This window comes from Mesorhizobium sp. M0854, from assembly GCF_040319815.1.
In the GTDB taxonomy this organism is placed as follows: domain Bacteria; phylum Pseudomonadota; class Alphaproteobacteria; order Rhizobiales; family Rhizobiaceae; genus Mesorhizobium.
Map to the genome: position 1 here is coordinate 1 of NZ_JAMYOL010000015.1, position 56900 is coordinate 56900.

52 protein-coding genes, 1 tRNA gene and 1 riboswitch (1 of these 54 running past the window's edge) are annotated in these 56900 nt (G+C 63.1%); of the genes, 27 read left to right on the plus strand and 26 right to left on the minus strand.

The window, feature by feature from the left end; all coding sequences use genetic code 11:
• From NKH99_RS21460 to NKH99_RS21470, 3 genes are all read right to left on the minus strand, one after another.
• The coding region (locus NKH99_RS21460) for a hypothetical protein (protein WP_353015414.1) at nt 1-262 on the minus strand (262 nt) is incomplete at its 3' end.
• A 744-nt stretch (nt 263-1006) separates the two neighbouring features.
• Nucleotides 1007-1207, minus strand: coding sequence for a CsbD family protein (locus NKH99_RS21465; RefSeq protein WP_023719429.1), 201 nt, complete (start codon nt 1205-1207; stop codon nt 1007-1009).
• Between the two features lie 192 nt (nt 1208-1399).
• A complete protein-coding gene (locus NKH99_RS21470; protein WP_023677417.1) occupies nt 1400-2683 on the minus strand; it encodes an ROK family transcriptional regulator in 1284 nt (427 codons plus the stop codon).
• 196 nt (nt 2684-2879) lie between these two features.
• Between NKH99_RS21470 and NKH99_RS21475 the strand changes: the two genes are divergently transcribed.
• From NKH99_RS21475 to NKH99_RS21490, 4 genes are all read left to right on the plus strand, one after another.
• Nucleotides 2880-5438, plus strand: coding sequence for an ATP-binding cassette domain-containing protein (locus NKH99_RS21475; RefSeq protein ID WP_353015416.1), 2559 nt, complete (start codon nt 2880-2882; stop codon nt 5436-5438).
• Nucleotides 5435-6424, plus strand: a complete 990-nt coding sequence (locus NKH99_RS21480) for an ABC transporter permease (protein WP_352822960.1) — start codon at nt 5435-5437, stop codon at nt 6422-6424. Before NKH99_RS21475 ends, NKH99_RS21480 begins: the two co-directional genes overlap by 4 nt.
• 46 nt (nt 6425-6470) lie before the next feature.
• Nucleotides 6471-7472 carry a rhamnose ABC transporter substrate-binding protein gene (locus NKH99_RS21485; RefSeq protein ID WP_352822957.1) on the plus strand — a complete coding sequence of 334 codons (1002 nt, stop codon included), beginning with the start codon at nt 6471-6473 and terminating at the stop codon, nt 7470-7472.
• A gap of 85 nt (nt 7473-7557) precedes the next feature.
• Nucleotides 7558-8319 carry a glutamine amidotransferase gene (locus tag NKH99_RS21490; RefSeq protein ID WP_352541745.1) on the plus strand — a complete coding sequence of 254 codons (762 nt, stop codon included), beginning with the start codon at nt 7558-7560 and terminating at the stop codon, nt 8317-8319.
• 112 nt (nt 8320-8431) lie between these two features.
• Here NKH99_RS21490 and NKH99_RS21495 read toward each other — a convergent pair whose 3' ends face one another.
• From NKH99_RS21495 to NKH99_RS21510, 4 genes are all read right to left on the minus strand, one after another.
• Nucleotides 8432-9313: a YihY/virulence factor BrkB family protein gene (locus NKH99_RS21495; RefSeq protein ID WP_353015419.1), complete on the minus strand. Its 882-nt coding sequence runs from the start codon at nt 9311-9313 to the stop codon at nt 8432-8434.
• Between the two features lie 175 nt (nt 9314-9488).
• Nucleotides 9489-9893, minus strand: coding sequence for a TadE/TadG family type IV pilus assembly protein (locus NKH99_RS21500; RefSeq protein ID WP_023677423.1), 405 nt, complete (start codon nt 9891-9893; stop codon nt 9489-9491).
• Nucleotides 9883-10302 carry a TadE/TadG family type IV pilus assembly protein gene (locus NKH99_RS21505; protein ID WP_353015421.1) on the minus strand — a complete coding sequence of 140 codons (420 nt, stop codon included), beginning with the start codon at nt 10300-10302 and terminating at the stop codon, nt 9883-9885. Before NKH99_RS21505 ends, NKH99_RS21500 begins: the two co-directional genes overlap by 11 nt.
• A gap of 26 nt (nt 10303-10328) precedes the next feature.
• Nucleotides 10329-11564: a pilus assembly protein TadG-related protein gene (locus tag NKH99_RS21510; protein ID WP_156937362.1), complete on the minus strand. Its 1236-nt coding sequence runs from the start codon at nt 11562-11564 to the stop codon at nt 10329-10331.
• Nucleotides 11565-11847: 283 nt separating this feature from the next.
• On the opposite strand from NKH99_RS21510, the gene NKH99_RS21515 reads away from it, so the two are divergent.
• The 3 genes from NKH99_RS21515 (at nt 11848) to NKH99_RS21525 (ending at nt 13898) form a co-directional block, all read left to right on the plus strand.
• Nucleotides 11848-13176, plus strand: coding sequence for an NAD(P)H-dependent oxidoreductase (locus tag NKH99_RS21515; RefSeq protein ID WP_352750682.1), 1329 nt, complete (start codon nt 11848-11850; stop codon nt 13174-13176).
• A gap of 87 nt (nt 13177-13263) precedes the next feature.
• Nucleotides 13264-13506 carry a type II toxin-antitoxin system VapB family antitoxin gene (locus tag NKH99_RS21520; RefSeq protein WP_023677427.1) on the plus strand — a complete coding sequence of 81 codons (243 nt, stop codon included), beginning with the start codon at nt 13264-13266 and terminating at the stop codon, nt 13504-13506.
• Nucleotides 13506-13898: a type II toxin-antitoxin system VapC family toxin gene (locus NKH99_RS21525; RefSeq protein ID WP_352450913.1), complete on the plus strand. Its 393-nt coding sequence runs from the start codon at nt 13506-13508 to the stop codon at nt 13896-13898. The genes NKH99_RS21520 and NKH99_RS21525 overlap by 1 nt, the downstream gene beginning before the upstream one ends.
• A 14-nt stretch (nt 13899-13912) precedes the next feature.
• On the opposite strand, the gene proC is transcribed toward NKH99_RS21525, so the two are convergent.
• Complete coding sequence (gene proC / locus NKH99_RS21530) at nt 13913-14728, minus strand: pyrroline-5-carboxylate reductase (RefSeq protein ID WP_352450914.1); 816 nt, start codon at nt 14726-14728, stop codon at nt 13913-13915.
• A gap of 226 nt (nt 14729-14954) precedes the next feature.
• On the opposite strand from proC, the gene NKH99_RS21535 reads away from it, so the two are divergent.
• The 5 genes from NKH99_RS21535 to NKH99_RS21555 all read left to right on the plus strand — a co-directional run bounded on the left by NKH99_RS21535 (nt 14955) and on the right by NKH99_RS21555 (nt 19594).
• Nucleotides 14955-15701 carry a hypothetical protein gene (locus NKH99_RS21535; protein WP_353015423.1) on the plus strand — a complete coding sequence of 249 codons (747 nt, stop codon included), beginning with the start codon at nt 14955-14957 and terminating at the stop codon, nt 15699-15701.
• Nucleotides 15702-15726: 25 nt separating this feature from the next.
• Nucleotides 15727-15861, plus strand: coding sequence for a hypothetical protein (locus NKH99_RS21540; protein ID WP_353015425.1), 135 nt, complete (start codon nt 15727-15729; stop codon nt 15859-15861).
• A gap of 37 nt (nt 15862-15898) precedes the next feature.
• The gene (gene folD, locus NKH99_RS21545; RefSeq protein ID WP_023677432.1) at nt 15899-16798 is read left to right on the plus strand and encodes a bifunctional methylenetetrahydrofolate dehydrogenase/methenyltetrahydrofolate cyclohydrolase FolD; all 900 of its coding nucleotides are present in this window, start codon (nt 15899-15901) and stop codon (nt 16796-16798) included.
• Between the two features lie 16 nt (nt 16799-16814).
• On the plus strand, nt 16815-17813 hold the full coding sequence (locus NKH99_RS21550; RefSeq protein WP_254820541.1) for a GlxA family transcriptional regulator: 999 nt from the start codon (nt 16815-16817) through the stop codon (nt 17811-17813).
• A gap of 113 nt (nt 17814-17926) precedes the next feature.
• Nucleotides 17927-19594, plus strand: a complete 1668-nt coding sequence (locus tag NKH99_RS21555) for a vWA domain-containing protein (protein ID WP_353015427.1) — start codon at nt 17927-17929, stop codon at nt 19592-19594.
• Between the two features lie 48 nt (nt 19595-19642).
• Here NKH99_RS21555 and edd read toward each other — a convergent pair whose 3' ends face one another.
• The 3 genes from edd to zwf all read right to left on the minus strand — a co-directional run bounded on the left by edd (nt 19643) and on the right by zwf (nt 23704).
• Nucleotides 19643-21466: a phosphogluconate dehydratase gene (gene edd / locus NKH99_RS21560; RefSeq protein ID WP_353015429.1), complete on the minus strand. Its 1824-nt coding sequence runs from the start codon at nt 21464-21466 to the stop codon at nt 19643-19645.
• Between the two features lie 73 nt (nt 21467-21539).
• Complete coding sequence (pgl, locus tag NKH99_RS21565; RefSeq protein ID WP_353015431.1) at nt 21540-22253, minus strand: 6-phosphogluconolactonase; 714 nt, start codon at nt 22251-22253, stop codon at nt 21540-21542.
• The gene (gene zwf / locus NKH99_RS21570; RefSeq protein ID WP_352472717.1) at nt 22235-23704 is read right to left on the minus strand and encodes a glucose-6-phosphate dehydrogenase; all 1470 of its coding nucleotides are present in this window, start codon (nt 23702-23704) and stop codon (nt 22235-22237) included. Before zwf ends, pgl begins: the two co-directional genes overlap by 19 nt.
• A gap of 272 nt (nt 23705-23976) precedes the next feature.
• On the opposite strand from zwf, the gene NKH99_RS21575 reads away from it, so the two are divergent.
• Nucleotides 23977-24723: an SDR family oxidoreductase gene (locus NKH99_RS21575; protein ID WP_352503604.1), complete on the plus strand. Its 747-nt coding sequence runs from the start codon at nt 23977-23979 to the stop codon at nt 24721-24723.
• Nucleotides 24724-24786: 63 nt separating this feature from the next.
• On the opposite strand, the gene NKH99_RS21580 is transcribed toward NKH99_RS21575, so the two are convergent.
• The 3 genes from NKH99_RS21580 to NKH99_RS21590 form a co-directional block, all read right to left on the minus strand.
• Nucleotides 24787-25587 (minus strand): SH3 domain-containing protein, encoded by an 801-nt coding sequence (locus NKH99_RS21580; protein WP_353015433.1) that lies wholly within the window; start codon nt 25585-25587, stop codon nt 24787-24789.
• 259 nt (nt 25588-25846) lie between these two features.
• Entirely contained in the window at nt 25847-27133 is a 1287-nt protein-coding gene (locus NKH99_RS21585) for an NAD(P)/FAD-dependent oxidoreductase (RefSeq protein WP_353015435.1), read from the minus strand.
• 149 nt (nt 27134-27282) lie between these two features.
• Nucleotides 27283-27807 carry a GcrA family cell cycle regulator gene (locus tag NKH99_RS21590; protein ID WP_023677348.1) on the minus strand — a complete coding sequence of 175 codons (525 nt, stop codon included), beginning with the start codon at nt 27805-27807 and terminating at the stop codon, nt 27283-27285.
• Between the two features lie 355 nt (nt 27808-28162).
• On the opposite strand from NKH99_RS21590, the gene NKH99_RS21595 reads away from it, so the two are divergent.
• The 3 genes from NKH99_RS21595 to NKH99_RS21605 all read left to right on the plus strand — a co-directional run bounded on the left by NKH99_RS21595 (nt 28163) and on the right by NKH99_RS21605 (nt 31461).
• Nucleotides 28163-29362, plus strand: a complete 1200-nt coding sequence (locus NKH99_RS21595; RefSeq protein ID WP_352470110.1) for an aspartate aminotransferase family protein — start codon at nt 28163-28165, stop codon at nt 29360-29362.
• 14 nt (nt 29363-29376) lie between these two features.
• Nucleotides 29377-30288: an ornithine carbamoyltransferase gene (gene argF, locus NKH99_RS21600; RefSeq protein WP_352541304.1), complete on the plus strand. Its 912-nt coding sequence runs from the start codon at nt 29377-29379 to the stop codon at nt 30286-30288.
• 162 nt (nt 30289-30450) lie between these two features.
• Complete coding sequence (locus NKH99_RS21605; protein WP_353015437.1) at nt 30451-31461, plus strand: Hsp33 family molecular chaperone; 1011 nt, start codon at nt 30451-30453, stop codon at nt 31459-31461.
• A 6-nt stretch (nt 31462-31467) separates the two neighbouring features.
• Here the strand turns inward: NKH99_RS21605 and apaG are convergent, their stop codons facing one another.
• Nucleotides 31468-31860, minus strand: a complete 393-nt coding sequence (gene apaG, locus NKH99_RS21610; protein WP_352470114.1) for a Co2+/Mg2+ efflux facilitator ApaG/CorD — start codon at nt 31858-31860, stop codon at nt 31468-31470.
• A 227-nt stretch (nt 31861-32087) separates the two neighbouring features.
• On the opposite strand from apaG, the gene NKH99_RS21615 reads away from it, so the two are divergent.
• Nucleotides 32088-33242 (plus strand): glycosyltransferase, encoded by a 1155-nt coding sequence (locus tag NKH99_RS21615; protein ID WP_352774692.1) that lies wholly within the window; start codon nt 32088-32090, stop codon nt 33240-33242.
• Between the two features lie 36 nt (nt 33243-33278).
• Here the strand turns inward: NKH99_RS21615 and NKH99_RS21620 are convergent, their stop codons facing one another.
• The gene (locus NKH99_RS21620) at nt 33279-34469 is read right to left on the minus strand and encodes an O-succinylhomoserine sulfhydrylase (protein WP_031211967.1); all 1191 of its coding nucleotides are present in this window, start codon (nt 34467-34469) and stop codon (nt 33279-33281) included.
• A 70-nt stretch (nt 34470-34539) separates the two neighbouring features.
• A riboswitch (SAM riboswitch) is annotated at nt 34540-34617 on the minus strand.
• Nucleotides 34618-34752: 135 nt separating this feature from the next.
• Between NKH99_RS21620 and NKH99_RS21625 the strand changes: the two genes are divergently transcribed.
• Nucleotides 34753-35847, plus strand: coding sequence for a 2'-deoxycytidine 5'-triphosphate deaminase (locus NKH99_RS21625; RefSeq protein ID WP_352470117.1), 1095 nt, complete (start codon nt 34753-34755; stop codon nt 35845-35847).
• 30 nt (nt 35848-35877) lie between these two features.
• Here NKH99_RS21625 and araD1 read toward each other — a convergent pair whose 3' ends face one another.
• The 4 genes from araD1 to chvE form a co-directional block, all read right to left on the minus strand.
• Entirely contained in the window at nt 35878-36870 is a 993-nt protein-coding gene (araD1, locus tag NKH99_RS21630) for an AraD1 family protein (RefSeq protein WP_352613920.1), read from the minus strand.
• A 192-nt stretch (nt 36871-37062) separates the two neighbouring features.
• Nucleotides 37063-38355, minus strand: coding sequence for a multiple monosaccharide ABC transporter permease (gene mmsB / locus NKH99_RS21635; RefSeq protein WP_352774687.1), 1293 nt, complete (start codon nt 38353-38355; stop codon nt 37063-37065).
• Nucleotides 38352-39884, minus strand: a complete 1533-nt coding sequence (gene mmsA / locus NKH99_RS21640; protein ID WP_023677359.1) for a multiple monosaccharide ABC transporter ATP-binding protein — start codon at nt 39882-39884, stop codon at nt 38352-38354. The genes mmsB and mmsA overlap by 4 nt, the downstream gene beginning before the upstream one ends.
• Before the next feature lie 99 nt (nt 39885-39983).
• Complete coding sequence (gene chvE, locus NKH99_RS21645) at nt 39984-41048, minus strand: multiple monosaccharide ABC transporter substrate-binding protein (RefSeq protein ID WP_254816339.1); 1065 nt, start codon at nt 41046-41048, stop codon at nt 39984-39986.
• Nucleotides 41049-41364: 316 nt separating this feature from the next.
• Here chvE and NKH99_RS21650 point away from each other — a divergent pair, with 316 nt between their 5' ends.
• Nucleotides 41365-42354: a LysR family transcriptional regulator gene (locus tag NKH99_RS21650; RefSeq protein ID WP_353015441.1), complete on the plus strand. Its 990-nt coding sequence runs from the start codon at nt 41365-41367 to the stop codon at nt 42352-42354.
• A gap of 315 nt (nt 42355-42669) precedes the next feature.
• Here the strand turns inward: NKH99_RS21650 and NKH99_RS21655 are convergent.
• Nucleotides 42670-42743: transfer RNA gene (locus NKH99_RS21655), tRNA-Gly, on the minus strand.
• 131 nt (nt 42744-42874) lie between these two features.
• Between NKH99_RS21655 and NKH99_RS21660 the strand changes: the two genes are divergently transcribed.
• Entirely contained in the window at nt 42875-43138 is a 264-nt protein-coding gene (locus NKH99_RS21660; RefSeq protein ID WP_353015443.1) for a DUF6460 domain-containing protein, read from the plus strand.
• Between the two features lie 4 nt (nt 43139-43142).
• Here the strand turns inward: NKH99_RS21660 and NKH99_RS21665 are convergent, their stop codons facing one another.
• Entirely contained in the window at nt 43143-44045 is a 903-nt protein-coding gene (locus NKH99_RS21665; protein ID WP_353015446.1) for a histone deacetylase family protein, read from the minus strand.
• Nucleotides 44046-44095: 50 nt separating this feature from the next.
• Here NKH99_RS21665 and NKH99_RS21670 point away from each other — a divergent pair, with 50 nt between their 5' ends.
• On the plus strand, nt 44096-45520 hold the full coding sequence (locus tag NKH99_RS21670; RefSeq protein ID WP_353015491.1) for an MATE family efflux transporter: 1425 nt from the start codon (nt 44096-44098) through the stop codon (nt 45518-45520).
• Nucleotides 45521-45523: 3 nt separating this feature from the next.
• Here NKH99_RS21670 and NKH99_RS21675 read toward each other — a convergent pair whose 3' ends face one another.
• Both NKH99_RS21675 and NKH99_RS21680 read right to left on the minus strand, forming a co-directional pair.
• Nucleotides 45524-46600: a quinone-dependent dihydroorotate dehydrogenase gene (locus NKH99_RS21675; RefSeq protein WP_352685291.1), complete on the minus strand. Its 1077-nt coding sequence runs from the start codon at nt 46598-46600 to the stop codon at nt 45524-45526.
• Nucleotides 46597-46947: a DUF952 domain-containing protein gene (locus tag NKH99_RS21680; RefSeq protein WP_352501712.1), complete on the minus strand. Its 351-nt coding sequence runs from the start codon at nt 46945-46947 to the stop codon at nt 46597-46599. Before NKH99_RS21680 ends, NKH99_RS21675 begins: the two co-directional genes overlap by 4 nt.
• Nucleotides 46948-47073: 126 nt before the next feature.
• Between NKH99_RS21680 and NKH99_RS21685 the strand changes: the two genes are divergently transcribed.
• Together NKH99_RS21685 and NKH99_RS21690 are read left to right on the plus strand one after the other, a co-directional pair.
• Nucleotides 47074-47505, plus strand: a complete 432-nt coding sequence (locus tag NKH99_RS21685) for a hypothetical protein (RefSeq protein WP_352501713.1) — start codon at nt 47074-47076, stop codon at nt 47503-47505.
• 118 nt (nt 47506-47623) lie between these two features.
• On the plus strand, nt 47624-48286 hold the full coding sequence (locus NKH99_RS21690) for a response regulator (RefSeq protein WP_502893818.1): 663 nt from the start codon (nt 47624-47626) through the stop codon (nt 48284-48286).
• Nucleotides 48287-48289: 3 nt separating this feature from the next.
• Here NKH99_RS21690 and NKH99_RS21695 read toward each other — a convergent pair whose 3' ends face one another.
• Nucleotides 48290-51778: a PAS domain-containing hybrid sensor histidine kinase/response regulator gene (locus tag NKH99_RS21695; protein ID WP_353015448.1), complete on the minus strand. Its 3489-nt coding sequence runs from the start codon at nt 51776-51778 to the stop codon at nt 48290-48292.
• Between the two features lie 231 nt (nt 51779-52009).
• Here NKH99_RS21695 and mscL point away from each other — a divergent pair, with 231 nt between their 5' ends.
• On the plus strand, nt 52010-52432 hold the full coding sequence (mscL, locus tag NKH99_RS21700) for a large conductance mechanosensitive channel protein MscL (RefSeq protein WP_352577002.1): 423 nt from the start codon (nt 52010-52012) through the stop codon (nt 52430-52432).
• 111 nt (nt 52433-52543) lie between these two features.
• Complete coding sequence (locus NKH99_RS21705) at nt 52544-53710, plus strand: pyridoxal phosphate-dependent aminotransferase (protein WP_353015450.1); 1167 nt, start codon at nt 52544-52546, stop codon at nt 53708-53710.
• 300 nt (nt 53711-54010) lie between these two features.
• Here NKH99_RS21705 and hemA read toward each other — a convergent pair whose 3' ends face one another.
• Nucleotides 54011-55288 carry a 5-aminolevulinate synthase gene (gene hemA, locus NKH99_RS21710; RefSeq protein ID WP_352448656.1) on the minus strand — a complete coding sequence of 426 codons (1278 nt, stop codon included), beginning with the start codon at nt 55286-55288 and terminating at the stop codon, nt 54011-54013.
• A 265-nt stretch (nt 55289-55553) separates the two neighbouring features.
• Here hemA and galE point away from each other — a divergent pair, with 265 nt between their 5' ends.
• Both galE and NKH99_RS21720 read left to right on the plus strand, forming a co-directional pair.
• Nucleotides 55554-56549: a UDP-glucose 4-epimerase GalE gene (galE, locus tag NKH99_RS21715; protein ID WP_352613928.1), complete on the plus strand. Its 996-nt coding sequence runs from the start codon at nt 55554-55556 to the stop codon at nt 56547-56549.
• 43 nt (nt 56550-56592) lie between these two features.
• Nucleotides 56593-56900: the 5' end (the start) of a D-amino acid dehydrogenase gene (locus NKH99_RS21720; RefSeq protein WP_353015453.1), read on the plus strand. The gene runs 943 nt beyond the window's last position; only the first 308 of its 1251 coding nucleotides appear in the window; its start codon is at nt 56593-56595; its stop codon lies off the right edge, out of view.

Sequence of the window (56900 nt, forward strand, 5' to 3'; positions counted from 1 at the left end):
CGCTCCTCTTCATCGGCCCGGAAGGCATCTCCGCGAAACTCCGGAGCACCGTATGCGCGGCGCCGGCCTGCCTTTCATCGACGCGAGCAATCACCAATACGACACCCTCAGCGATCTTCGGCTTGCGAGGCTTCTGGGCAAAATTGGCAAAAGTTCCGAGAAGCACGCCGGCAAAGCCGCCCCAAGCCGCACCGACCAGGGCCATGCCGGTCATCCCCGCAGGATCAACGTCTTGAGCTCCAAAAGCGCTGAAGCCGGCCAACAGACCAGCCGTCGCGCCAAGTGCGGCACCAGCGACGGCACCTCGCCAGAGAGCGCTCATCTCATCTTCGTAATATCCAGCAACGCTGATCGGTTCATCATTGTCATTGTAAGATCCGACGACGCTGATTTGCCGGCGACGAATCCCGGCAGCCTGAAGCCTGGCAACGGCACGTGCTGCCTGGGCATGGGAATTGAACAGCCTGCTGATCGTTTGCATTTACGTCCAGGCCCGCCGCCCGTTCGGAGCGTCGGGGCCTCTCCTCCCTGGCTTGAACTCATCCGCCCGGACGCATCTTCGTCGCGCCAAAGCTCACCACAACGTGAGCCAGCCGGCTACGTTCCTCAGCCGGGGCTTCGGTCCAATCCTTGAGTATCTTGCTTGGGACCTAAGTCTGACCTGCTTGAATGCAACGGGCAGTGAGGCCACGCCGAGAGGGAGCCGTTGCCGAATCGAAGAGGTCGAGGAGAGGGCTAAGGCCTATCGCAGACCCAAAAAGCTCAAAATGGCGATTACGATCACGATGGCGCCGACCAGCCAGATAATGTTGTTCACGATTGCACTCCTTGCATCTGGGCTGGGCGCACGCCGGGGCGAAGCCCGCCACGCAAGTGGAACATTAGATGCGGCTAAAGGTTCCTCGCGGGCCTCGCTGTCGAAAGAGCCCACGGCACCAGTCGGCACGGCGGGCGACGCAGAGTTTCACCCCGGTGGTGGGCAGCAAACGGCATTGCATCCAAAGGCTCAGCTGATGCTTCTGGACCAGTTATCAACCTGGCGCTCCGCCTCTTCCTTGGCGATGCCATATCGCTCCTGGATGCGTCCCAAGAGCTGGTCCCTATTGCCCTCGATACGATCAAGATCGTCGTCGGTGAGGTCACCCCACTGCTCCTTCGCCTTGCCTTTGAACTGCGTCCATTTTCCCTTGATTTGATCCCAGTTCATATGTTCCTCCTTGCTTCCTGGGCCCGCACTGAAGCGGAGCGCGGACCGATCGGCATTTCAATGTTGGTGACGAATGAAGATTAGCAGCCGCTAAAAGTTCCAGTGCCGGCGCAAAAAGCCCGTCGTGCCCGTGCCGGACTGCGAGCTGATGTTGATGATGCCTGGAGCTTGATGCTCTTTCGCGGCACTGTCTTATGCCGTTGAAGGCGCTGAGCTTCTTGCTGGTTGGCCTTGGCTGGCTAGCCTCGACAGGCTGCCCGGCAGCATTGTTCTGTCCTTGCCGATCATCAGCACGCCGCTGTCGGGCGCCAACAGTGCCGAGAACGGCAGCATCGCCGCGCCGATCGGCGAAGCCTCGGGGCCGAATTGTCCCGAGACGATTTCCGGCGCCACGATGCCGATGGCGCTGATCCTGTTGAACTGGGTCTGCACCTTTGCCAGCAGCTCGAGATGAATCGGCCGCGGCAGGATGCTGTCGAGGACGATCGCCTCGATGTCGATGACGGAGGTGATGGCGATGATCGCCTCGACCAGCGCATTGGCACAATCGTCGATCCATTCGGACAGCGGCTCGCGCGCCCCTGGCGGCAAGGGGTCGAGTTCGCGCACGCGGTTGATCTCGATGCCGCGCGATTTGAGATGATTGACCAGCACATAGATCGAAGCGCGATGCAGCAGGCTCTGGTAGCGCGCCGGCTTGGCCGCCACCGAATCGAGGCTTGAAGGCGAGACCGGCAAAGGACCGAGCGCGGCGCTGTTGCCGTGCGGCCCGGTATGGACCTTGCCGCCTTGCACCAGTCCGCCGCCGACAAAGGTGTCGATCGAGATATGCATGAAGTCGCGGAACCGCGCGCCGGTCCCCTGGATGAGTTCGGCGAGTGCGGCCGATGACGCGTCGTTTTCCACGAAGACCGGGGTCTTCGGCTTTGTGGCGAAAAATGTCGTCAGATCGATTGCTTCCCAGCGGCTGCCGAGGTCGTCGGGAAAGCCGAGTTCCTCGCTCCAGCCGCCGAGGAAATATGGCGAGGCGATGCCGACGCCGACGATGCTGGCATCGCCAAGCCCCTCGACCAGCTTGTCGAAATTGGCCAGCGACATGTTGCCTGCCTTGAGCACCATGTCGGGATCCGGAAAGCGATATTCGTGCGACTCGCGCGAGCGGACCTCGCCGGCAAAGTCGACGAGCACGGCTTCCAGCGCGCGCCGGCCGATCTTGATGCCGACGCTGTAGATACGCTCAGGTGCAAGTCGGTAGAGAGTGGATGGCGATCCGCGTTGCCCGAACCTTTTTCCCACTTGCTTTACGAATCCGGACGATTCCAGCCCGTCGACAATGGTGGCGACCGCAGCCGGCGTCAGATTTGCGGCGCGCGCCAGATCGGACTTGGATGCCTCCTTCAGGCGGCGAATGGCATCAAGCACGAAGCGCTCGTTATAATGCCGAACCTTGACCGAATTGCTGCCTTTTCCGGACAAAACCGGCGCCTCCCCATTCATTCCCGCAGAGCCACTCCAGCCGCTTGCAGCTTTGAGGCTGCCGCGGGGTCGAGCACTCCAATCGCACCCGTGCGCGACGCGACAGTGCCCTTCGCGGCCATGGAAGTCAATTTTCCAGTTGCGGCATTCGGCCATTTAATATAGCAAATTGAAAAAACAGGACCAGGGAGGAAAGGTGCTGCACTTGGGCGCATTAGGCGAAGCCGACGCCATGGTGAAGAGCGACGCGGCTGTCCCCGTTGCCCTGGTTCAGGCGACAAAAGCCTTCGGCGGCACGATTGCCCTCAAGGACGCGTCCTTCGAATTGCGCTCAGGCGAGGTGCTGGCTCTGCTTGGCGAAAACGGCGCCGGCAAGAGCACCTGCGTGAAGCTGCTGGCCGGCGTGTATCTCCCGACCGGCGGCCATGTCGAAGTCGATGGCAAGCCTGTGGTCTTCCATTCGCCGCACGACGCCCAGGCTGCCGGCATCTCGGTCATGCACCAGCACCCCGGTCTTTTCCCTGATCTTTCGGTGGCGGAGAACATCTATCTCGGCCATATGCCGCGCGACCGCTTCGGCGGCATCGACAACGCCGCCATGCTTGCCGGCGCGCGCAGGGTGCTGGCGACAGTCGGCCTCGACGTGCCGGCCGAAACCCGGCTCGGAACGTTGCGCACCTCCGAACAGCAACTGGTCGAGATCGCCCGCGCCCTGTCGCTCGACGCGCGGGTGCTGATCATGGACGAGCCGACGGCCGCCCTGTCGCAGCGCGAGGTCGAGCGGCTGTTCACCGTCGTCGCCGACCTGCGGCTGCATGGCGTGGCGATGATGTTCGTCGGCCACCGCATGGACGAGATCTTCCGCATCGCCGACCGCATCGCGGTGCTGCGCGACGGGCGCCTCATTGGCGTCAAGCCGAAGGCCGAGCTTGGCCGCGCCGCTGCCATCGGCATGATGGTCGGCCGCGAGGTCACCGACCTCTATCCGCAACGAAGCCACGCCACTGGCGCACTGGTGCTGGAGGCGAGGGGGCTTTCGCACGCCGGCGGCTTTTCCAATATCGACCTCAAGCTCCATGCCGGCGAGGTGCTCGGGCTCGGCGGCCTGGTCGGCAGCGGGCGGACCGAGATCGCGCGCGTGCTGTTCGGAATCGACCAGCCCGATGCCGGCGAAATCCTGATCGACGGCGAGGCAGTGCGCTTCGCCTCGGCACGCGACGCCATGGATGCGCGCATCGCCTATGTCTCGGAAGACCGCATGGGCCAGAGCCTGGTGATGGATTTTTCCATCCTCGACAACGCTGTGCTGCCCGTCCTCGACAAGGCAGCCCGCTCCGGCTTCTACGGCACGAACCGCGCGATCAATCTGGTTTCGGACTGGCTGAAGCGCATGAAGCTTCGCTTTTTCGGCTACGCGCAGCCGGTAAAGGAACTGTCCGGCGGCAACCAGCAGAAGGTAGTGTTGGCCAAATGGCTGCGCACCGAACCGCGCGTCCTCATCCTCGATGAGCCGACGCAAGGCATCGATGTCGGCACCAAGGCGGAAGTGCATGCGATGATCGCCGACCTTGCCGCCCAGGGCATGGCAATCATCCTGATCTCCTCCGAAATGCCCGAGCTCATCGGCATGTGCGACCGCATCATCGTCCTGCGCGAAGGCCATCGGACGGCCGAATTTGCCAGGGGCGAAGCCACTCAGGAAAAGGTGCTGGAAGCAGCGACCAAGGCCGGCGAAAGCGCCGATGCGGCGGCACAGGCCGCCGGCGAGGAGAAGAGAAAAGGACCGCTCGACATACTGAAGCGGCGGGAGTTCGGTCTGCTCGCCGCGATGCTGGCGGTCGCCGTCCCGGTCACCATCATCAACCCGCGCATGGTGAGCGCTGCAAACCTGACCGCCGTGTCGATGGATGCCGCCCTGCTCGTCGTTGCAGCACTCGCGCAGATGCTGGTGCTGATCACCCGCAACATCGACCTTTCGATCGCTGCGGTGATCGGCCTGTCGGCTTACATGGCGGCCAGCATGGTCCAGGCCTATCCAGGGCTCGACATCGGCATTGGCCTGATAACCGCATGCGCCGTCGGTGGCGTCGCCGGCCTGATCAACGGCCTCGTCGTCACCAGGGGAAAGATCCCGGCGATCGTCGTCACGCTGGCCTCGATGTCGATCTTCCGCGGCTTCAACTCGATCTGGGCAGCCGGTGACCAGATCAGCGCCGACGAAGTCACGCAAGCCTGGCTCGACATGACCGGCCTGAAGATCGCCGGCGTGCCGCTGATCGTCGTCATCGCGATCGTTATCCTGTGCCTGGGCTACGTGCTGCTCTATCGCACAGCGATCGGGCGCGAACTGTTCGCCGCCGGCTCCAATCCCGACGGCGCGCGTCTTATCGGCATCCCCGTCGACCGCCGCATTCTGCTGGCCTTTGGCATGGCCGGCCTGCTCGGCGGCCTGTGCGGCGCGCTGTGGGCATCGCGCTATGCGACCATCGATGCACGCGTCGCGCTCGGCTTCGAACTCACCGTGATCGCGTCGGCGGTGGTCGGCGGCGTCGCCATCCGCGGTGGTTCGGGCACGCTGCTCGGTATCATCCTCGGCGCGCTCACGCTGCTCGTCATCAAGAACGGGCTGACGCTGGTGCGCGTCGACCCGCTGTGGCTGCAGGGCGTCTACGGCCTCGTGATCCTGGTCGCCATCGGCATCGACACCTTCATCGTGCGGCGGGCCGAGCAGGCAAGACAGGCGAGGGCGCGGTGAAAAAGTTCCTCCGTTCGATCGACTTCTGGGATCTGCTGCTGGCGACCTCTTGCGTGGCCATCTTCCTCTATGCCGCGATCTTCGTGCCGAATTTCGTTTCCGGCTTCAATCTCTCGCAACTGGCCGCCAGCGCCTCGGAAAAGGCATTGCTGATCCTGCCGATGGCGCTGCTCATCATCACCCGCGAGATCGACCTGTCGATCGCCTCGGTGCTGGCGCTGACGTCCGTCGTCTTTGGCTTGCTGGTCCAGGCCGGTGTGCCGACACTTGCCGCAATCCCGCTGACGCTCGTCATCGGCGGCCTGCTCGGCGCCTTCAACGGCTATCTGGTCTCGGGCCTTGGACTGCAGTCGTTGGTTGTGACGCTCGGCACCATGGCGCTATATCGAGGCATTGGCTACATCCTGCTCGGCACCGGCTCGGTCAACATCCTGCCGCCTGCGGTCGTCGATTTCGGCATCAACAACCTGCCTGGCACCGAGATACCGTGGACCATCGTGCCCTTCCTGGTGCTGGCGCCGGTGTTTGCGGTCGTGCTGCAGAAGACGCCGACCGGCAAGCGCATCTACGCGCTCGGCGGCAGCCCCGAAGTGGCGCGCTATTCCGGCATAAACACGCGCCGGATGGTGCTGAACCTGTTCGTCGTCTCGGGCGTCGTCGCGGCGATAGCCGGCATCGTCTACACCGCGCGCCTTTCCAACGCCCGCGCCAACAATGCGCTCGGCATGGAGCTCGACGTCATCACCATCGTGCTGCTCGGCGGCATCAGCGTCTTTGGCGGCAAGGGCCGCCTGACCGGCGTCATGCTGGCACTGGTCCTGATCGCCATCATCCGCAACGTGCTGGCGCTGAACCAGATCGGTGGCGACGCGCAGGGCATGATCATCGGCCTGCTTTTGATCGGCTCGCTGCTGGTCGGCAATTACTGGCGCTCCACACAGGAGATGCTCAGCAGATCCCGCGCAATGCGCGAGACAAAGGGGTGATCTCGGGCCCCTTCCTTCAAGCCCGAATTTTGACGGAGGAGTCACAATGAAAGCGTTTAGATTAGCCCTGCTCGCATCCGCGGTTCTGCTTGCGCAAAGCTCGCTGGCCTTCAGCCAGGAGTGCGCCAAGGAACCCGTAACGGTCGGTTTCCTGCCCAAGCTCGACACGGATCCCTACTTCAAAGTGGCCTTTGGAGGCGCACAAGAGGCAGCCAAGGAAATTGGCGGCACCGCTACCCAGGTCGCCCCATCGCAGGCGACCGCCGAGGCGCAGATCGAATTCATCAACAGCCTTGTCTCGCAGAAGGTCGGAGTCATCGCAATTGCCGGCAACGACGCCAACGCCGTCGCGCCTGCGCTGAAGCGCGCCGTTCAGCAGGGCGTCAGAGTGATTTCGTATGACTCCGATGTGGCCGCCGATGCGCGTGCGGTGTTCGTCAATCAGGTGAAGGGCGACAGCCTCGCCGAGATGATGCTCCAAAGTGCATTCGCCCTCAGCGGCGGTGAAGGCGAATTCGCGATCCTGTCGTCGACGCCGACGGCGACCAACCAGAATGCCTGGATCGACTTCATGAAGGCGAAAATGGCGGCCGAGCCGAAGTTCTCCAAAATGAAGCTGGTGCAGGTGGCCTATGGCGAAGAAAGCGAACAGATCAACCAGCAGCAGGCATTGGCGCTGGTGCAGGCGTTTCCCGATCTCAAGGTGATCATCGTCCCGGCAGGCATCGGCCTTCCGGCGGCCGCGCGTGCACTCGAGGAAGCGGGCATGATCGGCAAGGTCAAGCTGACCGGCCTCGCGCCGGCCACTCTGATCTCGAAATACATCAAGGACGAAGCGGCTCAGGATATCTGGTGGAACGTCACCGATCTTGGCTATCTTACCTATCAGACGGCCCAGGCGTTTGCGCAATGCAAGATCACCGGCAAGGAGGGTGAGAAGTTCACGGCAGGCAGGCTCGGCGAATACACGATTGGCGCCGGCGGCGAACTGATCCTTGGTCCGGCCAAGATCGTAACTCCCGAAAATCTGGCCGAATTCAAATTCTGATCCTGTAGGGCTTGAGTTCTAGGGGGCGCCGGTCCATCCGGCGCCCTTCCTAAAAACCTCTCGAATGAAACAGTGCGGGGCGGCAATGAAGATATTGCTTGCAGGCGAAACCTTTGCAGCGACGACCTCGGTTGCCATCGGCAGCGACGTGCTTACAAGTGCGACCTCGACAAATGGCGCGACGGCCTTCAATGCCGCGCTGACCACTGAAGGCATCGCGGTCACGCAGATCGGCGGCGAGCGTTGCAGCGCGGAGTTTCCCTATGACCTCGATGGGCTCGCCCAATATCAGGCGGTGGTGATCTCCGATGTCGGCGCCCTGACATTGCTGGTGACGCCGGATGCCCGCACCGGGCGTGTCGGCGTCAACCGCCTCGATGTGCTCAAGGCCTATGTCGAAGGTGGCGGCGGGCTGATGCTGGCCGGCGGTTATATGGGCTTTCAGGGCATGTTCGGGACGGCGCGTTTCCACGACACCCCGGTCGAGGACGTTCTGCCGGTCCGTTGCCTACCCTACTGCGACGGCATGGAGGTGCCGCAAGGCCTGCAGGCCTCCATCCTGCAGTCGTCACATCCGATTTTTTCCGGGGTGGAGGGGCCTTTGCCGCCGATTCTCGGCATGAACAAGCTGGAATTCAGGCGCGACGGTTCGTCCCGGCTTCTGGCGACCTGCCACCATCGCGGCACCGACTGGCCGCTCCTTGCCGTCGATAGCCATGGCCGCGGCCGCACGATTGCCTGGGCAACCGATATCGGCCCGCATTGGCTCTCGCAGGATTTCCTCGCGTGGCCGTTCTACGGAAGACTGATGGCGAATATGGTCCGTTGGCTTGCCGGCAATGAATGAGGAAGCCGGACACTAGGTTTGACCCAGTGCGGTTGTCCTGGCGCGGCCGATGCCGCGCGAGGCGCCGGTGACCACCACCACCTCGTCGGCTAGGTCGAATTTCGGCGTGAACTCATTTGCCATGCAATTCCACCTTGTTCTTCAAATCGGACCGGCTGCCATGTCGAACCGAATAGGCTCGCGTGAATTCGGCGCCCAGCAGAAATATCTCCGCTGAATAATAGACCCATAACAGCACGACGAGCAGGGCGCCGGCCGCGCCGTATGATGATGAGATGGCGCTGGTTCCGATATACCAGCCAATCAGCGACTTGCCGATGGTGAACAGAAACCCGGTGACCGCGGCGCCGATGCCGACATCGCGCCATTGCAGGCTGCGGTCCGGCAGCACCTTGTAGATTGCGGCAAACAGCAGTGTGATCAGGGCAAACGAGACGATCCCGTTGATGGCGCTCAGGATGATGGTGCCGAACGGCAGGTCGGCGTTGATGACCTCTCCGAGCGCCGAAATTGCAGCGCTTACGACCAGCGACACCAGCAGCAGGAAACCAAGCGCGGCGACCAGGCCCAGGCTTGCAATGCGTGCCCGCACCATTCGTGAAATCGTTGCCCCGGTCGGTTTGACTTTCCAGATTTCGTTCAGCGCCAGCTGCATTTCGCCGAACACGCCGGATGCGGCGACGAACAGCGTGACCAGCCCCAGAATGCTGGCAAGGGTTCCCGCTTCCTTCTGCGAGGCGCTCTCGATCGTCGCCTGCAGCAGCTCGGCACTTTGCGGCCCCATCAGGCCAGCGATCTGTGCCGAAAGGGCGAGTTGCGCCGCCTCGTGCCCGAAGGCCATGCCGGCAATAGCGACAACGATGAGCAGGATCGGCGCAAGCGAGGTCGTGGCATAAAACGCTATCGCCGCCCCATGGCTCAGCGCATTGTCGTCGATGAAGCCGATGACGCTCTGCTTGAGGAGCCTCCAGCCCTCTGCTGCCAAATTCCACATGTAGGCCTCGCATGCCTGTCAACAAACAAGTAGCGGCCGCGCAGCGCTGGGCGAGGGGTGGGGGCTCGGCCGGAACAAAGCCGGCAACGGCACGCTGTACAAGGCGATCGCCTATAAAGGCGGCGTGCAGCGAACATCCTGCGAAAGGTGGCCGCTCGACTGGCCGGGGACGTGCTCACGATGCAATCAGGGGAACTGTGACAGTTGTCTGATAATTTATCGGATATCGGTTGAAATACGGGAACTCGATCACGAACGCATATTGGGCGGTCAGATGTGCCATGCGAAAGCCGCCGCTGGGGGCGTCGATTGCTATTGTTACATCGACGTCTTTCAATCCCAAATCCAGTAATTTTTCCGTGGCAATGGCTTGGATCTGGGCCTGCGTCAGCGAGTTCTTCATTTGCAGCGCACGTGACGACGTTTCCAGCGTGTACCGAACACTCGACATAGCATTCAGAGCCCAGCCGAATGCAAAGATGCCGATCAAAAGCATTATCAGAAAAGGCGCGATCAGCGCGAACTCTAATGCAGCTCCGCCTGATGCATCCCCCGTGAAAGCTCTCGACTTAGCGGACACGAATCACCTGTTGATGACTGAGTTCGCGCGAGAGGGAAAACGCGCCAAAACTGAAGGGCGGTGACCAGGTGGCTGTCGCCTGTATTACGAGGAAGACCGAGGGGGCTTTCAAAGTGTCGCACAGGACCGATGGATCGGCCACGATGTTCCCGCACGTGTATTTCCGACTCACTGCCACCTGCGCGCCATCAGGATGGTTTTCCCAGCTCGAAAGAGCGACAGCTTGGATGGTCGTATCCTCGACTGCTCCTTGCATCACGAGGTTCGCCGCGGTTTTGACGCCTGCACGCATCGACAATGCGCTCGAGACAAAAGACCAGCCGTCGATGATGCCAAGAAGTACCAGGCAAAGGGCGGGCAGAACCAGCGCAAACTCTACCGCGGCAACACCCGAATCACTCCGGAGCATCCGGACTTGTAGCCGATCCACGAAAACTACTCGACAAGCTGAACGGTTTGCGTGGCCGGAATGTCTCGCATTCCAAGGCTCGTGCAATCCTGAATGATGTTTGCGTTGCCGGACCATTGCACGGTACTTGCGACGACCTGCGTGCAACCACCCTTGCCCGAGAAATTGCCGAGATAATTGACGCCCTGTGTTGGAAAATACAGAGCGCCTGTCAATAGCGAATCCGCCGTGCCATTAAACGTGTTGGATCCCGCCAGGTTGGCTCTGTCGCCATAGAACAGCACACCTGAATAGGTGCCCGACGTCGGTGCGCTGAGCTTGACGGTCGCCGTGCCGTTCATGCTAACGCCGGAGGTATCGGCCAGATAAATGACGACACCCTCGCCGGAAATATTTGCATTCGAGCTCGCTTTGAAATCGCCTCCCTCAATGACGTATATCCCGGGCGAGAGGGTTACATTGCCGCTCAAGCTGAGCCCCTTGCAGTATGTTCCAGGTTGCAAGGTTGACTGATTGCCGTTTTGACAAGGGTTCGTGGCCGGCGGCGCCGGCAGGTCGGCAAAAGGATCAGCAGCGGGCAGCGCCTGAGTTATCAGGCTGGCGCAAACGGTCTTCACGACGTTGCTCAACGAAACACCGCCTGCCGATATCAGGCAATCGACATCAAGGCTTGCCGATCCCTGAAGTTTGATGGCGTCCGGAGCTATCGAATTCGACATGACGGAGCAGCCTGTCAGTTTTGTGGTCGAACTGCCGGAAAAGAGCGCCGCTTTCGAAGCGGAAGGATCGACCGTCAAAATGCAGGCTTTTGAAGCATCCGTAATAAGAGCCACCGCCCTTGCTTGTGCGCCAACTGCGTTTTGCGTGAATATCGACGTAAAGAACCGATCGAGGTTCTGATGAACGACTACCTCAACCGCCTTTTTTCCGACATTTGGACCGGCTGACGGAGGCGAGAAGACCTCTATTGTACCTGCTGACGGTCCCCAGCCGTTCGTGGTCGCTGACGCTGTCGCTGCGGAGACAATCTTTGGCGTGTCGGATCCCGAAACCTTTTCCAAAGCGCCAGCATAGGCCGCCGCATCCGCCACCGCTTGTAGCTTCAGGCTGCTGTAATACCAATAGGAAGTCTCGATACCGAGGCCCGCACCGCCGACGACAATCGGCAAAGATAGAGCAAAAATAGTAGCAACGTTGCCGCTCTCGCCGATCGGTCGCATAGCGCGGAAAAAACACCTAAAAATGCGGGCACGCCAGTCCATTTCCCTATTAAAGCAGGATTGCATAAAAGAATGACTAAGAATTTCCGTACATTTCTTGGCTGCGATCCATCCGGGCTTAACGGCCCGTTCCGCCGCTTCAACGCGGGCCCTTGGCGCCACAGGACCCTCGTTAGTCCTTCGGCCGGGTGCATGTCTTCATAGGAACAATTCTGGTTTCCGGGGTCATGCGCAAGAAAAGACCGCCGCGGCCGGTTTCGATTGGCAATGGGTTGCCGTTCCCTGCTATTCCCGCTTCAAATCAAAAAGCAGTGGACGTTCCAGTATGACCAATGTCGCCTTGACCGGGCTTGCCCGCGATCTTGCCAAGCGCGCCGCGGAAGGCCGCCCGGTGCGCATCGGCGTTATCGGTTCGGGCGAGATGGGCACCGACCTGGTGACCCAAGGGATGCTGATGCCGGGCATTTCGGTTTGCGCGATCTCGACGCGCCGCCCGCATACGGCGCGTGACGCCATCCGCATTGCTTATGGCGACCAGGCGATGGCAGCCGAAGCGGACAGCACTTCGAAGGTCAGCCAGGCGATCGAAAGCGGCAAGATCGCCGTCACCTCGAACGAAATGCTGGTCACCAATCCGCTTATCGATGTCGTCATCGATGCCACCGGCAAGCCCGGGGTCGCCGCCGATTTCGACCTGATGGCGATGCAGCACGGCAAGCACCTGGTGATGATGAATGTCGAGGCCGACGTCACCATCGGCTGCTATCTAAAGCAGCAGGCCGACCGGCTCGGCGTCGTCTATTCGGTCGGCGCCGGCGACGAGCCGTCGAGCTGCATGGAGCTGATCGAGTTCGCCTCGGCGCTCGGCTACACCATCGTCTCCGCCGGCAAGGGCAAGAACAACCCTCTCAACCACGACGCCGTTCCCGACGACTACCGCGAGGAGGCGCTGCGCCGCAACATGAATCCGCGCATGCTGGTCGAGTTCGTCGACGGCTCGAAAACCATGGTCGAGATGTGCGCCATTGCCAACGCCACCGGGCTGGTGCCCGACGTTCCCGGCATGCACGGCCCCAAGGCCGATCGCGACGAGCTGGTCAAGGTGCTGATCCCGCGCGAGCAGGGCGGCATTCTGTCGAAGAAGGGCGTCGTCGACTACACCGTCGGCAAGGGCGTGGCGCCCGGCGTCTTCGTAATCGTCGAGGCGACCCATCCGCGCATCATCGAGCGCATGGACGATCTGCATATCGGCCACGGCCCCTATTACAGCTTCTTCAGGCCCTACCATCTGACCTCGCTGGAAGTGCCGCTGACGGCGGCTCGCATCGCGCTTTACGGCAAGCCCGACATGGTGCCGCTGCCGCGGCCGGTGGCCGAGGTCTGCGCCGTGGCCAAGCGCGATCTGGCGGCAGGCGAGGTTTTCGATGCGATCGGCGAGACCTGCTACCGCTCCTGGACCATGACCGTCGAACAGGCCCGCGCCCATCGCGCCGTGCCGGTCGGTCTGCTCGAAGGCGGCAAGGTGCTGAAACCGGTGAGGAAAGGCGAATTGCTCACCGCCGACAATGCCGCGCCCGACCCGACGACCAGGCTGTTCGCCTTGCGCCGGCTGCAGGACGAGATGCTGTATGGGCGTGACGCTGTCGACCGGTGAGCTGTCGCGGTGGCCTTTGGCCGGGCCCACTGGCATTGTCATTACAACTCTCTATATTGTATTGACGATGAAGGCGGAGGCGATCACATGAATCTTCAGATCAGGGACCCGCGCGCACGCGAACTGGCGCGAGAGCTTGCTGCCAAACGCAAGATTTCGATGACCGAAGCGGTCATCGAAGCGCTTGAATCCGAGTTGAAGCGGGAGAGCGGACGCATTCCCCTGGCTGAGCGGCTTGCTGCCATTGCCAACGACTTCAAGGCCAAGGCAGGCCAAGGTGGTCGGGCTGTGACGAAGGATGAGATCGATGAGATGTGGGGCCATTCCTGATGTTCATCGACACCTCCGTGGTTGTCGCGATTCTTTCAGGCGAAGAGGATGCCGGCGAGTTGAGTAACCGCATTGAGGCAGCGCCCGCGAGAATAACTTCGGCGTTGGTGGTGCTTGAAGCGGCGATGCGGCTTTCGACGATGCTTGCCGTGCCGCCGGTTGTCGCCGGAGATGCGATAGAGGCGTTTCTTCGCGAGGCCGAAATCGAAATTGTGCCGATCGACGCCAGCGATGCCAAGCTCGCGATCCAGGCGTTTTCAGACTACGGAAAGGGGCGCGGACATCCCGCCCAGCTCAACTTAGCCGACTGCCTTTCTTATGCCTGCGCAAAAAGTCACGGCTCCGCACTGCTCTACAAGGGCAACGACTTTTCGCATACCGACCTCGTGTAATCCGCAACCGGCTGTTACTTCCCCAGCTCTATAGACCGCAGCCGCGCCGCTTCCACCGCCTCGGTGAGCAGGCGCGTCAGCCGGTCCTCGCCCATCAGTACTGCAAGGGCCGCAGCCGTGGTGCCGTTGGGGCTGGTCACCTGCTGCCTGAGCACGCCCGGCTCCTCGCCGCTTTCGGCGGCCAGCGATGCGGCGCCGTAGACCGTCTGCATGGCCAAGAGCTTGGCAGTCCCGGTCGGCAGGCCGGCTTTCTCGGCGGCCACGGTCAGCGCTTCGATGAAATGGAAGATATACGCCGGCCCCGACCCGGAGACTGCCGTCACCGCATCCATCAGGGCCTCGTCGTCGATATCGGCCACCTGCCCGCTTGCCGAAAGCAGGTCGGCGACGAAGCGTTTAGTCTCGTCGGAAACCAGCCTGTTGGAAAACACCACCATCATGCCCTTGCCGATCGCCGCCGGCGTGTTGGGCATGCAGCGCACGATCGGCGCGCGGTCGCCGAGAATACCTTCAAACGTGGCCACCGGCGTTCCGGCGGCGATGCTGAGGAAGGTGGTCCGGCCATCGTTGAAGCGGATGTAGCCAGCCGTCACGTCGCGGATCACCTGCGGCTTCACCGCAATGACGACGACGGTCGGCACGGCGTCCGCCGGGATGGCGCCGGCATCCGCGGCAGCAGCGCAGCCCAGTGCTTCGGCACGCTTGCGCAACTCGGCATTGGGCTCGACCACGAACACCACCGCCGGAGCCAGCTTGCCGGCTTTCAGCCAGCCCGAGAGCATGGCGTAGCCCATATTGCCGCAACCGGCGAGAACAAGCCTGATCGTCATCGAAAGCCTCCCATAGAGATGGCTTCCCCATAGACGTTCGCGGCAGGGCGGGGAAGCCCTGTTGGGACCGTGATCAGGCGGAAACCCCGACCTTACGGTTGGGATGCGCATGTAGTTGCGCAGCCGCGCGGCGACCAAATTAACCTTTTATTTCCTATGCCTGTTTAGCATCGCTTAACCGGTGGCGGTCGCTACGTCCCAGCCCGAGGGGAAGGCTCCAGAAACCATGGCTTATAGGAAAAATCGTGAACACTGGAGGAACGAGCAGTCCTTGCTGTCGCTCGTCGAGGCGGTGCGCGGCGAGGACGAAGCATCGCTGGTTTCGCTAGAGGACCGCGCAGGCCCGTCATGGCGCGAGGATGCCGCCACACGCCATCGTCTTGCCCGCTCGCGCCGCGAAGCGCGTGCCAGTCCGATCCTGTTGGCAGCCTCCGGCATAAGCCAGCCCGATCCTGATGAGCCAAAGGCCGGCACCATACTGATGGAAGAGGCTGCAGCTGCCGATGGGTTTTTCGACCCCGCTGGCTCCCTTGGCGGCCCCGATGCCGGTTCCGCGGATCACGCAGCATACCGGGCAGCGCCGCCTCCCGCTCAGCCGGTCGAGATCGCGCGCACCAAACGTCCAGGCGCGATCGGTGCCGTGTTGTCGGCGCTGCGCCGGCTCGTGCCTGGCAGAGCGCCGGAGGAGATGGCGTCCGGTGAGACTTCCGCCGCGACAAATTCCACCGCAGCGATGCCGCCTGCGTTCCACCCGCAGCCGTTCTATGCCGGTCGGGCACCTTATCCGCAGCAACCCCCGCCGCCGCATTCGGCCCGTACTCAGGCCTGGTCGAGGAAGGCAAATCAGGCCTCGGAAGCCGCCGATCAGCAAAGCCAGATCGAGGAAATCCGCGCCAGCCTGCGCGAATTCCGCGAGGTCGTTCGCGAGCTCACCGAAAACCGCGCGCGCCCGCTATTTCTGAGCGTCGAATAAAACATGCCGGTTTCGAGTTAACGGCATGGGACGGCGCATTGACGGGATTGCCCGGCTCGATTTTCGTGAAAATGCCGAGCTGCATGTCCGCCCGCAGCGCATGGTTCTGGGCAACGGCCTGCATAAAAGATATCTGGAGCGCGCCGCATGGATGTTTTAACGCGGCAGGCTTACGCGATAGGCGTCGAGGGTGGTTCATGGCTGAGTTGATTGACGGAAAAAGCGTCGCCGAAGACGTGGTGCGGCGGGTCAAGGCCCTGACCGCCGAACTGGCGGAAAAGGGCGGACGGCAGCCCGGTCTCGCCGTGGTCATCGTCGGCGAGGATCCGGCGAGCCAGGTCTATGTCGCCTCCAAATCCCGCACCGCCAAGGAATGCGGCTTCCATTCGGTTCAGCACACGCTGCCGGCCGAAACCTCCGAGCCGGACCTGTTGAAGATCATCGGCCAGCTCAACGCCGATCCGGCCATCAACGGCATCCTCGTGCAGCTTCCGCTTCCCGGCCATATCGATTCCGGCAAGATCATCCAGACCATCGCGCCGGAGAAGGATGTCGACGGCTTCCACTTCATCAATGTCGGCAAGCTCGGCACCGGCGAACTCGAGACCGCCTTCGTGCCTTGCACGCCGGCCGGCTCGATGCTGCTGATCGAACGCGTGCGCGGCAAGGACCTGTCCGGTCTCAATGCGGTCGTCGTCGGGCGTTCGAACATCGTCGGCAAACCGATGGCCAATCTTCTGCTTGCCGCCAATTGCACCGTCACCATCGCACACAGCCGGACCAGGGACCTGCCGGCGCTTGCCCGCACCGCCGATATTCTGGTCGCCGCCGTCGGCCGGTCTGAAATGGTCCGCGGCGACTGGGTCAAGCCTGGCGCCACCGTCATCGATGTCGGCATCAACCGCGTCGCCGCACCTGAAAAGGGCGAAGGCAAGACGCGCCTCGTCGGCGACGTCGCCTTTGCCGAAGCAGCGAAGGCGGCCGGCGCCATCACGCCGGTGCCTGGCGGCGTCGGACCGATGACCATTGCCATGCTGATGGCCAACACGCTAGCTTCCGCCTATCTCGCAGCCGGATTGAAACGGCCTTCCTTCTGACCAGAAAGCAGCGTCCTTGCCGAACCTCACTGTTCCCTTAGAACGGCCGGTCACCAATGATCCCGTTCAGGGCGGGCGGCAGTTCGGGTTTCTGTTGGTCGACAAGTTCTCCATGTTCTCGCTGGCCGCAGCAATCGACACGTTCCGGTCGGCGAACCGGCTGCTCGGCCGCGATTTCTATGGCTGGACTACGGTGTCGGCCGACGGCGACGCCGTCATGGCGTCCAACGGCCTGCCGCTCAAGATCGACTACGCGGTTGCCGATCTGCCGCCGGTCGATATCCTGTTCGTCTCGGTCGGGCTGACGACGGAATTTCCCGGCAAGAGCAAGGTGCTGGCAGCGCTGCGCAGTTGGGGCCGGCGCGGCAATGCGCTCGGCGCGCTTTCGGTCGGCTCCTATTTGCTTGCCGAAGCAGGCCAGCTCGATGGCTATCGCTGCACCATCCATTGGGAAAACCGCGCCGGCTTCCTCGAACGCTTTCCGGACATCAACTGCACCGGCAACGTCTTCGAGATCGACCGCAAGCGCTACACCTGCGCCGGCGGCACTACATCGATCGACCTGATGCTGGAGATCGTGCGCGGCGATTTCGGCTCGAGCCTCGCCAATGGCGTCGCCAACCAGTTCCAGCATGAGCGCATCCGCTCGGCCGGCGACCGCCAGCGCGTCGGCCCGGAACGCGACCTGACCGGCAAGTCGGAGAAGCTGCGCCGCATCGTCGAGCTGATGGCCGACCATCTCGACGAGCCGCTGTCGGCGGTGCAGCTTGCCAAGTCGGCGGGCCTGTCGGTGCGCCAGGTCGAGCGCCTGTTCCTGCGCCATCTCAGTGTGACGCCCGGGCGCTATTATATGCGGCTCAGGCTCGAGCGGGCGCGCGAATTGCTGCGCCAGACCAACATGCCGATCCTCGACGTGGCAATCGCCACCGGCTTCACCTCGCATTCCTATTTTGCCCAGAGCTACCGGCTGCAATTCGGCCGGCCGCCTTCCGAGGAACGCCGCACGACCTATTGACGGTTTTGCACGGAGGCGACGCAGCTTCGTGCTCCACCCGGGCTTGTGTCGCAACGCAGCGTCAAATAGCTTTCCGGCGCCGAGCGGCGGCGACTGATTGGGGGAGATATTCGATGGCGGGATTCGTGCGGAGCGCCGCTGCGGCGGCCCTGCTGCTGTGGATGACGGGGTTCGGTTTCGCCGCCGATCGCGTCATCGTCATTCTCGATGCCTCCGGCTCGATGTGGGCGCAGATCGACGGCAAGTCCAAGCTCGAAATCGCCCGTCAATCGCTGCGGAACGTGCTGCAATCGGTCCCGGCCGACGAGGAAATCGGCCTCATGGCCTATGGCCATCGCGAGAAGGCCAGTTGCGACGACATCGAACTTATCGTGCCGCCGCAGGCAGGCTCGGCAAGTGCGATCTCAGCCGCGGCCGACAGTCTGAAATTTCAGGGCAAGACGCCGCTGACCGCTGCGGTCAAGCAAGCGGCGGAAGCATTGAAATACACCGAGGACAAGGCGACGGTCGTTCTCATCACCGATGGCATCGAGACATGTAGCGGCGATCCCTGTGCGCTCGGCAAGGAACTGGAGGCTGCTGGCGTCGACTTCACCGTCAATGTCGTCGGCTTCGGCCTGACGGCCGCCGAGGGCAAGCAGATCGGTTGCCTCGCCGACAATACCGGCGGCAAATATATCGAAGCGTCGGATGAAAAGGCATTGCAGGACGCGCTCGTCGAGACCGTTGCGCCTCCGCCACCCGCCCCTGAACCCACTCCCGCCCCGCAGCCTGCTCCCCAGCCGGCGCCCGCTCAGCCGGCGGAGTCCAATTTCGTTCCCACCGTCGTGCTTGCCGAGGGTGGCGATCCCGTCACCGACGGCAATGCCTGGGAGATCTACAAGGCGAATTCCGACGGCACGCGCGGCGATCCCGTCACCACCGAATATGGCACCTACAAGGGCAATCTGGAGCCGGGCGACTATATCGTCGTCGCGCGTGCCGGCGAGGCCAGGGCCGAACAGAAGATCGAGATAGAGCCTGGCCAGGTCGCCAAACCGCACTTCAACCTGAATGCCGGCACGCTGGTCATCCACCCGCGGCCAAGCGAAGGAGCGGACGTTGATGACGGCGCGGCTGTCGTAATCGGCTATCCCGGCGTCGACACCCCGGCGACCTATTACGGTGATACGAAAGTCGTGCTGCCGGCCGGTGACCAGAAGGTGACGGTCACGATCGGCCAGGGCATGGTTATCGAGACGATCCCGCTTGCCGCCGGCAGGGTCATCGACAAGGACATCATCGTCGGCGTCGGGCGTGTCGTCGCCAACGCCTATTATGCTGCCGGCGGCGACAAGGCCGAGGGTTCGGGCATCGGCTTCAAAGTGCTCCAGGCGAAAAAGAACGTCGACGGAACCAGGCAGGAGGTGACTTATGCCTACGGTCCGGACAGCAAGTTCGATCTGCCGCCCGACGATTATGTAATGGTCGCGACGGTCGACCTTGCGGTGGCCGAGCAGCCGTTCAGCGTCAAGGTTGGCGACCATCAGGATCTGAAGATCGCGATGAACGCCGGCATGCTGACGATAACCGCGCCAGGAGCCTCGAAGATCGAGATATTCGAGGCCAGGAAGGCCATCGACGGAACCCGCAAGTCGGTCGGCTACGCCTATGATCAGAAGTTTCAAGCCACCCTGTCGGCCGGTGACTACGCGGTGGTTTCGGAGAAATCGGACAACAGCTCGAAGGAAGGCACGGTAACGGTCAGGGCCGGCGCGCGAGCCGAACTGACGGTTCAATAGATCCAGTGGAGAGCAGCCATTAGCCGCTCTTCCCTATTGCCGAAAAAATCATGCCGTACCGAAGGCGCTGGCGCCATGGTCGGCGCGTCCCACCAACTGCCGGAACCCGGCGAAAAGCTCGCGGCCGAAGCCGAATTCATTGCCTATGAGGTCGCTGTCCGCGGGGCGGCGCAGTGCGAAATCGCCGGCTGGCACCAGTACCTCCAGCGTCCCGGCCTCGGCGTCGAGCCTGATGATATCGCCGTCATGGATCCTGGCGATAGGCCCGTCCTCCGCCGCTTCCGGCGTCACGTGGATCGCCGCCGGCACCTTGCCTGAAGCGCCCGACATGCGGCCGTCGGTGACCAGCGCCACATGCTGGCCGCGGTCCTGCAGGATGCCGAGCACGGTGGTCAGCCTGTGCAATTCCGGCATGCCGTTGGCCTTCGGACCCTGGAACCGAATGACGGCGATGAAGTCGCCGGTCAGCGACCCCGCCGTGAACGCCTCGTTCAGGCCTTGCTGGCTGTCGAACACCTTGGCCGGCGCCTCGATGATGCGCCGCTCCGGCTTGACCGCCGATGTCTTGATGACGGCGTGGCCGAGATTGCCCGAAAGCACTTTCAGACCGCCGCTCGGCTGGAACGCCTTCTTGAACGGCGCCAGCACCTTCTCGTCCCCGCTCTCGCGCGGCGAAGCCTCGCGCACGACGCCGCCGTCGGCGCCGAGCCTGGCCTCGACCGCGTAGGGGCGCAGCCCTTCGCCCCACACCGTCTGCACATCCTCATGCAGGATGCCCGCGTCGAGCAGTTCGCGGATCAGAAAGCCGAGCCCGCCGGCGGCATGGAAGTGGTTCACATCGGCAAGGCCGTTCGGATAGACTCGCGCCAGCAGAGGCACGGCTTCCGAGATGTCGGAAATATCCTGCCAGGTAATGGCGATGCCGGCCGCCGCTGCCATGGCGATCAGGTGGATGGTGTGGTTGGTCGAACCGCCGGTGGCGTGCAGGCCGACGATACCGTTGACGATCGAGCGCTCGTCGATCATCCGCCCGACCGGCGTGTAGGCGTTGCCGAGCGCGGTGATCGCCAGCGCCCGCTTCGTCGCCTCCCTGGTCAGTGCGTCGCGCAACGGCGTGCCGGGATTGACGAAGGAAGCGCCAGGCGTGTGCAGGCCCATGATCTCCATCAGCATCTGGTTGGAATTGGCGGTACCGTAGAAAGTGCAGGTTCCCGGCCCGTGATAGGATTTTGATTCCGCTTCGAGCAGTTCGGCCCGTCCCGCCTTGCCCTCGGCATAGAGCTGGCGGATCTTGGCTTTTTCGTCGTTCGGAATGCCGGTCGTCATCGGCCCGGCCGGGATGAAGACCGCCGGCAGATGGCCGAAGGTCAGCGCCGCGATCACCAGTCCAGGCACGATCTTGTCGCAGACGCCGAGATAGACGGCGGCATCGAACATGTTGTGCGACAGGCCGATTGCCGCGGCCATGGCGATCACGTCGCGCGAGAACAGCGACAGCTCCATTCCGGGCTGGCCCTGGGTGACGCCGTCGCACATCGCCGGCACGCCGCCGGCCACCTGGGCGATGCCGCCGGCCTCGCGCGCCGCATCCTTGATCAGCGCCGGAAAGGTCTCGAAAGGCTGATGCGCCGACAGCATGTCGTTATAGGAGGTGATGATACCGAGGTTCGGCACCCGGTCGCCGCCAAGTGCCACCTTTTCGGAAGGGCTGCAGACGGCAAAGCCGTGGGCCAGGTTGCCGCAGGACAGCACGGCCCGGTTGGCGGTGCGGTTCGAGGCTTCGGCGATGCGGCCGAGATAGGCCTCGCGACCGGGCTTGGAGCGCTCACGGATGCGCTGGGTGATGGCTTCGATATCGCGTTTTGCGGTCATGGCGGTCGGTCCTTTCAGGCGAGGTCCCGCAAACACCTTCCGGCTGTTGCCGGGACCTGCAGCCAAGTTGAGATCAGGGTGCCCAGAAAACCTCTACGGGCTTTTGAGTGGCATCGAGCACGGCGCGAATGGGCTTTCGTGTTCCAGGTCCAAGCGCGGCCTCGAATGCGCTGCGTTTTTCCGCGCCCTCGATATGCAGCGCGATGAAGGTGGCATTGATGATCCGCCCCAGTGACAGCGTCAGCCGTGGCTCGCCGGCGCTTGCCGCGTGAACCGGAAGCACGATCCTTTGCGACGACGGATCGAGCAATCTTGCCAGGTTGTCGGCATCCGGAAAGAACGAGGCGGTGTGGCCATCAGTTCCCATGCCGAGCACAACGACGTCGAGTGGCCAGGGCAGCACTTGCAGCGCCTCACTGTCGGAGACCGCTGCACCCTCGATACTTGCCGCGGCGTGGTAGAGCGGCACGAAATTCGCGGCGGCGGCCGCGTTCTGCAGCAGGTTGGCGGCAACCAGGCCGGCATTGGAGCGCGGCGATGAGGGCGGCACGAAGCGCTCGTCGACCAATGTTATCGTCACCTTTTCCCAGGCGATCGGAACGGTCGAAAGCGCCGCGAAGAATTTCGCCGGCGTCGTGCCGCCCGAGACCGCAAGCAGCGCCGTGCCGCGCTCGGCGATCGCCTTTGACAGACGGCCGACGACGTGGCCGGCAAGCGCTGTCGCCAACTCCTGGCGTCCGGCAAATTCGTGCCAGTTGTAGGCGCCGCCTAATTGCTCTCGTGCCATGTCCGCCCGTCGCGTTCGATCAGCGCAATCGAGGCCGAGGGACCCCATGTGCCGGCGGTGTAGCCTTGCGCCTCTTGCCTGCCGCTCTCCCAGGCGTCCTGGATCGGGTCGATCCATTTCCACGCCGCCTCGACCTCGTCGCGGCGCATGAACAGCGTCTGGTTGCCACGGATGACGTCCATGATCAGCCGCTCATAGGCATCGGGGGCGCGGCCGTCGAAGGATTGCGCAAAACTCATGTCGAGCGGAATCTGGCGCAGCCGCATGCCGCCCGGCCCCGGATCCTTGATCATGATGAACTGCTTGACGCCCTCGTCGGGCTGCAGCCTGATGACTAGCTGGTTGGCGGAAATCGGCCCGGCGCTCTCGCCGAAGATCGAATGCGGGATCGGCTTGAATTCGATGACGATCTCCGAAACGCGGGTCGCCAGCCGCTTGCCGGTTCGGAGGTAGAACGGCACGCCCGCCCAGCGCCAGTTGCCGATCTCGGCCTTGAGCGCAACGAAAGTCTCGGTGTTGCTGTTCTTGCCGAGTTCCTCGACATAGCCTTTCACCGGCCCGCCGGCCGAGGCGCCGGCACGATACTGCCCGCGCACCGTGTGCTTCGGCGCTTCGTTGCCGTTGATGCGCTTCAGCGCCCGCAGCACCTTCAGCTTTTCGTCACGGACGGCATCGGCGTCCATCGACGACGGCGCCTCCATCGCGACCAGGCAGAGCAGCTGCAGCATGTGGTTCTGCACCATGTCGCGCAATGCGCCGGCCTTGTCGTAATAGGTGACGCGGTCTTCCAGGCCGACAGTCTCGGCCACGGTGATCTGCACATGATCGACATTGGCGGAATTCCAAAGCGGCTCGTAGAGCGCGTTGGCAAAGCGCAGCGCCATCAAATTCTGGACCGTCTCCTTGCCGAGATAGTGGTCGATGCGGAAAATCTGGCTTTCATGGAAGTCGTCGCCGACCAGGTCGTTGAGCGCGCGCGCCGAAGCGAGATCGCGGCCAATCGGCTTTTCCAGCACGATGCGCGAATTCGGCGTGATCAGCCCGTGCTCCTTCAGCTTGTGCGAGATGTCGCCGAACAGCGCCGGTGCCACAGCCAGATAGAAAGCGCGGATGTGTTCGCTGTCGCCGATCGCCTTCTTCAGCCTGTCGAAGCCGGCACCTGTGGTTGCATCTGCCGGGATATAGGAGAGCCGCGCGAGGAACGTCTTCAGTTCCGTGGCGTCGATATCCTCCGGTTTTACATGATCGGCAATCGCCTGCCTGGCGAACGACTGGAATTCCTCGTCGGTCATCTTCGAACGCGATGTGCCGATGATGCGCGTCGGCTCGGAAAACTGGTGGTCGCGCTGCCGGTGGTACAGCGACGGCAGAAGCTTACGTTCCGACAGGTCGCCGGTGCCGCCGAAAATGATGAAGTCGAAAGGGTCGACGGGAATGATCTGGCTGGTCATGGTCTGTCCGCTGTGACGCCGGTCGCGATAACGCGGCTGATATAATCTAATCGATTTAAACTTGCCAGTGCCATTGCGTCACATCCGCGTGTGCTCTTGACACCGGCGCTGGCCGGAGGCTTGTCGGCAAGCGATGCTTCCGGAGCCTTCGCAGTTGCAGCATAGAGCCGGATGGCAGCGAAAGCCAAAGGAGAAATCGTCAATGGACGCACATCTTTCGATGGCCTGGCCAAACGCGTCATCGATCGCTTTCAACGATGAGTGAGAAAAGCATGCGCCTCAAAAATAAGGTCGCAATCATCACTGGCGCTGCCTCGGGCTTTGGCGAGGGCATGGCCAGGCGCTTTGCCGAGGAGGGCGCGCGGGTAGTCGTCGCCGATCTGAACGCCAAGGGCGCAGAGCGCGTTGCCGGCGAGATCGGCGAAAAGGCGATCTGGACCCAGACCGACGTCTCGCTGCGGTCCGAATTCGACGACATGGTCAATGCCGCAATGAGCGCCTTCGGCCGCATCGACATCATGGTCAACAACGCCGGTTACACCCATCGCAACGGTGACATGCTGGAAGTCGACGAAGCGACCTTCGACCTGATCACATCAGTCAACATGAAGGCGATCTACCACGCAGCGCTTGCAGTGGTGCCGGTCATGGAACGGCAAGGCGGTGGCGTCATCCTGACGACGGCCTCCACGGCCGGTATCAGGCCGCGGCCTGGCCTCACCTGGTACAATGCATCGAAGGGCTGGGCGATCACCGCGACCAAATCGATGGCGGTGGAACTCGCGCCGAAGAACATCCGCGTCAACTGCCTCTGCCCAGTTGCCGGCGAGACCGGCATGCTCGCGAAATTCATGGGCGCCGACACACTCGAGATCCGCGAGAAGTTCCGCGCGTCGATCCCGCTCGGCCGGCTTTCGACGCCGCTCGACATAGCCAATGCCGCGCTTTGGCTTGCTTCGGACGAAGCGGCTTTCATCACTGGCGTGGCGCTGGAAGTCGACGGCGGACGTTGTATTTGAACGGCCGGGGCCTCCGGCGAAGGACTGGCTGATGGCGAGCGACCCGCAATCGCTCTGCCGGCCCTACGCCCCGGTTTTGACGTAGCTCTTGTAAATCCAGCCGCGCTTGCCGTTGTAGACGATCTGGCACCATTGCTTGCAGCTCATCACCTGCACCGAGGTCTTGGCCGGCACGGTGAGAATGGCGGCTGCATTCTTTTTTGGGCCGGTGCGCATGGTGACGGATCTCAGGATGCGTCCGGTACCGGCAGTATTGGCTCTTCCGGAATTTGCCTTGGTGCTGTTGTCGTCTTCGCTCGAAGTCTGCGTCGGCAGTTGCGGCTTGGGCGTGGGGATGGCGGCGGTCTGCGCGCCATCGGGCCCGCTGTTTTTCGTTGAGCTGCCGGGAGCCGCGACTTTGGCAAACAATGCCGCAGCGTCGGGTTTTGCTGCCGGGTCGGCGAATGCCACCGAAGCAGACGATTTATCGGTCGCCTGCTCGGTCTGGCTTGCCAGCTGGTCGGATGCTGCCGTGGCGGCGGCCGATGCCGTCTTTGGCCCTGTCCAGCGCGGATCGTTGGGAGCCAGCGCTGGTATCTCGGCTTCCGCTGCGGCCACCGCTGGGGAAACCGCATCTGCCTTGCCCGTCGTCCGCGGCGGCGCAGCAACCTTGGCAGGCATGATCTTCGTCGTCTTGACCGGGATGGTCGGAACGATCTGCTCAGGACTTGCGGCCGCTTGTCGCTCATTTGCCGGCAATGCCAGCCACAGTGCCACCGCGGCAACGCCGAGCAGTGCGACCGTGCCAAGCGCGGCTATCACCAGATGCGCGTTCGACCGGACCCCGTGCCAGAACGTCGGCCGCATATCGTAACCGAATTGCATCGCAAGGCGCCGTCGTTCCGGCGCGCCGAAACTGAAGGGCTCTCTCACACTTGCCACCTCCATTTGCGGGCCGATGTTCTTACGACCCATGCCGGAGAGCCGGCATTTCGATCGGCATCGGTCCCAAACCAAAAGCGGGCAGGCCCGCAAAAATTCCCCGTTCAGCTGCCCACGAGCATCATCTTTCGCCCGCGATTGTGGCATCACTGCGCCCTTGGCGGGAATTCTGCGCCCTGGTTAAGGATTCTGCAACGTCTGGTTAGATCCTGTCCCGCAACGCGTACCAGTTGAGCGCAAGGAAGAGCAGTGGCGCGCGCAAACGCCGGCCGCCGGGGAAGGGTGGAATTTTCAGGTCCTCGATCAGCTTCAGACGGTCGCGGTTGCCGGCGACCGTCTCGGCATAAAGCTTGCCGAAAAAGTTCGACAGCATGGCGCCGTGGCCGGAATAACCGCCGATCGAGGTCACATTGGGCATCACTTCGCGCACGAAGGGCTTTCTCGGCACGGTGATGCCGACGTAGCCGCCCCAGCCATGAGTGATCTCGACGTCCTTCAGTGCCGGATAGATCTCAGCAATCTGCCGGCGGATGTGGATGTGGATGTCCTTGGGATCGTTGACCGCATAGATCTCGCGCCCGCCAAACAGCAGCCGCCCATCCTTCGATTTGCGGAAATAGCGCACGACAAAGCGCGAATCGTCGACCGCCTCGCCACCCGGCAACACTTTGGAATCGGCTCCCAGCGGCACCGTCGCGCCGATGAACGAGCCGATCGGCATGATATGCGCGGCACTCACCGGTTCGAGCGTGCCGCCATAGGCATTGACCCCGATCAGGCATTTAGCGGCGGTGATCGTGCCCTTCGGCGTCGCAACCCTGACCTTGCCGCCGCCGGAGGTGATGCCGGTCGACGGCGTCTGCTCGAAAAGCTTTGCGCCGGCCTCTGCCGCCACCTTTGCGGTGCCGATGACCAGTTTCAGCGGATGGATGTGGCCGGTGCCGGTGTCGCGGGTGCCGCCGAAATAATGCGTCGAGCCCAGCCGCTCGGCTGTCTCCGCGGCATCCATGAATGAGATGTGCGGATAGCCGAAACGGCTCGCCATGATCTCGGCATGCGCCTTGTAGTCGTCGACATAGCGCTTCTTGTGCGCCACCGACATCTGGCCGGGCATATAGTCGATCTCGATCTGGTGCATCGCGGCAAAGTCGAGCAGATGCGCCTTGGCCTCTTCGGCCAGGTCGAACAGTGCCTTGGCGCGGGAAAAGCCGTATTCCGCTTCCAGTTCCTCTGCCCAGGCCCGTTGTCCGGTGCCGAGCTGGCCACCATTGCGGCCCGATGCGCCGTCACCGAAACGATGCGTTTCGATAAGCACGACATCCGCGCCTGTCGTGGCGAGATGAGCCGCCGCCGACAGGCCGGTAAAGCCGCCGCCGACAATCACCACATCGCATGTCCGGTCGCCGTCGAGCGCCGGATATTCGGGCCTTGGCCCGGCCGTGTCTTCGTACCAGGAGCGGCCGGGGGAGATTGGGGATTGGTAAGTCATGATGCTCGGCTAGGGCAGTAGGGCAGTAGGGCAGTAGGGCAGTAGGGCAGTAGGGCAGTAGGGCAGTAGGGCAGTAGGCTATCGCTTCGGGAGCGCGCTTCTCTACAATTCACCTACTGCCGTACTGCCTTACTCCCCTATTCCCCTAACTATCTGCTCCGCCGCCGCTCCGATGCCGGCTGGAACGCCACGCGGGCGTGGTACTTGCAGTAGGGGCCGGTTTCGGCGGCGTCGTTGCCGCAGAAATGGAAGTCTTCCGAAAGCGGATCGCCGTTCGGCCATTTGCAAGTGCGCTCGTTGAGTTCGACAAGTTGCAGATGCCGCGAGATCGGCACGACGACGTTCTCGACCGGGCGGATATAGTGGCGCGCCACCGGTTCGGCATCGAACTGCGCCTTGAGCGCGGTCGCACCGATCGACATCGAGGTGGTGGCATGGCGCGTGGCGCTTGCTGCCCGGGACACCGATTTCTGGATCGTCGATCCCTGCACCGTCTTCTTCTGGCGTGCCGGTGAGGCGGTCGTGCGTCCGCGACCGGACAGTTTCAGCCGGTGCACTTTGCCGATGACCGCATTGCGGCTGACCCCGCCAAGCTGTGCGGCGATCTGGCTGGCGCTGAGGCCCTCCGACCACAATTTTCTGAGAAGTTCGACTCGCTCGTCAGTCCAGTTCATGAGACCGCGCTCCTGCTGAAACGTGCGGCAATCGGAATCCATTCCCGACCCGGCTTCTGCCGGGCAGACACCACATATATCGGGTGATTAGGTCCGCCGCACGAAATCTAGTTATTTCTCTGCTACAATTACCTTATGCGCTGACTCGGTGACAAGAGTCCCAAGGCCAACACGAATCGGTTTTTTCGGTTTTCCCCAACTTGCCCGGTCGCTTAGGAGCCGGCGTTATGCTGGGGGGCTTGCCGCGCGACCTTGCGCGACCTTTTCGTTGACTTCACGGCCGAAAAACACGATAAGCCACAAGGGCCGCCGCTTTGGCGGCTTTTTGATTTTTCCGGTTCCGGAGACGCATATAATGAGCGGTTCGGCGCTTTTCGAGACCTTTGTTCGCGCACCCCTGGCTTTCGACCACGGTGAAGGCACCTGGCTGGTCACCGACAAGGGCGAGCGATATCTCGATTTCGCCGGCGGCATCGCCGTGAATTCGTTGGGCTACAGCCATCCGCATCTGGTCGCGGCCCTCACCGAGCAGGCCGCCAAGCTCTGGCACGTCTCTAATCTGTACGAGATTCCGGGACAGAGCCGGCTCGGCGAGCGGCTGGCCGACGCAAGCTTTGCCGACAAGGTGTTCTTCACCAATTCCGGCGCAGAGGCGCTCGAATGCGCCATCAAGACGGCGCGGCGCTACCACTTCGTCAAGGGCCATCCCGAGCGCTACCGCACAATCACCTTCGAAGGCGCCTTCCACGGCCGCACCCTGGCGACCATCGCCGCCGGCGGCCAGTACAAGTATCTGGAAGGTTTCGGCCCCAAGGTCGACGGCTTCGACCAGGTCGGTTTCGACGATGTGGATGCCACCGAGAAGGCGATCACGCCTGAAACCGCGGCGATCCTGATCGAGCCGGTGCAAGGCGAGGGCGGCATCAGGCAAGTGCCGACGCAATCGCTGAAGCGGCTCAGGCAGCTCTGCGATCAGCACGGACTGCTCCTGATTTTCGACGAGGTCCAATGCGGCGTCGGCCGCACCGGAAAGCTGTTCGCGCATGAGTGGGCGGGTGTCACCCCCGACCTCATGGCGGTGGCCAAAGGCATCGGCGGCGGCTTCCCGATGGGTGCCTGCCTCGCCACCGACGAGGCAGCGGTCGGCATGACCGCCGGCGTGCACGGCACCACCTTCGGCGGCAATCCGCTGGCAATGGCGGTCGGCAACGCCGTGCTCGACGTGGTACTGGAAGACGGCTTTCTCGAAGACGTCCAGCGCAAGGCACTGCTGTTGAAGCAGGGGCTCGCTGGCGTCGCCGACGAATTTCCGGATGTTATCGAAAGCATCAGGGGCACCGGCCTGATGCTCGGGCTTAAATGCGCGATGCCCAACACCAAGGTCACGGTGGCACTGCGTGACCAGCATCTCTTGACGGTTCCGGCCGGCGACAACGTTATCCGCCTGCTGCCGCCTCTCACCGTCACCGACGCCGAGATCCACGAAGCGCTCGAGCGCATTCGTGCCGGCGCCAAGAGCCTGGCAGATGCCATCGTCGCTGCCGCTGCGAAGTAATCCTGGAATTCCTGATGTCCCTTCGCCATTTCACCGATCTTTCCGCCGTTTCCGAAGGCGATCTGCGCTTCATGCTCGACGACGCAGCGGTGCGAAAGGCAAGGCTCAAGGCCGGCGAACGCAGCAAGCCGCTCGAAGGCAAGGTGCTGGCGATGATCTTCGACAAGCCGTCGACGCGCACGCGCGTGTCGTTCGACGTCGGTATGCGGCAGTTGGGTGGCGAGACGATCATGCTGACCGGCACCGAGATGCAGCTTGGCCGCTCGGAGACCATTGCTGACACAGCCAAGGTGCTGTCGCGCTATGTCGATGCCATCATGATCCGCACCACCTCGCATGACCGGCTGCTGGAACTGATGGAAAACGCTACGGTCCCCGTCATCAACGGGCTGACCGACGAGACCCACCCCTGCCAGCTGATGGCCGACATCATGACCTTCGAAGAGCACCGCGGTCCGGTGGCCGGTAAAACGATCGCCTGGACCGGCGACGGCAACAACGTGCTGCATTCGCTGCTGGAGGCATCCGCGCGGTTCCATTTCAAGCTGAATGTCGCCGTGCCAGAGGGCAGCGAACCGGCCCAGAAGCATGTCGACTGGTCGAAAGCCAATGGCGGCAAGCTGAAATTCACCCGTTCGCCCGAGGAGGCCGTTCACGAGGCCGACTGCATCGTCACCGACTGCTGGGTGTCGATGGGCCAGGAGCACCGTGCCCGCGGCCACAATGTCTTCCTGCCCTATCAGGTCAATGCGGCACTGATGGCGAAAGCCAAGCCGGATGCGCTGTTCATGCACTGTCTGCCGGCGCATCGCGGTGAGGAGGTTACCGACGAGGTCATCGACGGACCGCATTCGGTGGTGTTCGATGAGGCCGAGAACCGGCTCCATGCCCAGAAGGCAGTCCTGGCCTGGTGCCTGGGCGTTTGATACGAGCCGCGGTGATCCGCGCCGGCCTGATCTGCGCCGCCTTGATCTGGGCCGCCTTGATCCGGGAGTTGGTGGTGCCTATCTCAGGCGCATCACGCAAATCGAGCGCGTCTCGTCGCATGCGCCCCGGAGGGCGGCATCGCCGCGCCCCGGAGCTTTGTCATGTTGGAAACTCATCAATTGGCTGAACATAAACCCAAGCTCGGCGAATTCGGCTACGCCGGCGACGACCATGTCGTGCCGTTCGAGGTCGGCCCGCTCGACGTGCGCGGTCGCACCGTCCAGCTCGGGCCGATGCTCGATGCTATTCTCAGCCGTCACGACTATCCCGAGCCGGTCGCCCGGCTCCTGGCTGAAGCCTGTGTGTTGACGGTATTGCTCGGAACTTCGCTGAAGTTCGAGGGCAAGTTCATTCTGCAGACCCGCACCGACGGGCCGGTCGACATGCTGGTCGCGGATTTCTCCACGCCGCACGCGCTGCGCGCTTATGCCCGCTTCGATGCCGACCGGCTGCAGGCTTTGACTTCTGCCGGCGAGACGTCACCGCAGACGCTGCTCGGCAGCGGCGTCCTGGCGCTGACCATCGACCAGGGCGCCCACACGCAACGCTACCAGGGCATCGTCCAGCTCGACGGCGTCACACTGGAAGATGCCGCACGCACTTATTTCCGCCAGTCGGAGCAGATTCCGACCGACCTCCGGCTTTCGGTTGCCAAGCTTCTGACGCCCGGCGTCGGCGGTGCCCGCGAACAATGGCGGGCCGGTGGCCTGCTGGCACAATTCCTGCCGCAGTCGGCGGAGCGCATGCGCGTACCCGACCTTCCAGGTGGCGACGGCGATCCGCGTGAGGAAATCCACGACCCGACCGACAATTCCTGGCAGGAGCTGCTGGCGCTGCTTGGTACTATTGAACCGACCGAGCTGATCGATCCGACGATCGGTGCCGAACGGCTGCTTTACCGGCTTTTCCACGAGCATGGCGTCCGCGTGTTCGGCGGGGTGCCGGTCGCCGACCAGTGCTCATGCTCAAGGAATAAGATCCACGGCATCCTTGAAGGCTTTTCCGCCGAGGAGATCAGGGACAGCACCGAGGATGGCAGCATTCACGTCGCCTGCGAATTCTGCTCGAAGCAATATGACTTCGACCCGGCGGAGTTTGCAGCGGCCGGATGACGGCCGTCAATTGACGGTGCGCCGCATTCCCGGCAAGTCGAGCGAGAAGGCGGGGATGGCGACGTCGAACGTCTCGCCCCGCCTGTTGCGCATGGTGTAGTGCCCGACCATGATGCCGGATGGCGTCGAGAGCGGGCATCCAGACGTATACTGATAGCTGTCGCCGGGGTTGAGTCCGGGTTGCTCGCCGACGACCCCGGGGCCGCGCACTTCCTCGACCTTGCCGGTGCCGTCGGTAATGTGCCAGTAGCGCGACAGAAGCTGCACGAACTCATCCGACTGATTGTCGATGGTCACCTGATATCCCCAGACATAGCGGTTTTGCGGAGGGTCGGAGTGATCCTCCAGATAGAACGGCCTGACCTGCACTTCGATGTTGCGGGTGACGGCGCTGTACATAAACTGCTCCAAAGCAATGTAGATGGAACTTTCGACGCTCAGCGCAGTTTGATCAACGATGCGCGTCATCTCCTTGCCCGACTCGAGCGCAGGTGCCGAAAAACAATGTCATTTAAGTGACACATGACAATGATGGTGTGCAGGCTTGTGCCGGGCGACTCAGCGTTCTGTCGAATTGTTGAAAACGGCCGTCATGCGGCCGGCACTTCTGGAGTGACCAGATCTCGATGGAACCGACATTCGCAGCCGCCCTCCTTTCCATAGCCCTCCTTCTTTCAAATCTCGCCAGCATCCTGTTAGCTTCGCTGAAGCTGAAGCGACCAGCCAGGATCGCACCGCCCGCGGCCAACGCGCCGCCGGTATCGATCGTCATCCCGGCACGCGGCATCGAGCCGTTTGCCGAAGAGACGCTGGAGCGCGCCTTCTCACTCGACTGGCCGCGCTACGAACTCATCTTCTGCGTTGCCCATGCCGACGACCCGGTGGTCAAGCCGATCACCGCCGCAATGGCGCGCTTTCCAGCTATTCGCGCCCGCCTTCTAGTCGGTGACGACCGCATCAGCGGCAATCCAAAACTCAACAATTGCGTGAAGGGTTGGGAAGCGGCGCATTATCGCTGGGTCATCCTTGCCGATTCCAATGTGCTTATGCCGAGCGACTACGTCCAGCAGCTGATGGCGGCATGGCGGCATGGCACTGGCCTCGTCTGCTCGACGCCGATCGGCTCACGGCCGGACAGTTTCTGGGGGGAGGTCGAATGCGCCTTTCTCAACACGCTGCAGGCACGCTGGCAGTACGCTGGAGAGGCGCTCGGCCTCGGCTTCGCGCAGGGCAAGAGCATGTTGTGGAACAAGCCGATGCTCGACGCCAATGGCGGCATCCGCGCGCTTGCCGCCGAGATCGCCGAGGACGCCGCCGCGACCAAGCTGGTCAACGGGCTCGGACTGCGGGTCAATCTTGTCGCCTCGCCCTTCGAACAGCCGCTCGGCCGGCGCACGCTTGGCGAGATCTGGTCGCGGCAGGCGCGCTGGGCGCGGCTGCGCCGCGTCACCTTCGCGCTGTTCTTCGCCCCCGAGATCCTGATCGGCGCGGCGCCGCCGCTGGTGCTTGCGCTGATCGCGGCGGCTGACGCCGGCGTCAGCCTGCCGGCAACCGCCATCGCCGTGCTGGTCGCGGCCTACCTGCCGGAATGCGCCTTGGCCTCGGCCAAGGGATGGCAGCTGTCGCCGCGCACGATCCCGGCGATGATGGCGCGAGACCTGATGCTTCCCGCCATTTGGGCGCGCGGATGGCTGAGCGGCGCCGTCGACTGGCGCGGCAACGTGATGACTATCCAGACAAAGACCGTCGCGGAGCTGGAAGAGACCCCGTCCGGCGCCTGATCGGCGCGTCCCCGCTCGCCTCTGTTCGGCCATCCCTTATCCGGCAACTCTCAGTGCCTGCTCGATGTCTTCGAGCAGGTCGTCGGCGTCCTCAAGGCCAACTGACAGCCTGAGTGTTCCCGGTCCGATGCCGAGCTCGGCGCGGGCCTCATCGGTCAAGTTCTTGTGCGTCGTCGTCGCCGGATGGGTGATCAGGCTCTTGGCGTCGCCGAGATTGTTGGAAATGAGCACGACGTCGAGTGCGTTCTGGAAGGCAAAGGCCGCCTGCTTGCCGCCCTTCACATCGAGGCAGATCAGCGTCGAGCCACCCGACATCTGCTTCTTGACCACGGCCGCTTGCGGGTGGTCGGCACGGCCAGGATAGATGACACGGGCGATTTGCGGGCGCTCGGCCAGGAAATCCGCGATGCGGCCGGCACTTTCCGTCTGCTGGCGTACGCGTAGCGGCAGCGTCTCAAGGCCTTTCAGCAGCGTCCAGGCATTGAAGGGCGAGAGGCTTGGGCCGGTGTGGCGGAAATAGTCATGCAGGTTCTCGTCGATCCATTTCTTGTCCGACAGAACGATGCCGCCAAGACAGCGCCCCTGGCCGTCAATATGCTTCGTGGCCGAATAGACGACGATGTGGGCGCCGAGCTGCAGGGGTTTCTGCTGCAAGGGCGTGGCGAAGACATTATCGACGATCAGCCTGGCGCCGATCGAATTGGCAAGTGCCGCGACGGCGGCAATGTCGATCACTTCCAGCGTAGGATTGGTCGGGCTTTCCAGGAAGAACAGTTTGGTGTTCGGCTTGACCGCCTTTTCCCAATTGGCGATGTCGGTGCCGTCGACCAGCGTTGCCTCAATGCCGTATTTCGGCGCCAGCGTCTCGACCACCCAGCGGCAGGAGCCGAACAGCGCGCGCGCCGCTACGATATGGTCGCCCGCCTTGGCGCTGCACAGCAGTGCTGCCGTCACCGCCGCCATGCCGGATGCCGTGGCGCGCGCGTCTTCGGCTCCTTCCAGCGCGCACATGCGTTTTTCAAACATGTCGACCGTCGGATTGGCATAGCGCGAATAGATGAAGCCCGGCTCCTCGCCCTTGAAGCGGGCCTCCGCCGCTTGCGCCGTCTCGTAGACATAGCCTTGGGTGAGATACATCGCCTCGGAGGTCTCGCCGAAGCCGGAACGCAGCGTTCCGGCATGCACGAGTGCGGTCTGAGGCTTCCAGTCGCGCTTCTTAGTCATCATTCCATCCAAACACCAAAATTGGTCCAAACAACAAAAAACCGGTCGCGAAAGTCGCAACCGGTCCATATGGCCTTGCGGCCCGACGGTCCTTTAGCGACTTGTTTAACGTGGCTGCAAGCCGACCGGCCAAATCACCACGGGATAACGAGCTTTAGACCCGCGCCACGCTTGCGTCAATTGCCGGCATGATTAAGAGGGTTGTACCAAGCAGGTGCCAAACGCGTCCACGGTCGGACCTGCGACAGAACAAGACCTCGCCCGGCGTTCGAACGGAGCCAGACCCTTGCGGCAGACAGGCATTCTTCCCGATCAGGATATTTCCGCGCTGTTCCAGACGGGCGCGCTGAAATCGCCGCGCACGCTCGATGCCGATCAGATCCAGCCGGCCAGCCTTGACCTCAGGCTCGGCGACAAGGCCTGGCGGGTGCGTGCTTCCTTCTTGCCCGGCCCGGACCACAGGGTTGCCGACAAGCTCGACCGGCTGAAGCTGCACGAGATCAACCTCGCCGAAGGTGCCGTGCTGGAAACCGGCTGCGTCTACATCGTGCCGCTGCTCGAAAGCCTGGCGCTGCCCGCCCATATTTCCGCCTCCGCCAACCCGAAAAGCTCGACCGGACGGCTCGATATCTTCACTCGGGTAATGACCGACCGCGGCCACGAGTTCGACAAGATCGCCGCCGGCTATGAAGGCCCGCTCTACCTGGAGGTCAGCCCGCGCACTTTCCCGATCGTCGTGCGGACCGGCTCGCGGCTGTCGCAGATCAGGTTCCGCACCGGCAATGCGCTCTTGTCGGAAAACGAGCTGCACGAGTTGCACCGCGCCGAAATGTTGGTCGCCACCGAACCACCCAACATCTCAGGCGGGGGCATCGCGCTATCGATCGACCTCGACGGCGACAAGGACGGGCTGGTCGGCTATCGCGGCAAGCACCACACCGGCCTCGTCGACGTCGATAAGCGCGCCGCGCAGGATGTCGTCGATTTCTGGGAGCCGCTCTACAAGAGCGGTGCCGGCGAGCTGGTGCTCGATCCGGACGAATTCTATATTCTGGTGTCGCGCGAGGCGGTGCATGTGCCGCCGCTCTACGCCGCCGAAATGACGCCCTTCGATCCGCTGGTCGGCGAGTTCCGCGTCCATTATGCCGGTTTCTTCGACCCGGGTTTCGGCCATTCGGCGTCGGGCGGCACCGGCAGCCGGGCGGTGCTCGAGGTACGCAGCCACGAAGTGCCGTTCATCCTCGACCACGGCCAGATCGTCGGACGGTTGGTCTATGAGCACATGCTGAAACGGCCGCGGGCGCTCTACGGCACTGATCTCGGCTCGAACTATCAGGCACAGGGCCTGAAACTGTCCAAGCATTTCCGCGCCGCGCGCTGACCTTCCTCTCACTTCCGGGCTACGCCCGGCTCAAAGTGCCTTCACGGCGACCTTCACCGGCTGCTCGATTTCAAGCGGGTTGCGCAGTGGCAGGCCGAAATCCTGCGCCTCGATTTCGAATACGTCACCGGCCTCGGTCCTGACGCCGTCGGCAAAGGACAGCGTCGCCGTGCCGAACATGTGCACATGCACGTCGCCCGGCTGGCGGAAGGCTGAGTATTTGAAGTGGTGATGCTCGAGATTGCCAATGGTGTGCGACATGTTCGCCTCGCCCGACAGGAACGGCTTTTCCCAAAGCAGCTTGCCGTCGCGCAGGATGCGCGAAGTGCCGCGGATATCGGACGGCAGATCGCCGATCAGGATCTCCGGCCCGAACGAAGCATTGCGCAGCTTGGAATGGGCAAGGAAGAGATAGTTCACACGCTCGGTGACATGGTCGGAAAACTCGTTAGACAGCGTGAAGCCGACGCGGAACGGGGCACCGTCGTCGCCGATCACATAGATACCGGCGATTTCCGGCTCCTCGCCGGCATCCTGGGCGAAGGCCGGCGACATAAGCGCCGCCCCGGGCGCGACCGCCATGGTGCCGTTGCCCTTGTAGAACCATTCCGGCTGCACGCCGATCTGGCCCTTCGCCGGCTTGCCGCCCTCAAGCCCCATGCGGAACATCTTCATTGAATCGGTCAGCTGTTCCTCGCCGTCCGTGCTGAGCTTCTTGTGCATGGAATCGCGGGTCGCGGCGGAGCCGAGATGCGTCAGCCCGGTGCCGGTGAGATGGAGATGCGCCGGATCGGGATGGTTGATCGGCGACAGCAGCCGGCCCTTCTTATAGGCTGCGTCGAGATCGACGGTTTCGCCGAAGCCCTTGCGCTCGATCAGGGCGACAAGCCCGCTGCCGGTACGCGCGGCTTCCATCGCCAGCGAATAGACGCTGCGGGCGCCGTTGATGACGCGGGTCTTGCCGCCGTTGCGGGCAACGACGCGGATCGTCTCGGCGTCGTCGAGGATTTGTGAGATCAGCATGGTAACCCTCTCTGAATTGTGGGCTGGCCTGCCCTTTCTCGGCAAACCCTACCCTGCGCGGCCCGGACCCTGTCCGCGCCTCGGTTGAAATTCTTCGTCCGGATTGCGCTCGCGGATCAGGTCCCTCGGGGGGGACTTCTTTGCGCCGCCCGGCAGCGTCGCGATGTGACCCGTATGCCTCCTGGTTGCCTCTCAAGCCTTGTTCTTGTTGTAGACGTCGAAGACGACGGCGCCGAGCAGCACCAGGCCTTTGACCACCTGCTGCCAATCGACATTGACGCCCATGATCGACATGCCGTTGTTCATGACGCCCATGATGAAGCCGCCGACCACCGCGCCGATCACCTGGCCGACGCCGCCCATCGCCGAAGCGCCACCGATGAACACCGCGGCGATGACGTCGAGCTCGCTGCCGAGGCCGGCCGCCGGCACAGCCTGCCCCAGGCGCGCTGCGATAATCAGGCCGCCGAGTGCCGACAGCACGCCCATATTGATGAACACCATCAACGTCAGCCGTTCGGTCTTGATGCCCGATAGCTGGGCTGCCTTGGCATTGCCGCCCATCGCATAGATGCGACGGCCGATCGTCATGCGTTTGGTAACGAAGACGAACAAGGCGATCAGCACGCCCATCACCATGAGAACGATGGGGAGGCCCCTATAGGTGGCGAATTGGTAGACGAGAAACAGCGCCAGCGCGCTGATCACCAGGGTCTTGACGACGAACAGCGAGAAGGGCTCGGCTTCGTAGCCATGCTTCTCGCGGGTGCGCCGTGCCCTGAGCCCGAAATAGGCATAGGCGAGCACGGCGACGAGGCCGATCACGATCGTCGTCAGGTGCAGCGTCAGGCCGCTGCCGACAATGGTTTTGCCGGCGGCGTTCACGGTTGGCGGTATCAGCGTCAATGGGCCGATCAGGTCCGGAATGAAGCCGGAACTGAGCGCCTTGAAGCCGACGGGAAGCGGCCCTACGGAAGACCCGCCACCCAGCAGCGCCTGGCAGATGCCGCGGAAGATCAGCATGCCCGCCAGCGTGACGATGAAGCTCGGTATTCGGTGATAGGCAATCCAGTAGCCTTGTGCCCCGCCGATCGCACCACCGACGATCAGGCAGATGATCGACACCACCAGCGGATTGCTCAATGGGCCAAGCGGCCAGATGACCATCATCATCGCCGCCAGCGCGCCGATGAAGCCGGCGACGGAGCCGACGCTGAGATCGATGTGGCCCGAAACGATCACCAGAAGCATGCCCAGCGCCATCACGATGATGAAGCTGTTCTGCTGCACGAGATTGCTGAGGTTCACCGGCTTGAACAGCGTTCCGGACGTGGTGAACTGGAAGAACACCATGATTGCGATCAACGCCAGCACCAACCCGTATTCGCGCAGGTTGGTGACCAGCGCCGAGACGGCAATGCGAGGTCCCTGTTGTAGATCCTGGGCAACGCCGGTCTGCGGCCCGGGAGCGCTTTCGGTGCTCATGATGCTTTTCCTTCTCCGCGGACGATGGCGCGCATTATCTTTTCCTGGCTGGCGTCGCTTGCCGCCATTTCGCCGACGATGCGTCCTTCGTTCATGACGTAGATGCGGTCGGTGATGCCGAGCAGTTCGGGCATTTCCGACGAGATGACGATGATTGCCTTACCCTCGGAGGCGAGACGCGCGATGATCGTATAGATTTCATACTTGGCGCCGACGTCGATACCGCGTGTCGGCTCGTCGAGGATCAGCACTTCCGGATTGGCGAACAGCCATTTCGAGAGCACCACCTTCTGCTGATTGCCGCCAGAAAGGTTGCCGGTCATCTGGTAGACGCTCGAGGCGCGGATATTGGTCCTGCCGCGATAATCGTTGGCGACCGAAAGCTCGCGCAAATCGTCGATCACGCCGTGGCGCGACACGCCGGGCAGGTTGGCCAGCGTGATGTTGTGTTTGATGTGGTCGATCAGGTTGAGACCGTAGGTCTTGCGGTCCTCGGTAACGTAGGCGATGCCGTGTTCCACCGCCTTGCTCACCGAAGAGACGTCGATCGGCTTGCCGTTGAGGAACACCTCGCCGGTGATGCGACGGCCATAGGACCGGCCGAACAGGCTCATGGCAAACTCGGTCCGGCCGGCACCCATGAGCCCGGCAATGCCGACCACTTCGCCCTTGCGGGCGTTGAGGTTGATACCCTTGATGACCTGCCGCTCGGCATGGATGGGGTGGTAGACCGACCAGTTTTTCACTTCGAGAACGGTCTCGCCGATCTTCGGCTCGCGCGGCGGATAGCGGTCGTCGAGCGAACGGCCGACCATCGAAGTAATGATGCGGTCCTCCGAGATGTCCTTCTTGGCCAGCGTCTCGATGGTCCGCCCGTCACGGATGATGGTGACCTTGTCGGCGACCCGGTTCACCTCGTTGAGCTTGTGCGAGATCAGGATCGACGTGATGCCTTGCCGCTTGAATTCGAGCAGCAGATCGAGCAGCGCCTGGCTGTCCTTTTCGGACAGGCTCGCGGTCGGCTCGTCGAGAATGAGCAACTTCACTTCCTTGCTGAGCGCCTTGGCGATCTCGACCAGCTGCTGCTTGCCGACGCCGATATTGGTGATCAGCGTGTTGGGGTCTTCCTTGAGGCCGACCTTCTTGAGCAGGGCGCTGGTGCGCGCCTCATTGGCATTCCAGTCGATGACGCCGTATCTGGCGTGCTCGTTGCCGAGAAAGATGTTTTCGGCGATCGACAGCATCGGCACCAGCGCAAGCTCCTGGTGGATGATGACGATGCCCTTGCGCTCGCTGTCATGGATGCCTTTGAAATGGCACTCATCGCCGCGATAGATGATCTGGCCGTCATAGGTGCCGGACGGATACACACCCGACAGCACCTTCATCAGCGTCGACTTGCCGGCGCCGTTCTCGCCGACCACGGCATGGATCTCGCCTTCCTCGACCATGAGCTTGACGTTCGACAGCGCCTTGACGCCGGGAAACGTCTTGGTGATGTCGCGCATCTCCAAAATCGTCGATGCCATTGAGAATACCACTCCTGCGAGGTCCGCAAACAATACCGGGCTGGCTCGCCAACGAAAAGGGGCCCTGCCTGCGCAGGACCCCAGGCTTTGTAACCGCGATTACTTCAGCTCTTCGGCCTTGATGTAGCCGGAGTCGACCACCAGCGCCTGGTAGTTCGACTTGTCGACATCATGCGGCGTCAACAGGATCGAGGGAACCACCTTGACGTCGTTGTTGTAGGTCGTGGTGTCGAGGCCTTCCGGCTTGCCGCCAGAGAGCACCTTGTCGACGAGTTCGACCGTCGCCTTGGCGAGTTCGCGGGTGTCCTTGAACACGGTCGAATACTGCTCGCCGGCGATGATCGCCTTGACCGAAGCGGTCTCGGCGTCCTGTCCGGTGACGATCGGCCATGGCTGATCGGCGGTGCCGTAGCCTACGGCGCGCAGCGAAGCGATGATGCCGCGCGACAGGCCGTCATAGGGCGAGAGCACGCCATCGACGCGGCTGCCGTCCGAGTAGTTGGCGGAGAGCAGATTGTCCATGCGGGCCTGGGCGGTTGCCGCCAGCCAGCGCAGCGTGCCGACCTTGTCCATGCCCATCTGGCCGGACTTCACGACGAGGGTCTTGTCATCGATCAGCGGCTGAAGAACCGACATGGCGCCGTTATAGAAGAAGAACGCATTGTTGTCGTCCGGCGAACCGCCGAACAGCTCGATGTTGAACGGGCCCTTCTTCTCGGGATAACCGAGACCCTTGAGCAGCGATTTGGCCTGGATGACGCCGACGCCGAAATTGTCGAAGGTGGTGTAGTAGTCGACATTTGGCGTCTTCTTGATCAGGCGGTCGTAAGCGACGACGACAACGCCGGCGTCATTCGCCTTCTGCAGCGCATCGCCCATCGTGGTGCCGTCGATCGAAGCGATGATCAGCGCCTTCGGGCCCTTGGTGATTTCGTTTTCCAGTTGGCTGAGCTGGTTCGGAATGTCGTCCTGCGCGTACTGCAGGTCGACAGTGTAGCCCAGAGCCTCGAGCTGGGACTTGACGGCGTCGCCGTCGTTGATCCAGCGCTGTGAGGTCTTGGTGGGCATCAGCACGCCGATCAGGCCTTCGCCCGCCTGCGCCGGCAGCGTCATGGCCGCGATGCCTAGGGCCGCGACGGCGGCCAGTGTCTTGATAATCTTCACATTAACTCTCCCTGGTTGATGGACGCGTACCCTTGGGTTTCGTGGGCCGCGCAATCGTGCAGGAGCGCCAAACGCGCCGCTGCCGTCAATCGATCTCCGGTATCCTCCCAATCGGCCCCGAGACTCTGGTTCAATCGATACGAGTTTTCCCTCGTCACCGACCGTCAAGCCTCAGGACGCGCGAAGGGTGTGTCGCTTTGCCATAACTGTCAAATGCGATCTTTGATGGTTGCTATATCGAGACTGATATGGCTTAGGCTAGTGACGACGCAGCCGGATCCAGCCAGGGCGCCGGGCGTAAGAGTAGGGAAGAATCATGGCGGCGCTGCGAAATCCTGGCGGAATATCAGCCGGTTACGATGAGATCCCGGGTGATGGCGGAACCTTGCTGCGCAGCGGCTTGAGCCTGCGTCACATGCGCATGATCGCAGCCCTCGACGAGCACGGCCGTGTGAGCGCCGCGGCCCAGGTCATGAACATCTCGCAGCCGGCGGCCTCGCGCATGATCGCCGAGATGGAGGCCGTGCTCGACGTCAAGCTCTGCGAAAGGCTGCCGCGCGGCATCACGCTGACACCCTATGGCAAGGCGTTGGCACGGCGCGCGCGATCGATCCTGCTCGAGATGCGCGAGGTCGACCGCGAGATTTTCGAGCTCAAGGCGGGCAAGGGCGGCTCGGTATTCCTGGGCGCGGTGACAGCACCGGCGATCGAGCTGGCGGTGCCGGCGATCCGCGAGATCCGGCGCCTTTATCCGCGCATCGAAATCACCATGCAGGTCGAGACCTCGAACGTCCTGGCGCGCGAGCTGATCGCCTCGCGCCACGATTTCATCATCGCCCGTATCCCCGACGACCTCAATCCGCGGCTGTTCGAAGCGCGCGTCATCGGCGTCGAGAAAGCCTGCCTGATCGTGCGCCGCGGCCACCCGTTGACCAACGGCAAGGCGGTGCGGCTGGAAGACACCGCCGCCTATGACTGGGTTTTCCAGTCGGGCGGCTCGCCGCTGCGCCAGGCGATGGAGAGTAACTTCCTGAACCGCAACATCGCGCTGCCGGACCGCATCCTCAACACCAGCTCGCTGCTATTGACACTGGTCATGGTCGCGCAATCCGACGCCATTGCGCCGGTTTCGATCCAGGTCGCGAAGTTCATCCAGAACCCGGAAGGCCTGGCCGGCGCCATCGATGTTGTCCAGACGGAATTCGACATCGAGGTCAGGCCCTACAGCCTGATCACGGTGAAGAACCGCGCGCTGTCACCGGCAGCCAAGATGCTGCACGACTTTATTCTGCGGGAGGTGGGATAGGGGCTGGAGCGGCAAGCGGAGCGCATCCCGTGGCCGGCCAGACGACCAGACAGGCCCGCCAGCAGCGGCGCCGATGCACGTCGGCCACTACTGCCTGATGCTCAAAAAAGGCCCGCCAGCAGAAGCCAGCGGACCAAGGGTAGACTTTCCGGTTGGGGTCATTCGAGGCCCCGCCGACCCTCAATGTGAGATATTCCACGAACTGGCACATCGGCCAAACAGATGAAAGACGGCCAGCCCGGGCTGTAAAACTGCCTATAAATCCGCTGGTTTTCAGCTTGGCCAGAACAAGTGCAATGCACCGGGGGCAAAAGCTGGAGCGGGTAGCGGGAATCGAACCCGCGCGTTCAGCTTGGGAAGCTGACAAGCTACCATTACATCATACCCGCGCTGGTTCCTCCGATATCATGGCCCGGCGCCGATGCGCAATCCGGTTTGAGGGCTCGGCTTGATGCCGGACGACCAACTGCGTATTTCTAGGCATGTGCCCGAATCGCGGCACCCGACTGTGGAGACAGGCTTGTCCGCACCGAACCGCTTTCTCGGCGATACGCCGCTCCGGGTGATCCTGAAGCTGCTTGTGGTGTCGTTCCTCGTCGGGCTGGTCATGAATGCCTTCGGCTGGTCGCCGATGGATGTGCTTTACGGCATCCGCAAATTCTTCATCGACCTGTGGAATATGGGCTTCCACGCCATCGACCGCTTTCTCGGCTACGTCCTGCTCGGTGCCGCGATCGTCGTGCCGGCCTTCGTCCTGCTCAGGATCGCTAATTACCGGAAGTGAATTTTCAGGCGTAGCCCGCCGCCACCTCGAACAGGATGGCGTGCCGTGCAGCAAGTGCTGCGACATCCGTCGAATAGCCGCCGCCGATAACGCCACATACCGGTATGCCAAGCGTGCGGAAATGGCGGATCACCATATCGTCGCGGGCGCGCAGCCCGTCATCCGTGAGCGACAACCTGCCGAGCCGGTCCTCGACATGGACATCGACGCCGGCATTGTAGAAGACGAGGTCCCAGCGCCTTCGCGCCGACAACTCCGGCAGGATGGCGTCCAGCCGCTCCAGATAGGCCGCAACGCCGGTGCCGTCGGGCAGGGCGACATCGAGATCGGAGGCGATCTTGCGCGCGGGGTAGTTGCGGTCGCCATGCATGGAGAAGGTAAACACGCGCGGCTCGTCGTTCAGGATATCCGCCGTGCCGTCGCCCTGATGCACGTCGAGGTCGACGACCAGGATGTTTTGGACAGCAGCTTCGGCGAGCAGCACCAGCGCGGCAACGGCTACGTCGTTGAAGGTGCAGAAGCCGGCGCCTTGCGCGCGCCGTGCATGATGGCTGCCGCCGGCGGTGTTGCAGGCGATGCCGTTCAGCAACGCCAGCCGCGCTGCCAGCACCGTACCGGCCGTTGCGAGCTGCGCCCTCAGCGAAACCCGCGGCCCCACGGGAAAGCCGATCTCGCGCTCGATCGCCACCGGCACTTTGCAGGCAAGCACCTGGTCGACATAGTCGACCGCGTGGGCAAGCTTCAGCCATGATGGCCGCGCCGCCTCCGGCATGTTGAGCGCTTCGGGCTGCGCCAGGCCGCGTGCCCGCAACGCATCCATCAGCCGCGGATATTTGCTCATCGGGAAGCGGTGGTTGACGGCGAAGCCGGCGTCGTAGTCGGGATGATGAACGATCTGCAGGGGCATGGGGCGGCCGGTGCGCCAGAGGCGGATTTCGGTTGACCATAGCGGCGTGGATGGTTGCGCGAGGTCCGCAAACTGGGGCACATCGGCTGGCCGATCAAGCCGCAACAGGAAGCAACACGCGTTTGGAGCAGGCTTTACCCATCGAAGCCCACACCACCGAAGCCGGGGCCTTCGTCGTCACCAACCGCTCGGTGCTCGCCATCGCCGTGCCGATGACGCTTGCCTATCTGACGACGCCGCTGCTTGGAATTGTCGACACGGCGGTGGTTGGGCAGTTCGGCGACGCCGCCCTTCTCGGCGGCCTGGCGGCCGGCGCCCTGATCTTCGATGTCGTCTTCACCACCTTCAATTTCCTGCGCTCCGGCACCACCGGCCTCGTCGCCCAGGCCTTCGGGCGCGGCGATGCGCTGGAGGAGCAGGCGGTGTTTTGGCGCGCCGTGCTGATCGCGGTCGTCGCCGGCGTCGTGCTTGCCGCGCTTGCGCCGCTGGTCTCCACCGCCGGGCAATGGTTCATAGGCGCCGAACCGCGCGTCAGCGCGGCGATGGACGTCTATATCCGCATCAGGATGCTCGCGGCACCGTTCTCGCTGATCAATTACGCCATCCTCGGTTACGTGCTTGGGCGCGGCGAGGGCGGGCTCGGGCTGATGCTGCAGTTGATGCTGAACGGCATCAACATCGCCCTCTGCTTCCTGCTTGGCCTGGAGCTCAGCTGGGGCGTTGCCGGCGTTGCCTGGGCAACGGTCACCGGCGAATTCGTCGCCATGCTGCTTGGTCTCGCCATTGTCGGCCGGCGCTTTTGGGCGGCGCCCAGGCTGCCGCGCCACCGCGTCCTCGATCTGCCGGCATTCCTGCGCATGATGTCGCTCAACCGCGATATCATGATCCGCTCCTTTTCGCTGCTCGCCGCCTTCGCGCTGTTCACGCGCCAGGGCGCACAATTCGGCACTCTGACGCTGGCCGCCAACGCCGTGCTGATGAACCTCTTCCTGGTTGCCGGCTATTTCCTCGATGGTTTCGCCACCGCTGCCGAACAGCTCGCCGGGCGCGCCATCGGCGCCCGTGCCGCCACGGCGTTTGATCAGGCGGTGCGTCTGACGCTGCTTTGGGGGCTCGGTCTGGCCGGCGCGGCGACGCTCTTCTTCCTGCTGGAGGGCACGGATCTGATCGCCCTGATCACGACCTCGACGGACGTCCGCGCCATTGCCGACATCTACCTGCCCTGGGCGGCGTTCACCGCGCTCAGCGGCGTGCTGGCTTTCCAGATGGACGGTGTCTTCATCGGCGCAACATGGTCGCGCGACATGCGCAACATGATGCTGTTGTCATTCCTGGCGTTCAGCGCCGCGCTGCTGATCCTGGCGCCGGCCTTCGGCAATCACGGCCTGTGGGCGGCGTTGCATGTCTTCCTGCTGGTGCGCGGCTTCAGCCTGCTCGCCATATTGCGGCTGCGGGTGCGCACAGCCTTTGACTGATCGCTAAAGCGGTTTCGCCGCCCAGTGATCGAGGCGGCTGTCGCGAAGCTCGCACAGCGACTTCAGCCCTTGATTGTCCATGAAACGGGCCATGCCGGAAAGAATACGCCCCGGCAGCGCGGGCCCGGCATAGATCATGCCGGTATAGAGCTGGACGAGATCGGCGCCGGCACGGATCTTTTCCAGCGCCGTCTCGGCGGAATCGACGCCGCCGACGCCGATGATAGTAGGATCCGGGCCAAGCAGTTTTCGCATCCTTGCCAGCACGATAGTCGAGCGCTCGAACAAGGGTTTTCCCGAAAGCCCGCCGGTCTCGCCGGCAAGGCCGGCGCTGCTCAGGCCGGCTCGCGCGATCGTTGTGTTGGAGACGATGACGCCGTCCATTTGCTTGTCGCTGATCTCGGCAGCGATGTCCTCAAGCTCGGCCTCGACCAGATCCGGCGCGATCTTGAGGAACACGGGCGGTTTTGCCGGTGCCGCCGCACGCGCGGCCATGACCCGCGACAGGAGCTCGCCAAGCTGTTCGCGCGCCTGCATATTGCGCAGGCCCGGCGTGTTCGGCGAGGAGATATTGATTGTCAGATAGCCGGCGTATCGCGCGAACCGGATCACGCCGCGCTCATAATCACTGACGCGGTCGGCGCTGTCCTTGTTGGCGCCGATGTTGATGCCGATGATGCCGGGGCGGCCTTTTCGGGCGGCAAGACGCTTCTCTGCGGCGGCGTGGCCTTCATTGTTGAAGCCCAGCCGGTTGATCACCGCCCCGTCCGAAGGCAGCCGGAAGATGCGCGGCTTCGGATTGCCCGTCTGCGGCAGCGGCGTGATCGTGCCGACCTCGGCGAAGCCGAAGCCGAGGCCGAGCAGCGCGTCCGGCACTTCGGCATTCTTGTCGTAACCCGCGGCCATGCCGAGCGGGTTCGGGAAATCCAGCCCGCAACGGCTGACCTTTAACCTGTTGTCCTGCGGCGGACGACCGGCGACCGGCAGCCCGCATCTCAGCGCGGCAATCGACAGCCCATGCGCGGTTTCCGGATCGAGCGTAAACAGCAGTTTCTGGCCGATCCGGTCGAACGCGCTCATTCGGCCTCCAGCGCCGGGAATTCATGCCGGCCGTCAGCGCCGAGCGGCAATGCCTGCACCGAAACGACCGCATCGAGGCCGAGCCCGCCATAGAGATGCGGGAACAGGGCGCCGCCGCGCGAGACCTCATATTTCAGCGCATTGCCGAGGCGCGCGCTGTCGACGGCAACCAGCAGCAACCCCGCCTGGCCGGCGAAATGTTTTACTGCCGTTTCCCGAACCTGCCCGGCGGTGGAAAAATGGATGAAGCCGTCGGCGACGTCGATAGGCGCGCCGGTGAAGCGGCCTTCTCTTTCAGCCTCGCGCCACAGCGCCTTGGGAACTATCTTGTAGATGATCTCAGACATGGTTGCGCTATAGTCCGAACCGACCACGCGGGGAAGGGCAGGCCCGTGTTCTTCCCCATTTCAGGTTCGTCCCCATTTCAGGCGCAAACTGTGATAGATTGCGCTGACTGGCTCATGGAGGAAAACATGCGTCTGAAACACGTCTTGATCCCCGCAGCGGTGGTGTCGCTTGTCGCGGCGTCGGCCTTTTCCGAGGAAGCCGATCGCTACCGGTTGGAGAAATCGGCCAATGGCTATGTCCGCATGGATACGCAAACCGGCGCCATGTCGCTCTGCGAGGAACGCTCCGGCCAGCTCGTCTGCAAGACGGCGGCCGACGAACGTGCCGCCCTCCAGGATGAGGTCGACCGGCTGCAAAATTCGGTGAAGGCGCTCGACGAGCGCGTCGCCAAGCTCGAAAATTCGCTTGCCGCGCGTTTCGAATCGACTTTGCCCAGCGAGGAGGATTTCAACAAGACGATGGGCTACATGGAGCGCTTCCTGCGCAGCTTCATGGACATCGTCAAGGACATGGACAAGGACGAAGACGGCGCCAAGCCCAATTCGCAAAAGACCTAGGCAATTCGCAAAAGACCTGGGGCGGGAATAGCAAGCCGGCCACGCCGAACAGCAGGCGTAGCGTTATGATCGTTCAGATCCTGCAAGGCGGAAAATCGCCAACGGGATTCGGGGAGGGATATCACCGTTGGGCTACACATTCGTCATTGCCGACGATCATCCGCTTTTTCGCGGTGCATTGAGGGAGGCACTCGCGGGCATCGGAGACGTTGCCGCCATTCACGAGGCCGGCGATTTCGAAAGCGCCAAGGCGCTGGTCCTGGCCAATGAGGACGTCGATCTGGTGCTGCTCGATCTCTCGATGCCGGGGGCAAGCGGTCTTTCCGGCCTGATTTCGTTGCGCGGCATCCATCCGGCGGTGCCGATGATGGTGGTCTCGGCGCATGACGATCCGGTGACGATCCGGCGCGCGCTCGATCTCGGCGCCTCCGGCTTCATCTCCAAATCGGCCAGCATGGAGGAGATCCGCAATGCTGTGCAGTCGGTGCTCGCAGGTGATATCGCGGCACCCGCCGGGGTCGATCTCGGCGTCGAGCGCGATCCTGAGATTTCCGACCTGATCAAGCGGCTGCAGGCGCTGACCCCACAGCAGACGCGCGTGCTCGGCATGCTGGCTGAGGGACTGCTCAACAAGCAGATCGCCTATGAACTCGGGGTCTCCGAAGCGACGATCAAAGCGCATGTCTCGGCTATCCTGCAGAAGCTCGGGGTCGACAGCCGCACGCAGGCGGTCATCCTTTTGTCCAAAATCGGCAGCGACCCGGTTCAGGCGGCCGGCTGATTCCTATTCGGCCGCCGGCGCCAGCGGCCTGACCCTGGCCATCATCGAGCGCAGCATCGCCGGTTTCAGTGGTTTGCTGATCACCGGCACGTCGAGCCTGCCGGCAGCGCCGCGAACCTCGCTGGAGCGGTCGGCGGTGACCAGCACGGCCGGCAGGTCCTCGCCATGGATCGCACGCAACTGGGCGATCAATTCGAGGCCGGTCCTGTTGTCGAGATGATAGTCGGCAAGCACGATGTCCGGCCGATGCATGCCGGACCTGTCGAGATCCTCCGCGCCGGAAAGCGTGTCGACGCTGCAGCCCCAACCCTCGAGCAGGAGCCGCATGCCGTCGAGGATGCGGGCGTCGTTGTCGATGCAGAGCACATTGAGCCCGGCAAGCGAGGCCGCTGCACGGGCAGGCGGCTTCGCCTCCGCCTCGCGCCGCGGTGCCTGCACGGCCGCCACCGGCAGCAACACGGAAAAGCGTGTGCCCTTGCCTGGGTTGGAGAAGATCCGGATTTCGAGGCGCAGGACGCGGGCGATGCGGTCGACAATGGAGAGCCCAAGGCCGAGGCCTTCCGCCTCGCGTGCGCCCTCGTCGAGCCGGGTGAATTCGCGGAACACGGTGTTGAGCTTGTCGCCGGCAATGCCGATGCCGGTGTCGATAACCTGGATCTCGGCCAATTCGCCGCGCCGCCGCACGCCGACCAGGATGCGGCCACGGCGCGTATACTTGATGGCGTTGGAGACCAGGTTCTGGATCAGCCGGCGCAGCAGATTGCGGTCCGTCATCACGCTGAGCGACGACGGCATGATCGAGAGTTCGAGCTTCTTTTCGGCGGCAAGCGGCCGGAAGTCGTTGCCGATCTGGCGCAGCAGCCCGTCGAGGCCGAAGCTCGTATCGTCCGGCTTCATCGCGCCGGCATCGAGGCGCGAAATGTCGAGCACTGCGCCGAGGATGGTCTCGACCGATTCCAGCGACGATTCGATGTTCATCGCCGCCTTGCCGGCGGGTCCCTTGCCAGTCTTCTCGATCAGTGACGAGCAATAGAGGCGGGCGGCGTTCAGCGGCTGTAGGATGTCGTGGCCGGCGGCAGCGAGGAAGCGGGTCTTGCCGAGATTGGCCTCCTCGGCCAGCATCTGCGCCTGCGCCAGCTCCTCGTTGACGCGGGTGAGCTCGGCGGTGCGGCTCTTCACTCGCTGTTCCAGGGATTCGTTGGCGCGCTTCAGCGCCAGATCCTGCTCGACGCGTCCAGAGATGTCGGCGTAGGTGGCGACGATGCCGCCGTCCGGCATCGGATTGGAGCGCAATTCCAGGATGCGCCCGCTGGTCTTCAGCTCCATCTGCCATGGGCTGACGAAGCTGGTCAGGCGGTTGAGCATGGTGACGCGCTGGTCTGCCGGTATGTCACCGCGCTCGGCAAGGTGGCGCAGGATACGATCGAGTGAGACGCCGACCTGGCCCATCTCGTCGGGCAGGTCGAACAGCGCCCGGTACTGGCGGTTCCAGCAAATCAACCGGAAATCGCGGTCGAAGACAGTGATGCCCTGTTCCATCTGGTCGAGTGCGATCTGCAGCAGATCGCGATTGTGCTGCAGCGCCTCCGTGGCGTCGTCGAGCAGGCGGAAGGCGTCCTTGGATTCGCGGTCGTTGCGTCGCAGCAGCAGCGACAGGATCAGCCGCGCCGAAGAGGAGCCGACGGCACTGGCCAGAAGCTGCTCGGAGAAGCGGATGACATCCATGCTGGCCTGTTCGTTGCCGTGCAGTGAAGTGCCGCTGCTCTTTTCGAACGACTGAAACGACCGCTCGGTGCGTTCGACACCGAGATAGCGCGCGATCGTGTCCTTGAGGTCGTTGACGGTTATGGTGGTGCGGAAGCGGCGCAGGCTCGGCAGCGGGCCCGCCTCGCGCGGCACGAAGATCGATGCCTGGATGCGTTCCAGCGGCACTGAGGCGCGCGACAGCGAGCCGAACACAAAAAACAGCGTGTTGATCGACAGGCTCCACAGCACGCCATGGTTCAGCGGCTCGGCGACGGTGCCGAAAAGAGCCTGCGGCCGCAATGCATCGAAGCCGAACAGGCCGTGGACGAGGATGCCGGTATCGGGCGCGACGAGCGAGGGAAGCAGCAGCGTATAGCTCCAGACGACGATGCCGGCGACCATGCCAAGTGCGGCACCCCTTCCGTTGGCGCCGCGCCAGATCAGGCCGCCGATCATTGCCGGCGCGAACTGCGCGATCGCGGCGAACGACATCAGGCCGATCGAGGACAGCCGCGCGCTATTGGTGCTCTCGCGGTAGTAGAGAAAGGCGATGAACAGCATGATGAAGATCGCCGCCCGCCGTACATTGAGGATGAGCGTCGACCAGTCCTCGTTCTCGGATGTCGTGGTCCGCAGCAGCCGGCGCACGAACAGCGGAATGACCAGGTCGTTGGAGATCATGATCGACAGCGCGACGCTTTCGACGATCACCATTGCGGTCGCCGCCGACAGCCCGCCGATGAAGGCGGCCATGGCCAGCACGTCGTGGCCGCTGAACAGCGGCAGCGACAGCACGTAAAGGTCGCTGCTGGTCCTGGGGCCGACCAGTTCCAGGCCGGCCAGCGCGATCGGCAGCACGAACAGGTTGATTGCCACCAGATAGAGCGGAAACACCCATGTCGCGGTGCGCAGCTCGGCCTCGCTGCGATTTTCGACGATGGTGACGTAGAACTGGCGCGGCAGCATGAGGATGGCAAAGCCGCTCAGGCATGTCAGCACCAGCCAGGTGGCGAGCGAGGTGTTGTAGCCCATCGCCTGGCGCACCTGCGTGTTTTCGGCGAGCCGGTCGAACATGTCGCCTGGCCCGCCGAAGATCAGGAACATGACCATCAGGCCGATTGCCAGGAAGGCGGCGAGCTTGACCACGGTTTCGACTGCCACCGCCAGCACCAGCCCGTCCTGGTGCTCGGTGGCATCGGCGTGGCGCGTGCCGAACAGCACCGCAAACAGCGCCAGCAGCATGGCAACGACCAGCGAGATGTCGCTGACGAACGGATCGAACGACGGCGGCGAGCCGGTATAGTGCTCGACCATCAGGCTGACCGAGCCCGAGATCGCCTTCAATTGCAGCGCCATATAGGGCACCGCGCCGATGGTCGCGATCAGCGTGGCGATCGCCGCGACAGCAAAACTCTTGCCGTAGCGGGCGCCGAGAAAGTCGGCGATCGAGGTGATCTTCTCGGTCTTGGCCAGCCTGACGATGCGCTGCAGCAGCGGAAAGCCGAACACAAACACCAGCACCGGTCCGATATAGATGCCGAGGAACTCGAGGCCGCGCTCGGAGGACAGCCCGACCGAGCCGAAGAAGGTCCAGGAGGTGCAGTAGATGGCGAGGCTGAGCGCATAGATGAAGGGCCGGGCGCGGCCAGGCCCGGATGAAGTCGAGCGCCGGTCGCCCAGGCTGGCGATAGCAAACAGCAACGTCACATAGGCGATCGCGATGATGACGATGAACCAGCCCTGCACGGCTCGAACTTCCTCCCTGCGCCGATTTTTCATCCGGCCTTGCAGACGCAATCACAGCTTGGCCACCGAGTCCATCGCGGCTTTCGGCGCATTATGGCCGCGGCTTCGCGCAATCCAGGCCGGGGAAACACGTCTTTGCGCCTGTCGCAACCGCAGGTTTTTGCTATTCTGCCCGCCGGTCGATGCCGAGGCGTGGACGGCAGCACGGCCGGTCAGGACAAGGAGGGTCGAATGCTGAAAGAATTTCAGGAATTCATTTCCAGGGGCAATGTGATGGACCTGGCCGTCGCCGTCATCATCGGCGCTGCCTTCAGCAAGATCGTCGATTCGCTGGTCAACGACATCATCATGCCGATTATCGGGGCGATTTTCGGCGGACTGGACTTCAACAACTACTTTCTGCCCTTGTCTTCAGCCGTCAACGCCACATCGCTGGCCGACGCAAAGAAACAGGGCGCGGTCTTCGCCTATGGCAGCTTCATCACCGTGGCGCTGAATTTTCTCATTCTCGCCTTCATCATCTTCCTGATGGTCAAAGCGGTGAACAATCTGCGCCAGCGGCTGGAGCGCGAGAAACCGGCCGCCCCGGTTGCCCCGCCGCCGGCCGATGTCGCGCTGCTCACCGAAATTCGCGATCTCCTCGCCAGAAAGTAGCGCCTGCGGTAACTTTCTGGACCAAAACCCCGGTCGCCTGCGGCCGGGGTTTTCTGTTTTCGTCCGCCCTGAAACACGCTAGCAGTCGAGCAAACGAAAACGGACCCATCCATGACCCTGATCGATACTCTGCGCGCCGAAGCGCGGGCGGCGCCTGAAAGCGGCATTGTCGCCGTCATGAACCGTGGCCGCGGCCGCGACGGCATGATCCCGCTCTGGGCCGGCGAGGGCGACCTGCCGACGCCTGCCTTCATCACTGATGCCGCCGCCAAGGCACTCGCCGGCGGTGAAACCTTCTACACCTGGCAGAGGGGCATTCCCGAACTCAGGCAGGCACTCGCCCGCTACTACACCAGGCATTTCGGCAAGACTTTCGCCCACGAGGAATTCATCGTCACCGGCTCCGGCATGCACGCCATCCAGATGGCCATCGACGCGGTGGCCGGCAAGGGCGACGAACTCGTCTACCTGTCGCCGGCATGGCCGAACTTCGCCGCCGCCGCCGGCGTCGCGGGCGCTGTTCCAGTCGCGGTCACGCTCGACCAGTCGGGCAATGGCTGGTCCTGCGATGTCGACAAGATCGCAGCGGCGATCACGCCGCGGACCAAGGCGCTGTTCGTCAACACGCCGTCCAACCCGACCGGCTGGACCGCCGACAAGGAGACGCTGCAGGCGATCCTCGACCTTGCCCGCGAAAGGGGCCTGTGGATCATCGCCGACGAGATCTATTCGCTGTTTCATTACGGCGATAGTCGCGCGCCGTCCTTCATCGACATCATGGCCGATGAGGATCGCATCCTGTTCGTCAATTCCTTTTCCAAGAACTGGGCGATGACCGGCTGGCGCATCGGCTGGATCAAGATCCATCCCGCCTTGCAGCAGGTGTTCGAGAACCTGGTCCAGTATTCGACTTCCGGCGTTGCGCAGTTCATGCAGCGCGGCGCCGTCGTTGCCCTCGATGAGGGCGACGCCTTCATCCTCGAGCAGGTGGAGCGGGCGAGGGCGGCGCGCGACCTGGTGTGCGGCATTCTCGCCGAAACCGGCAGGGCGCGGTTCACCGTGCCGCAGGGCGCATTCTATCTGTTCTTCGCGGTCGACGGCATCTCTGATTCCCGCGCTGCCGCCTTCGACATGGTCGACCGCGCCAATGTCGGCCTGGCTCCCGGCACCGCCTTCGGCCCCGGCGGCGAAGCCTTCCTCAGGCTGTGCTTCCACCGCCGCCTCGACCAGCTCGAGGAAGCCGCACACCGGCTGGCGAAATGGATGAAGAGTGTGTGAGGTTCAGGTCGGACGGAGCCGGATACGGGCGCAGGCAACCTGGATCGCTGCACTTCTCGGCCACTGTAACGGCATGGATCCTAGGGTCTGCGCTCCGCTTCGCGTTCGCTCCGCCCTAGGATGACGAAGCGAAGGGAGGCTTCCAGCCAATCTCCGACGTCCGCGATTGGCCTTACGCCACCACACGTTCGTCATCCTAGGGCGTAGCAGGAGCGAAGCGACGTAGCGGAGACCCTAGGATCCATGCCTTTGAGCGCTGCTGCGTTGAACAACAGGCAGCACTTCGCCCAGGCGGAACCTTCAGCCGCCCGACTTCGGCACCAGCAGCGGAATGACGCGGTCGCTCTTGGCGACCGACGGTCGGCCCGCCGAACCGTAGGGAATCCCCAACGCATCCCATGTCTCGACCAGCGCGTCCTGCAGGGACGCAATCAACGCGTCCGAATGGAACGGTGTAGGCGTGATGCGCAGCCGCTCGGTGCCGCGCGGCACCGTCGGATAGTTGATCGGCTGGATGTAGATGCCGTGCACACCGAGCAGGCGGTCGCTGGCCATCTTGCAGAGCTCGGGATCGCCGACCAGAAGGGGCACGATGTGGGTAGGCGACTCCATCACCGGCAGGCCGGCCGCGGCCAGCACTTGCTTGGTCCGTGTCGCCTGACGCAGCTGCGCATCGCGCTCGGCCTGCGAGCGCTTGAGATGGCGGATCGAGGTGGTTGCCGCGGCAGCGATCGCCGGCGGCAACGCCGTGGTGAAGATGAAGCCCGGCGCATAAGAGCGCACCGCGTCGATCACCGCAGTGTTGCCGGCGATGTAGCCGCCAAGCGTGCCGAACGCCTTGGCCAGTGTGCCCTCGATGATGTCGATGCGGTCGGCCAGCCCTTCGCGCTCGGTGATGCCGCCGCCGCGCGGCCCGTACATGCCGACGGCGTGGACCTCGTCGATGTAGGTCATGGCGTTGTAGCGCTCGGCGAGGTCGACGATCTGCTTGATCGGCGCGATGTCGCCGTCCATCGAATAGACGCTCTCGAAGACAATCAGCTTGGCGCGCTCGCGGCCGGCCGTCTGCAGCAGGCTTTCGAGATGCGCGACGTCGTTATGGCGGAAGATCTTCTTCTCGGCGCCCGAGCGCCGCACGCCCTCGATCATCGAAGCGTGGTTGAGCTCGTCCGAGATGATCAGGCAATTGGGAAGCAGCTTTGCAATGGTCGAGATCGACGCCTCGTTGGAAACGAAGCCGGAGGTGAAAACCAGTGCGGCTTCCTTGTCGTGCAGGTCGGCCAGCTCCAGTTCGAGCTCGACCAGCGGGTTGCTGGTGCCGGAGATGTTGCGGGTGCCGCCGGCCCCCGACCCCATCTTGCCTGCCGCCTTCTGGAACGCGGCAATGACGTCGGGATGCTGGCCCATGCCGAGATAGTCGTTGGAGCACCAGACGGTGATTTCCTCGGCGCGGCCATTGGCGCGCCAGATGGCGCGCGGGAATTTCCCGACGATACGCTCAAGGTCGGCGAAGACGCGGTAGCGACGCTCCGCATGGAGCTGGTCGATCGCCTCCTCGAAAAACCGCTGATAATTCATGTCGCCTTCCCAGTTTTGCGCGGGATCATAGTCATTGGCCCATTCGTCGTCCACCTGGCCTTTTTGGTCAAAATGCCACGCCCCGAGCCTGTTCCTAACGACCACGGAACGTGGCCTATTCCCTTGATGTGGATCAATCTTGTTTCAGGACAATGCCACGCGCCGATGAGACTGGTTACCGCAGGTTTTAATGGCCTGGCGGCGGATTTTCCAGTACGGCGACGATTGAGACAGTTCCGATAAATCATGAATAGCGAGGATGCGGATGACGGTTTTGGTGACAGGCGGTGCCGGCTATATCGGTAGCCATATGGTCTGGGAATTGCTGGACACGGGCGACAGCGTCGTCGTCCTCGACCGGCTTTCTACCGGCTTTGAATGGGCGGTGGCCCCGGAAGCAAAGCTCGTCGTCGGCGACGTCGCCGACAGGGAACTGGTCGCTTCGATCATTCGCGACAATAAGATCGACGCGATCATCCATTTCGCCGGCTCGATCGTGGTCCCCGAATCGGTCGCTGACCCGCTTGCCTATTACGAGAACAACACCTGCAAGACGCGCACCTTGATCGAGACCGCGGTGCGCGAAGGCGTGCCCAATTTCATCTTTTCCTCGACCGCCGCCGTCTATGGCGGCGCCGGCCTGGAGCCGGTGCGCGAGGATGCCCGGCTTGCGCCGGAATCGCCCTATGGCCTGTCCAAGCTGATGAGTGAATGGATGCTGCGCGACGCGGCGATTGCCCATGGGTTGCGCTATACGGCGCTGCGCTATTTCAACGTCGCCGGCGCCGATCCGAAGGGCCGCACCGGCCAGTCGACGCCCGGTGCCACGCATCTGATCAAGGTCGCTTGCGAGACGGCGCTCGGCAAGCGCCCCTTCATGCAGGTGTTCGGCACCGACTATCCGACGCCGGACGGCACCTGCATGCGCGACTATATCCACGTCAGCGACCTGGCGGCGGCGCATCGGCTGGCGCTTCAGCGGCTGCGTGCCGGCGGATCGAGCCTGGTCGCCAATTGTGGTTACAGCCACGGCTATTCGGTGCTCGAGGTCATCGACAGCGTCCGTCGCGTCTTCGGCCATGATTTCGACGTACGGATGGGCGATCGCCGCGCCGGCGACGCCGCCGCGGTCGTCGCCAATTCGGAGCTGGCGCGCGGCGAACTCGGCTGGACCCCGCAGCGCGACAACCTCGACCAGATCGTTGCCGATGCGCTTGCCTGGGAGCGCATCCTGACCAGCAAGAATTCGGCTCTGGGGTGAAGTGGGCTCTCCGCAAAGGTGGGCTCAGCGCGCTGGGGGCGGAATGAAAATCCTGGTGCTTGGGGCCGGCGTCGTCGGTACGGCGGCGGCCTATTATCTGGCCAGCGACGGCCATGAGGTGACGGTGATCGAGCGCCATCCGGCGGCGGCACGCGGCACCAGCCGGTCGAATGCCGGCCTGGTGTCGCCCGGGGATGCCACCGCCTGGGCCTCGCCAGCCGCGCTGAAGACGTTCCTGCGCGGCCTCTACAACCACGATCTCGGCATCAAGGTGCGGCTGCGCTTCGATCCGTATTTTTTCGCCTGGAGCCTCCGCTTCCTGCGCCAGTGCACGCATAAGCGCATGCGCGC

Coding starts and splice junctions, on each gene's coding strand:
- NKH99_RS21465 (WP_023719429.1), bottom strand. CDS start 1,207: ATGAACTGGGATCAAATCAAGGGAAAATGGACGCAGTTCAAAGGCAAG.
- NKH99_RS21485 (WP_352822957.1), top strand. CDS start 6,471: ATGAAAGCGTTTAGATTAGCCCTGCTCGCATCCGCGGTTCTGCTTGCG.
- NKH99_RS21490 (WP_352541745.1), top strand. CDS start 7,558: ATGAAGATATTGCTTGCAGGCGAAACCTTTGCAGCGACGACCTCGGTT.
- NKH99_RS21495 (WP_353015419.1), bottom strand. CDS start 9,313: ATGTGGAATTTGGCAGCAGAGGGCTGGAGGCTCCTCAAGCAGAGCGTC.
- NKH99_RS21505 (WP_353015421.1), bottom strand. CDS start 10,302: ATGCTCCGGAGTGATTCGGGTGTTGCCGCGGTAGAGTTTGCGCTGGTT.
- NKH99_RS21510 (WP_156937362.1), bottom strand. CDS start 11,564: ATGGACTGGCGTGCCCGCATTTTTAGGTGTTTTTTCCGCGCTATGCGA.
- NKH99_RS21515 (WP_352750682.1), top strand. CDS start 11,848: ATGACCAATGTCGCCTTGACCGGGCTTGCCCGCGATCTTGCCAAGCGC.
- NKH99_RS21520 (WP_023677427.1), top strand. CDS start 13,264: ATGAATCTTCAGATCAGGGACCCGCGCGCACGCGAACTGGCGCGAGAG.
- NKH99_RS21525 (WP_352450913.1), top strand. CDS start 13,506: ATGTTCATCGACACCTCCGTGGTTGTCGCGATTCTTTCAGGCGAAGAG.
- proC (WP_352450914.1), bottom strand. CDS start 14,728: ATGACGATCAGGCTTGTTCTCGCCGGTTGCGGCAATATGGGCTACGCC.
- NKH99_RS21535 (WP_353015423.1), top strand. CDS start 14,955: ATGGCTTATAGGAAAAATCGTGAACACTGGAGGAACGAGCAGTCCTTG.
- NKH99_RS21540 (WP_353015425.1), top strand. CDS start 15,727: ATGGGACGGCGCATTGACGGGATTGCCCGGCTCGATTTTCGTGAAAAT.
- folD (WP_023677432.1), top strand. CDS start 15,899: ATGGCTGAGTTGATTGACGGAAAAAGCGTCGCCGAAGACGTGGTGCGG.
- NKH99_RS21555 (WP_353015427.1), top strand. CDS start 17,927: ATGGCGGGATTCGTGCGGAGCGCCGCTGCGGCGGCCCTGCTGCTGTGG.
- edd (WP_353015429.1), bottom strand. CDS start 21,466: ATGACCGCAAAACGCGATATCGAAGCCATCACCCAGCGCATCCGTGAG.
- pgl (WP_353015431.1), bottom strand. CDS start 22,253: ATGGCACGAGAGCAATTAGGCGGCGCCTACAACTGGCACGAATTTGCC.
- zwf (WP_352472717.1), bottom strand. CDS start 23,704: ATGACCAGCCAGATCATTCCCGTCGACCCTTTCGACTTCATCATTTTC.
- NKH99_RS21575 (WP_352503604.1), top strand. CDS start 23,977: ATGCGCCTCAAAAATAAGGTCGCAATCATCACTGGCGCTGCCTCGGGC.
- NKH99_RS21580 (WP_353015433.1), bottom strand. CDS start 25,587: ATGCAATTCGGTTACGATATGCGGCCGACGTTCTGGCACGGGGTCCGG.
- NKH99_RS21585 (WP_353015435.1), bottom strand. CDS start 27,133: ATGACTTACCAATCCCCAATCTCCCCCGGCCGCTCCTGGTACGAAGAC.
- NKH99_RS21590 (WP_023677348.1), bottom strand. CDS start 27,807: ATGAACTGGACTGACGAGCGAGTCGAACTTCTCAGAAAATTGTGGTCG.
- NKH99_RS21595 (WP_352470110.1), top strand. CDS start 28,163: ATGAGCGGTTCGGCGCTTTTCGAGACCTTTGTTCGCGCACCCCTGGCT.
- argF (WP_352541304.1), top strand. CDS start 29,377: ATGTCCCTTCGCCATTTCACCGATCTTTCCGCCGTTTCCGAAGGCGAT.
- NKH99_RS21605 (WP_353015437.1), top strand. CDS start 30,451: ATGTTGGAAACTCATCAATTGGCTGAACATAAACCCAAGCTCGGCGAA.
- apaG (WP_352470114.1), bottom strand. CDS start 31,860: ATGTACAGCGCCGTCACCCGCAACATCGAAGTGCAGGTCAGGCCGTTC.
- NKH99_RS21615 (WP_352774692.1), top strand. CDS start 32,088: ATGGAACCGACATTCGCAGCCGCCCTCCTTTCCATAGCCCTCCTTCTT.
- NKH99_RS21620 (WP_031211967.1), bottom strand. CDS start 34,469: ATGATGACTAAGAAGCGCGACTGGAAGCCTCAGACCGCACTCGTGCAT.
- araD1 (WP_352613920.1), bottom strand. CDS start 36,870: ATGCTGATCTCACAAATCCTCGACGACGCCGAGACGATCCGCGTCGTT.
- mmsB (WP_352774687.1), bottom strand. CDS start 38,355: ATGAGCACCGAAAGCGCTCCCGGGCCGCAGACCGGCGTTGCCCAGGAT.
- mmsA (WP_023677359.1), bottom strand. CDS start 39,884: ATGGCATCGACGATTTTGGAGATGCGCGACATCACCAAGACGTTTCCC.
- NKH99_RS21650 (WP_353015441.1), top strand. CDS start 41,365: ATGGCGGCGCTGCGAAATCCTGGCGGAATATCAGCCGGTTACGATGAG.
- NKH99_RS21665 (WP_353015446.1), bottom strand. CDS start 44,045: ATGCCCCTGCAGATCGTTCATCATCCCGACTACGACGCCGGCTTCGCC.
- NKH99_RS21670 (WP_353015491.1), top strand. CDS start 44,096: ATGGTTGCGCGAGGTCCGCAAACTGGGGCACATCGGCTGGCCGATCAA.
- NKH99_RS21675 (WP_352685291.1), bottom strand. CDS start 46,600: ATGAGCGCGTTCGACCGGATCGGCCAGAAACTGCTGTTTACGCTCGAT.
- NKH99_RS21680 (WP_352501712.1), bottom strand. CDS start 46,947: ATGTCTGAGATCATCTACAAGATAGTTCCCAAGGCGCTGTGGCGCGAG.
- NKH99_RS21685 (WP_352501713.1), top strand. CDS start 47,074: ATGCGTCTGAAACACGTCTTGATCCCCGCAGCGGTGGTGTCGCTTGTC.
- mscL (WP_352577002.1), top strand. CDS start 52,010: ATGCTGAAAGAATTTCAGGAATTCATTTCCAGGGGCAATGTGATGGAC.
- NKH99_RS21705 (WP_353015450.1), top strand. CDS start 52,544: ATGACCCTGATCGATACTCTGCGCGCCGAAGCGCGGGCGGCGCCTGAA.
- hemA (WP_352448656.1), bottom strand. CDS start 55,288: ATGAATTATCAGCGGTTTTTCGAGGAGGCGATCGACCAGCTCCATGCG.
- galE (WP_352613928.1), top strand. CDS start 55,554: ATGACGGTTTTGGTGACAGGCGGTGCCGGCTATATCGGTAGCCATATG.